Origin of the sequence: Streptomyces sp. AK08-02, from assembly GCF_033795085.1 — a bacterium.
Taxonomy (GTDB): Bacteria; Actinomycetota; Actinomycetes; order Streptomycetales; family Streptomycetaceae; genus Streptomyces; species Streptomyces echiniscabiei.
Genome location: NZ_JARAZV010000007.1, coordinates 404021 through 452772, shown reverse-complemented (window position 1 = coordinate 452772; position 48752 = coordinate 404021). Strand labels below are relative to the sequence as shown.

The following is a 48752-nucleotide window of genomic DNA, read 5'->3' as shown; positions in this document are numbered from 1 at the left end:
CCGCCGGCCGCCGGGCCCACACCGAACGCACCCTCGTCCTCAGCCTCTACGGCATCACATGATCAAACCGGACGACCCGGGCAAACGCCGGGGCCCTGGGGGCCAACCAGTGCTTGGGCCGGTATGCTTCTTCCTGAAAGCGCCTTTTAAAACACCTCGCCTGCAGAGAGGACGTGTAGTGAATCTGAAAATTCGCACTCTTGGAGATCTCAGGCGAACCTCTGGAGTGACGCCAAAGACTCAATCAAGTTCGCCAAAGCGTCGCGTTCTTACGAGCCTTGCGACTATTCTCGCCGCGTCGGGCGTTGTGGTCGCAAATCCTTCCGCTGCGTTCGCCAATTCCACCTTCACTGCTGTGGGGTATTGCGACACGAATTACCAGTGTGCGGGAGGCAGTGGCTCGAGTAGCAGATGGTCAGTGAATTTCGATGACGGGCCGACGGTATCGACAATTGACCTCCATGAACTGTACCGCGACCAGAGCGACACCATGTCCTCCTTTCGCATTCTCGGGAGTGTGATGTCGCGCGCCAATCACCCGAATGAAACAGTCACGATTCATCAGCAATTTTATCGAGACAATGGCGGGCAGGTGCCGCTCGGAGAGTACGAAACACGGTTCAGGGCGAGCAGCTCCAACAATGCCCAGCGCTTCAATTTCGATCAAGGCATACCCAATTTGCCGTGGAATGACCAGGTGTCGTCGGTTGCTATATGGATAACGAGAAAGTAGCTGACTGGCCTTAAAGAAGCTCGATCCTTCGTGACGACCTGCCGACTCCGTTGGCAGGTCGTTTCGCTTTCCGTGGCTCTTGGTGGGCAAATCTATAGTCCGGCTGGTGTCTCGGGTGAGCTCCGGATTTCATTGTTTCGAAATTGAACTTAGTCTTTTTGCCACCGAACCGAGTCATGCCGGATTGGCGCGCTCAGAACCACGACACGAGTGAGGGCCGACGGCAAGCCCTGGATCTCAGCACGTGGCCGGGGCCCCAAAAAACGGGGGCTGCGGTCGGCGATTCCTAATGCCGTTCGTCAAGCCGTGGCGCACGCCTGAGGTAGCGGGCAGGAGGTGTCGGAGGTGCGGGGTACAGTCCGTTCATCCGACTGGGGAGGGCTCATGGCGACCAAGTGGAGCTTGACGATCGACTGTGCGTACCCGGGGAAACTGGCCGCGTTCTGGGCGCTGGCGTTGGGCTACGCGGAGAAGCCCGCGCCCGCAGGGTTCGGGAGCTGGGAGGAGTGGTTCTCGCATCATGAGGTTCCGGAGGACGAGTGGGATGACGGGGCGTACCTGTCAGATCCGGATGGCGTGGGCCCCACCTTGTCCTTCCTGAAGGTGCCGGAGCCGAAGGTGGCGAAGAACCGGCTGCATATCGACGTGCAAGTTGGTGGCGGCCGTGAAACCCCGTGGGAGGTGCGCTGGCCGCGCGTGGTCGAGGCGGTGCAGCGGTTGACCACTGCGGGCGCGACCGTGGTCCGCGAGGACGAGTTGCAGGGCAGGCCGGATCACGTGGTGATGGCAGACCCGGAAGGTAACGAGTTTTGCCTGGTCTGACGGGGTCGGTCAGGCCAATTGGCCGCGCGCAGCGTGTCGCGTCCCTTCCTATGCGGCAGCCCTTGTCGGCGGAGCGGGCTCGTAGCGCCGTCCGTCGCGGAGGAGGGCCCAGAGGACGTTGACGCGGCGGCGTGCGAGGGCAAGGACGGCCTGGGTATGGCGCTTGCCCTCGGCGCGTTTGCGGTCGTAGAACCGCCGGGATGCCTCGGACCGCCGAATGCTGATCAGCGCGGAGGTGTAGAGCACGCGCTGGAGCCGGCGGTTGTAGCGTTGCGGGCGCCGCAGGTTGCCGCTGATCTTGCCGGAGTCGCGCGGGACCGGGGCGACGCCGCCGAAGGCGGCGAGGCGGTCGGGGGTTCCGAAGACGGCCATGTCACCGCCGGTGGCGGCCAGGAACTCGGCACCGAGGATGATGCCGAGGCCGGGCATGCTGGTGATCACCTCGAAGTGTCGGTGATCGCGAAATCGGGCCTCGATGAGCTTTCCGAGCTCGGCGACCTGCTCGTTGAGGGCCATCACCTCCTTCGCCAGGGTGTGCACCATCTGGGCGGTCAGCTTCTCGCCGGGCAGGCTGGTGTGCTGGCGTTCGGCGGCTTCGACCGCGGCCTCGGCGAGCTGGTCGGCTCGGAGGACCTTGCGGTTCCGCAGCCAGGTCTCCAGGCGCTTGGCGCCAAGTCTGCGGATGGCCGCGGGGGTCTGGTAGCCGGTCAGCAGGGTCAGCGGGCCCTTGTTGGTGAGGTCCAGGACCCGTTCCAGGCCGGGGAAGATGCCGGGCAGCTGGGCCCGGAGCCGGTTGACGATGCGGGTGCGGTCGGCGACCAGGTCTATACGGCGACCTGTGAGGATCTTGAGGTCGGTGACGGTCTCGTCGCCGGTGCGTAAGGGGTTCAGGTCGCGGCGGATGCGGACCTGGTCGGCGATGACGGCGGCGTCCTTGGCGTCGGTCTTGCCTTCGCCGCGGTAGCTCTCGGAGGCGCGGTGGATGGCGCGGCCGGAGATGTAGTGGACCTGCTGGTCGTGGTTGAAGAGGACCGTGATGGCCAGGGCGGCTCCGCCGTCGGCCAGGTCGATGCCCCAGGTCACCTCGTCGCCAAGGGCTAGGACGTCGGTGAGGAGTTCTAGGAGTTCGGGCTCGTCATTGGCGACGCGCCGGGACAGCAGCCGGTGGCCGCTCTCGTTGATCGCGACGCAGTGGTGGTGGGTTTTGCCTGCGTCGATGCCGGCCCAGATCGCGGCCATGGTGCCTCCGTGCGGTGGGTGTGCTCGGTGCCTCCCGACGGACGACCTCGCTGTCGATTCCCTACGGAGCGATCATTCGCAATTCCTAATTGGCAGCCGAGTCGTCGTGGGGCGTCGGGTGGCCAATCGCTGGTTGCCCCAAGCGGCAGAACTTTGAAAGCCACGCCCGACGCCCCTGGGTGGAAGAACCATACGAAGGGCTCGCCCTGTCCCGCAGACAACGTAGGGAACTGTTGAGTGCAGCCCGGCAGGCTGGGCTGGAGCCATGGCAGCCAGCCGCCGGTTCGTCGGGGCTGGACTGACCCAGGCACCACAAGTAGTCACCTCCTGCCCTGGGCACTCCACACTCGGCCCAGCGACCTCGGTACCGTCAAGGGGACAAGCCCTGATGGATGGAGCACGATGCCTCGCCGCCCTCTCGAACGCTGGCGCCTCACCCCCAGGGGGGCGCGCTGATGCTGGAAGAAGCCGAAGAGATCGGCCGTCGCGCACGTCGCGCACGGCTCCGCCTTGGCATGACGCAAGCCGACCTCGCTGCCGCCCTGGGCAAAACACAGGGTTGGGTGTCCAAGATGGAACGCGGCCACATCGAACTCGACCGCGTCGGCCTGCTCAACCTGCTCGCCTCGGAACTGCATGTACACCCGAACGACCTGATCGGGCGTCCGTACAACAACACCGCACCGGCCGAGAACCAGTGGCAGGTGTCTGCCGCCGCGATCATGCGCGAGCTGCGCCGCTACGACCTCGCTCCCGTCTTCGACGGAACGCCCCGTACAGCCGGTCAGCTGTGGCAGGAAACCACCCGCCTGCATCGCCTCCGCGACGCTGCCGCGAACGTGGCGATCGTGCAGGTGCTCCCCGACCTGTTCCGTGAGGCGCGCGCCCTGGCCGAAGTCGCCACGGGCCATGAGCAGGAAGAGGCGTATGCCATCTACGCGGTGTGCTGCAAGTTCGCCCACACTGCCGCGCACGCGCTTGGACACCCGGAGCTGGTGGCCATGGCATGCGAACGAGCTGCTTGGTCTGCGCGGCTGTCGGGCGACCCGGTGATGCCTGCCGTCGCCGACTGGATGCGCGTGTGGGACATGTGGGCAACGGCAGACTGGGACGACTCTGTTGCCCTGTCCGACAAGGCGATTCGCAGCGTGCAGCGAGAGTACGACCGCGGTGACCCGCTGGCTGTTCGGGCCTGGGGGACATTGCAACTGCGCGCTGCTGTCTCTGCCGCGCGCGGTGGTCGCAAGGCTGAAGCGAAGGACCGGATCAAGCACGCGCGGAGTGCAGCCAAGCGGATGCAAGAAGCCGCCGGCCCTCCGGTGTACGACCGTCTCACTGGACTTGAAATCTTCCGTGCAGAGGCCCTGAAATCACACTGAGCTACTTGCCCCCTCGCCGTAGCTATACGAGAACAGGGCCGTCGTAGCGTCACAGTCGGCCCGTGGGGCGGCCGACGGCATCGCGTTCCACTTCGGGTGAGTGGTCCAGGATGTGGTGGACGAGAGCCAGCGCAGGGGAGTTGAGAATCCACAGGGCCCCGCTGCGGTGCTGGACACGCACGGCCGGTCGGGCACCCATGCGTCGAGCACCCTGCCGGTCGAGGTGGCCCGCTGTGCGCTCGTGGTAGCCGACGGCGCGCACCCAGGTGCCGGGGGCCGAGCGCAGCGCGGCGGCCAGCCCGTCAGGGTCGCCCGCGTGGACACCGCAGTCGACGGAGGACGCGGCGGCCGCCATCGCGAGGAGATGCAGATGGTGGTCGTGCAGCCCGGGCAGCAGAGCGTCGCCATGACCCTCGACCACCTCTGCCCCTGCGACGGGGGTGATATAACCGACCGCCACGACGGTCGCACCGCGTACGTGGACGTCAACCCTTCGGCCGTCGACCTCGACGTCGCGGAAGACCGTGTCGGCACGGGAGTTCCTCCATGCTCCGCCGGTGCGGATCCCCTCTCTCGGCACGTGCGTCCCCCAGTCCCCAGTCCAGCGCCGGCGTCGCATCGATGGCGTGCCCGGTCAACGCGAGATACGCCGTCCGCCACCGCCCGATCCTGCGTGTGACGCCAACCGTGCCCCCGGCTCCCGGGATCAGGCCCATCTCCAGCTCGGGCAACCGAAAGTACGCGTCGTCTGCCGCCGTCACGCGGGGTGCGAAGGACGGTACTTCGACGCCCGCGCCGACGCGGGCACCGTGCACCTCGAAGCGGATTCGGTCGCCGAGAGCGGCGACATGACGCGCGGCGGAGCGGTGCAGCCTGAGGAGGTGAGCGGTCGCCATGTCCGGCGCCGTGCCGAATTCGTCCAGGTCGCCACCGCTGCAGAACGACGGGCCTGCGCCACTCACCACAACGTGTTCCACGCTTCGATCGAGGAGCGCTAACTCCAGCCCTTCGAGCAGCCCGTCGCGCACGGCGTGGCCGAACGCGTTATGCCGTTTGGGCTTGTTGAGAGTGATCCGTAGCGTGCCGTCGTCCCGGTCGAGGAGCACCGGATCCGCACAGGCCGCCGTGGGGCGCGGCTTGGAGCGCGATCGCCAAGCCGCGAACTCCCTGGCGCCGAGCAGTATCGAGTATGAGAGGGACTCGATGAGCAGTCCTTCGGCGACCGTCGCCTTGGGCGTCGCTCGGAGCGTTTCGTCCAGCGTCAGCGCAGCCTACGGAGCGCCGGCGACCGTGGCACGGACGGCGTCGACATCCGAAGCAGTCCCTGCGCAGTACGGGGCGAGTCCGCCGCCGAGGGTGACCGTGAGCTGCTCGACGACCGGCACCGCTTCGGGTGGGAGCGGCGCGGTGGCAACGCCCACGAGCAGCGGAGCAGGAGCTACGCGAGGCGGGAGCAAGGGGTCGTCCCAGTCCATGCCGTCGAGCGGAACGACATGAAGCGGCGTCACCGGGGCGCCCGCTGCGGTGAGTTCCAGGCGGCCGCTCATCAGGAATTTGCTTGTCATGAAGCCGTTAGTTCTCCCGCATCTGCGCTGTTGGCAGGTGTCCTGCGAACTCCGAAGCGGTTATGTGTCCCACACAGTAAGACCTGTTCCCCTAAGAGGTCCTAACAGAAGCTGTTGATCATGTGACTGTCAGCTTGGTTGCTCGTTGGTCTGGTCGTGGGGAAGAGACAGTCGCGGCCGTGGATCGTGTCCGATGAACTGTGGTCGCTGATCGAGCCGTTGCTGCCCAAGCCGGGGCCGAAGCTGGTCGAGGGCAGGCCGCGGATACCGGACAGGCAGGCGTTGTGCGGAATCCTGTTCGTGCTGCACACCGGCATCCAGTGGGAGTACCTGCCGCAGGAGCTGGGTTTCGGCTCGGGCATGACCTGCTGGCGGCGCCTGGCGGCCTGGAACGAGGCCGGCGTGTGGGACGAGCTGCACCTGGTACTGCTGAAGAAGCTGCGGGCCGCGAGGAAGCTGGACTGGTCCCGGGCGGTGATCGACTCCTCCCACGTCCGGGCGGCCCGACGGGGCCCAAAAGCGGTCCCAGCCCGGTCGACCGCGCACGTCCGGGCAGCAAGCACCACGTCCTCACCGACGGACAGGGCATCCCGCTCGCGGTGTCGCTGACCGGCGGAAACCGCAACGACGTCACGCAGTTGATGCCTCTGCTGGACAAGGTTCCGGCCGTGGCCGGACTCGTCGGCCGGCCACGGCGCAGGCCCGACGCGCTGCTGGCCGACCGCGGCTACGACCACGACAAGTACCGCCGACTGCTGCGGGCGCGGGGCGTCCGCCCCGTCATCGCCGAACGAGGTCAGTCACACGGCTCCGGCCTGGGCATCTTCCGCTACGTGGTCGAGCGCACGATCGCCTGGCTGCACGGCTTTCGCCGCCTGCGCATCCGCTGGGAACGACGCGACGACATCCACGAAGCCTTCCTCGGCCTCGCCACCTGCCTGATCACCCACCGCCCCGTCCAACGGCTTTGTTAGGACCTCTAAGGAGAAAGTGCTCCGCAACGTCCGGGTGCCGGTGGAGAACTGCATCGGTGGGGAGAACAACGGCTGGGCCATGATCACCGGTCAGCTCAACACCGAACGCGTCGCCGTGGTGGCCACGGCGCCCTTCGAGTAGATCCTCGCGAGTGTGCGGGCGTGGGCCGCCGAGACCAAGGCGCCTGATGGCTCGTATGTCCTGGACGACCCTTCGGTGCGCCAGGCGCTCGCCCGGCGCCACGCGCGTATCGTGCGACATCGCGCCGTCGACCCGCCAGGTGCGGCCGTCGAGACGGGCATGGAAGCCGGGCGACGTACTGGCGCACCGATCCAACCCTAGCCGACCGTGACGGCCGGCAGGCTGCGGACGAGGTGGAGGCCCGAATCGGCGCCTGGGTCGCGGAGCGTGAGGCCGATGAGTCGTCGGTCTGCTCCTCGCGGCCGGTGTCCCCGCCGCCGTGTCCATCGACAGTCGGTGGGTGCACGAGCACCCTCACCTCGCAGGACGAGGCGCGTACGAAACGGCCGAACTGCCTTATGCCGGCACGGTTCCGTTGCCGACTCTCCCGTTCCGCCACCGAGGCCGGCCCGCCTGGCTCACTCGGCGCCCGTCGACCCTGGGCGAACACAATCGCGAGGTGCTGATCGGTGAACTGGGGCTGACCGAGGAGGCGTACGCCGGCCTGGTGGAGCAGGGCGTCGTCGGCACCGCTCCCGAGGGGTTCTGATGGCGACCGGAAGCGGACCGCTGGCGGGCGTGCGCGTGGTGGAACTCGCCGCGCAGGGCCCGGCCCGATGCCGCGGCCGCCACGATCCTCGGCGAGCGTCGTCCGTACACGTGCGTGCCGTGGTTCTGGTCGGATCAGGGCAGCCTGCGCATCCGGATCGTCGGACTGCGTGCGAGCGACGACACTGCTGTCACACGCCAATTCGGCGATCGCGACAGATGCCTCGTCGGCTACTACCGGGACGGGCGACTGGCGGCTGTCGAGGCCGTCAACGCGACCGCCGACTTCATGGCCTTGAAGAAGGCGCTGGCCTCCGGAACGGAGATCGCGGCTTCCGATCTCATGGATCCGGACGTATCGCTGAAGACGCTCATCAAGGCGGTGACCGCGAATGCGGTCAGTTCCGGCTGAACAGATCTCCTCCGGACGGGCCGGTCGAGCCCCGAGCGTCGAGCAGCGTGGTGACATACGACTCGACCAAGGGCGTCCAGCGCTGTCGGTCCTCGGAGCTGAGGTCGTCGATCAGCTTCTGGAATACCGTCAGCTGGACTTCGAGCACGCGCGTGAGCAGCGCCGCCCCCTTGCGCGAGATGCGGACCAGTGTGCTGCGGCGGTCGAACCCGTCCACCGCGCGGTCCACCAGCCGCAGTTGGGTGAGCTGGCGCAGGCGCTTGCTCGCCTGCGAAGGGTCGATCGCGAGCCGGGCCGCGACCTCTGCGACGGGGAGAGGGCCGCTGCGTTGGATCACTTGGAGGGCGAACAGCCCGGTCTGCCGTACGGGCGCGTCGATGAGTTCCAGCAGATCGTTGAACCCGCTGGACTGGCCGACCCAGGTGACGATTCCGATGACTGGGCGGAAGAAGGCGCGGGTTCCGGCGTCGTAGTCGTCACCCGCAAGCTCCGTCCAGCGGTCAGCGGCCGCGGACCGGGGGCTGTCGGGCAGCGCCGTCACCAGCCGGTCATACACGAGCGTGAACCATTCGGCGAGCGCCGCGATGCCGTCAGCGGACCACCGGGGTTCCGCCACCAGGTAGTCGCGGCTCCATGCGAGCAGCCACCGGTCGAGCGTCGCCGCGGCCGGCTCCGACAGTTCCAACAGGGTCCGGCGGCGATCCGCAGGATCCGTGCTGCGTACGAGGTGTCCGGCAGCCTCGAGCTGGGCCGCCTGTCGGCTCGTCTGGCCGAGATCGATGCCGAGCTCGCGTGCCACCGTGCTGGTCGGCACCGCGCCACGGCTGCCGAGGAGCTCGATGAAGCGCAGGTCGGAGGGCGACAGTTCGGTTCCGGTCACCGCTCGCAACCCGCGGCTGTGCGCCCGCGTACCGGACATGAAGGCGACCGTGTTGATGAGTCTGAGCGTCGCCCTCTCCAGCGCGAGCTCCTCGGGCACCCGGTCCACGCGGACTCCCCTTCCCCCACCACTCCATGAACGGCAGCCCGTATGCCGAGATACGGGACATCTATCAAGCATTGCACATCCATGCGGGTGGCAGAGAGTCGGCAGCGGTGCCCAGCACTGACGGGACCATTTGGAACCACGAGGTCGACGTACTGATCGGCGGCAGCGGGGCCGGCGGAATGGTCGGGGCCATCACGGCCCAACACCTTCGGGCTCACGTCGCTCGTGGTCGAGAAGGCGGCCGGGATCGGCGGCTCGACCGCGATGTCCGGCGGAGGGATCTGGATCCCCAACAATCCCACCCCGCGCAAGGAGGGGCAGACGGACGATGTCGAGGACGTGCGGCACTATCTGCGGGCTGTCGTCGGCGACCGCGTCGCGGCCGATCGGATCGACGCCTACGTCGACTGCGGGCTCGAGGTGCTCGAGATGCTGCATCGCGTCAGTCGGCACATGGAGTTCTCCTGGTGTCCCGGTTACTCCGACTATCACCCTGAGCTGCCCGGCGGCAGGGCGGCGGGCAGGACCATCCAGCCGCGTCCGATCGACGTCCGCAAACTGGGGGACGAGGAGCGGAAGTTGCTAGCGCTGGACGTCCCCATGCCGCTCGGTCTGTGGTTCACGGGCTACGAAGCGCGTAACCTCATGATGATCCGGCGCGAGTGGAAGGCCCGGCGGATGCTGGGCGTGGCGGCCTGGCGGGTCGTCTCGCGCGCGGCCGCCGCGCCGTGGCTGCTCGTTCTACGCAGCGGCCTGGTGGCGAATGCGGACACGCTGCGCGAACTCGCCGAGAAGATCGCGGTCCCGCCGGACGCCCTGGAGGCCACGGTCGCTCGCTTCAACGGCTTCGCGGCCAAGGGCAGGGACGAGGACTGCGGGCGCGGCGACAGTCCGTACGACAACTATTACGGCGACCACTCACTGCCGAACCCCAATCTCGACACGATTGACGGCGGACCCTTCTACGCGATCCGGATCGGAGGCGGGGGATCTGGGCACCAAGGGCGGCGTACTGACGGACGCTCAGGGCCGCGTGCTGCGGCCGGACGGCAGCGTGATCCCTGGTCTGTACGCCACGGGCAACGCATCGGCCGCGGTGATGGGCAACGAGTACGCCGGGGCAGGAGCCACGATTGGTCCCGCCATGGTGTTCAGCTACCTGGCGATGGAGCACGCGGCGAAGAGCGCCGCGGGCTGAGTGCCCTGCCAAGGTACTCCCCGAGGGGCGCACACCTTACTTGGCTGCATACAGTCATCTGTCCGAGCTGTCCTTCAAGTTGGGGCCATTTCGCCCGATTCCTCCATTCTGTAGCGGAGGAAAGCGGGCTCAAAATTACTTGATAAAAGGCATGCACATCTCTTGGCAGTAACCGTGGCGTCACTAGAATTGAAATCAATTCCAGTGGCCGAAGGGTGCTGACAATGACGCTGGCGCTGTCGTCACGACCGGAGGTCGCGGTGCGACCGCCCTCGATGGTCGAGCGAATGACGTTGATCATGGACTGCTTCGAGGGACCGAAGACCCGGCTGCTGTTGGAGGAGGTCTCCCGCCGCACCGGACTTCCGAGGTCGACCGCGCACCGCATCCTCGACCAGCTCGTGCGGCTGCAGTGGGTCGAGCACACCCGCTCTGGCTACCACCTCGGGCGGCGAGTGCGGACCTGGGGGGCGCGGGAGAGCGGGCACTCGGATCTGCGCGCGGCCGCCGCGCCGTGGCTGCACGAGCTCGCCGTCATGACTGACCTCGTCGTACATCTGGGCACCCTCGACGAGACGTATGTCGAGTACCTGGACAAGGTCGGCGGCCGCCGGGCTGCCGCTGTCGCCTCCCGTGTCGGAGGCCGGGCACCCGCGCACTGCACGGCGCTCGGCAAGGCGATGCTCGCCTGGCTGCCGCCGGAAGAGATCGACGAGTTGTACGCCGACGGGGTGCCGGCCGCGACGGGCGCGAGCGTCGACGGCCTTCCCGCACTTCACCGTGAACTCGGCCGTATCCGGCGTGACCGAGGGCTCGCCGTCGAACGGGGGGAGTGCGTCGAGGGGATCGCGTGCGTCGGCGTGGCGATCCGGGGACCTGAGGGTCCGGTCGGCGCTATTTCCCTGGTCGCCGGGCACGCGTCGCCACTGGAGCGCATCGCGCCGCTGGTGTACGACATGGCGCAGCGGATCACTCTGGACCTGTTCGGCGAAAGCGCACTGCGCACGGCACGCGTAGGCACGGCCTGAGCGGCGCCTCTGCGCGTAGATTCCTGGTCCCTGTACAGACCCCGGTCGCCGGTCCCCCTGCCGGCGACCGGGGAGTTCAGCTTGATCTAGCGCGGAACCCCGGGCGTTCACGCCCGGGAGGAAGCGCTTCTCTGGATCGCTCTGACCCGCTCCTGCTGCACGGGTCGGGGCCCGGTTGTCACCGGCTGGCGCAACTTCCGGCACAACCTGCCGACGCTTGCGCGGCAATTCCGCTGTCTCGTCCTGGAGTTCCCTGGCTTCGGTATCAGCGATCCGACCGACAGGCACCCCATGCTGGCCGCGCCGCGGGCCGTGCGAGCGCTGCTCGACGGGCTCGGACTGCAGCAGGCCGACGTTGTCGGCAACTCTATGGGCGGAGTCGTCGCACTTCAGCTTGCGATCGGCAAACCGGAGCTCTTCCGGCGAGCACGCCGTGCTGCGGCGCCGGCTGGAGTTCCTGGAGACTTCCGCGAGCTTCTTCTACGAGGGTGATCGTCCGCTGTCCGCGGAGGAGACCGCCGATCCCTACCGCCGCGGCATGCTGCTCATGGTCCGCAGCATCAGCCAGGCCGAACGCGCCTGGTTGCACCAGGTGCTCGACGGCGGCGAGGGTGATTGAACGCCCCGCCGGATGGCGCAACTTTGCTGACGGCGGGACTGCTGCCTCTTCTTGAGGGTTGAGGGACCACGTGAGGCGCTCCCGGTCACCGGGATCGACCGACACCGAACGGCCCAGGCGATGAAAGGGTGCCCGGCACACCAACTCCCGACTGCCGGGGATCACTTCATCTGGAGCCGCTGTGTCCCGTTTCTCCCGCAGACAGTTCTGTGCGACCGCGGCCGCGGTGACGCTGGCACCCACGGGGACCTTGTGGGCCGGGGCCAAGAGCGCTGCCGCCTCTTCGTCGACCGGGCTGGACAGCGCCTTCGTCCGGCGGTTCGCTCACCCGCCTGCGAATGCCCGGCCGAAGATCCGCTACTGGTGGCCGTGCGGAGAGATCGCGGCGGAAACCATCGACGCGGAGATCGAGGCGATCGCAGGCCGAGGTTTCGGCGCAGTCGAGATCCAGTGCATCGTCACCGCCGACGCTCAGCAGTACGGCTGGGGCAGCGCTGTGCTCACCGAGCGCCTGGAGCAGGCGGTCGCCGCCGGTCACAGGCACGGGGTGCGCATCGATCTCACCGTGGGCCCGGCCTGGCCGCTGGTGGCCCCCGGGCTGTCGCCGGACAGCCCGGAAGCAGCCCAGGAGATCGCCTACGGGCGTGCGGTCCTTGCGGGCGGCGAAGCATACGACGGGCCCGTGCCGGCGGCCCCGCAGCCGCACGCGGGCGTCACCGAGCAAACCCTGATAGCGGTCCAGGCGTTTCGCTGCGCGGGCCCAACCGACGCGAAGCCCGTACTGCTCGAGCGGGCTTCCCGGATCGACCTCACAGGACGGGTGAGCGACGGCACCCTCGCCTGGACCGCCCCAGCGGATGGGCAGTGGCTGCTGTTCGCGTTCTGGCAGCGCGGCACCGGCCAGGCCGCCGTCGTCGGCCAGGCCGCCACGACAGAGGCGGCGTATGTCGTCGACCACTTCAGTGCCGCCGGTACCCGGGCAGTAACCAGCTACTGGGACGAGCGCGTCCTGACGCCCCGCCTGCGCAGTCTGCTGCAGGACAACGGAGGGGATCTCTTCGAAGATTCCCTGGAGTTGGACTCCGCCCAGCACTGGTCCCGGGAACTTCCGGCGCGCTTCAAGAAGCTGCGCGGCTACTCCTTGATCGACAACCTGCCGGTGCTGTTCATCGACCGGATCCACCGGCAGTACACGAGCGTGACACCCGACGACACCCCGGACTTCGCGTTCACCGACGACAGTGGCGCCCGCGTCCGCGACGACTACTATCACACGCTCACGGACCTGTACATCAGTGAGCACGTCGAGCCACTGAAGTCCTGGGCGCACGCCATGGGCCTGAGACTGCGGGCCCAGCCCTACGGCACCACCACCGACGTTCCCACGATCGGCGCGGCCCTCGACATCAACGAGACCGAGTCGCTCGGCGCGGCGCCCGACTACACCGACGAGCCATACCGATGGCTCTCGTCCGGTGCGGTGCACCTGTCCGGGCAGCGCGTCTTCTCGCTCGAAGGCTGCGCGATCTACGGCGAGGCGTACGCGCAGACCTGGCCGCAGATGCTCAAGCACTTCAACGCCGCCTTCGCCCACGGTGTCAACCAGGTCGTCTATCACGGCTTCGCCACCGAGGCGGGCCTGGGAACCACCTGGCCCGGCTTCTCACCGTTCACCCTCCAGGGCGGCAACGGTTTCTCCGAGGCATGGGGGCCGCGCCAGCCCACGTGGAACGACACCGGCAAGATCGTCGACTGGACTGCGCGCACGCAGTTCGCCCTGCGCCAGGGCAGGCCTTCGGTGGACTTGGTCGTCTACCGCCACGCCTACGGGACCGGCATGCGCATCCCGGCCGGGCTGGACGGCTTCACTTACGACTTCGCCGGCCCGGCACAACTCGACGGAACCCGCGTACGTGACCGGCGCCTTGCCCCGGAAGGACCCGCCTATCGTGCGCTGATCCTCGACCGCCAGCCCACGTTGCCCATAGCCACCGCCCGACTGCTGCTGTCGCACGCCCGCAGCGGCCTGCCCGTAGTGATCGTCGGTGCGCCGCCGACCCGCACGCCTGGCGCCCACCGGGCGGCACAGCAGGATGCGGCACTGGCCGAGTTGATGGACCTGTTGCTCAAGCAGGCCTCGGTACGCCACGTCGCCGAACCGAGCGGGTTGCCCGCCGTCTTCGAGGTGCTCGGCATCCGTCCCGCAGCGGACACGCGCGTCGCTCCCGCCGTGCTCGCCCTGCGTCGCACACTGTCGCGAGGCGCGCTGTATCACCTGCACAACTCCTCGGAAAGAGCCGTGTCCGAGGAGGTCGCCCTGGAGGGCCGAGGCACCCCCTACGAACTGGATGCCTGGACGGGCACGGTCACCTCAGTCGCCCAGTACCGAACAGAACGCGGGCGGATCACAGTCCCGGTGCGGCTCGCACCCGGCGAATCCACCATCATCGTTCTCGTACCGGGCAGTGCCCGTCATGTGGTCGCCACCACGGGCGGAGAGGTCGTGACGGCGCCCGGTGGCGGTCTGCTCCTGCGGGGCTCAACGGCTGGTTCGTACACCGTGAAGCTTGACGACGGCTCCGAACGGAGGGTGACCGTTCCTCCCACCGGGGCAGCCCAGGAGCTGAACGTGTGGGAGCTCTCCGTCGAGGACTGGCACCGAGGCCCGGACGGCAAGCTCGAAGTCAGCGAGCACGAGCATCACCTGAACCGCCTTGCACCCTGGTCCGCCATCCCCGGCCTTGAGGACGTCTCCGGGGTCGGCACCTATCGCACCACGGTACGGCTCGTGCGGTTGGACGGGGCCTACCTCGACCTCGGACAGGTCACCGACACCTTCGAGGTGACGGTCAACGGCACGACGCTGCCACCGTCCGACCAGGTCGGCCGGCGGATCGATCTCAGTGGCTACGTGAAGCAAGGAGACAACAGCATCACGGTCCGGGTGGCGACACCGCTGCGCAATCGCCTTCGGGTCACGGAAGGCTTCCCGGGTCAGGCCGAGAAGCCCCGGCAGCAATACGGCCTCATGGGGCCGGTCCGTATCGCGCCGTACCGCCAGGTACCGATCCCGGAATGAGCGGGCGGCGATTCGCGGCCAGGGCAAGCGCACCGTCGAGACCTGGAGGAACCTCATGGAACGACTCAGCAGCAGACGCGTGTTCGTCACCGGAGCCGCTTCGGGCATCGGACGCTCGACGACGTTGAGGCTGCTCGAGGAAGGAGCGGCGGTCGTCGCGACGGACATCGAGGAAGAGGGGCTCAGCGGGACCGCCGGCCTGGCCGCGAAGGCCGGCACCGGCGAGCGGCTCGTCACCGCGGCGCTGGACGTGGCGGACGCGGACGCGGTCGTCGACGTCGTGGGTGAAACGATTGCCACCCTCGGCGGGCTCGACGCGCTCGTGAACATCGCCGGCATGCTGCGCGGAGCGCATACACACCAGTGCTCGCTCGAGCTGTGGAACCGCGTCCTTGCCGTGAACCTCACGGGCACGTTCCTGGTCACCCGGGCCGCGTTGCCCGCGCTGCTGGAGACGGGTAACGGCGTCGTGGTCAACTTCAGCTCCACGTCAGCCCAGTTCGCCCATCCGTTCCTGGCCGCGTACTCCGCCAGCAAGGGCGGGATCCTGTCCTTCACGCACAGCATCGCCCAGGAGTACGCCAAGCAGGGCTTGCGCGCGGTAAACATCTGCCCTGGCGGCATCGTCAGCGCCATGACCGAGAACTTCGCGTCACTGGTGCCGGAGGACACCGACTGGAGCCTCTTCGCGAAGCTCACTCCCGCAGTCCGGGAGCGCTACGGGTCGCCGGAGGTGGTGGCAGCAGTCGTGGCCACGCTCATCTCCGACGACGGCGCCTTCATCTCCGGCACGGAGATCCGTATTGACGGCGGCACCCATCAGTAGTCCGGGGCGGCGGTGCCCCTCGGCGCCCCGGGGAAGTACAGCGAGAACCTCACCACCCCTGACGGGATCCCGCTGGTCGCCATGAAACCGTGCATCGGGGCCGGGTGCTCCGCGATCCTGATGCCGGTGCCGGACAACGTCTCGTCACCATTGAGGCGCCTTCGCGGACGGAGCCGGCCCGTGCCTGCCACGAGTTCGTCCGCCTGCAAGATGGCCACCGGCCGGCCGTCCGGCGAGCGCGGGCAGACCGTGAAGTTGTCGCCGACGGCGATGAACACGTCGTCGTCGAACTGCAGCAGGAGCCCATAGCCGAACCGCTCGCCGTTGCCGTGTTCCGGATAGGCCCTGATCACGAACTCGTACTTGCCGAGGGCGAACGTCTCCTCCTTGGAGGCCGGGACCCGGAAGCCGCGCACGCGCCCTCGCGGCTGTGCGGCAAGGATGTCGTTCTCCAGCGCCGCGAGCTGCGCATAGATACGGCGCAGCTCCACCGTGCGGTCATCGTCGAGGGAGTCGAAGCCGAACGGCGAGACCCCGATGGCACCGTACTGTCCGATGGCGAGGAAGCTGTGCGAGACCCCGTGGCAGTCGGCGCGCATCTCGGGCACGAACAAGGTGGTGTTCGTGTCCGCGTAGCGCTTGAACGGGATGTCGAAGTCGCCGAAGTACACGTCTGGGGCGAGGAACGCGAGCGAGGGAGCGGCCAGCTTCCAGGCAGCGCTGACATGCGGTAGTGGCCCCCCACTGGGGAACACCCCCGGCGCGCTGCCGCCGGCGACGGCGATGTTCGCGGACTCCGATCCGTTCGGCACGCTCGAGTCCAGCCAGGCGTTGGCGAACAGCGGGATGTCGTAGCGGGCCAGGCCTGCGGCGGCGACGTGCTCGATGTAGCAGGCGTAGTGCCAGGCCATGAACAACTCGGCCTTCCGGTCGGAGTCGCCCGTCAGGAGGTCCCACGTCGGGGTGGACGGCTCGTCCGGGGCCTGGACGTACGGGGAGGCTCCGTTGCGCAGTGCTTCCGCAAGGGCTGCCGGAACGGGAGCCGCCCATGCGGCTGCCGCGTCCGCTCCGTAGGAGCGCGGTGCCCCGAGCAGCCCGACCTCGTTCTCGACCTGCACCATGATCACGGTCTTCTCGCGGCCGTCGACGCGTGCGAGGTGCTCCATGAAGGCCGCGAAAGCGGCCGCGTCGGCGTCGCGGTTGTTCGTGGAGAACGGGCTGAGGTTGTCCAGCGGATCGCCGGCCTCGTCGACCTGCAGCGGAAAACGGACCGGATCGAGCTTGACCCAGGCCGGCACGTAGCTCGACGAAGCGTTCTTCCAGCTGCCGAACCAGAGAAGCACCAGCTTGAGCTCGTGGTCGCGCGCACCGGAGAGCATGGCGTCGACCAAGTGAAAGTCGAACTCTCCCTCCGTCGGTTCCACAAGCTCCCAACTGACCGGTGCAAGAACGGTGTTGACCGCTGCGTCCGCACACCGCTTCCACACGGGTTCCAGGTAGTCGGCGTGGGACGAGGTGGAGTTGTGGACCTCGATGCCGCGGATCAGGTACGGCGTACCGCCGACGATCAGCTGGCCCGTGGCCTGGTCTATGCCGTGGTGTTGCAAGGGGCTCCCATCGATGTCTTCCGGTTGAGCGGTGTCTTCGGGCGAGGGCGGCGGACGGCGCCAGGTCGCTGCCGGCGCTCTCAGCCATCGCCGTCCCAGGGGTGCGGCGCGATGCCGGATAGTTGGCCAGGCGAAGGCCCGTGGGGAGCGGTGTCAGGTCCGCTCCCCACGGGCTGCTGGCGGGGCGGCGGTCTCGCGTGTCACGTTCCCGTCGTAGGAGCGGTCCGTGCAGAGTGGGTCAGGTACACCCTCCGTCGCGTGACGTCCACGGTGTCACCGACGACGTCCAGGCGACCGCGCAGGCGAAGGTCACTCGACGACGAGCCGACCGAGATCCACATCGGGCCCGGATCCACGACCCATCTGTCGTCCAGGGACAGGTAGGCCAGCAGCGGGAGTTCCAGAGCGAATCTCACCGTCGCCTGATCCCCTGGCTGCAGTTCGAGGCGATGGAACCCCGCGAGCTGGAGCGCCGGCCTCGACACGCCGGGCGCATCGTCCTCGACGTAGAGCTGCATGAGTTCTACGCCTGGGCGGTCGCCCGTGTTCGTGACGGTCGCGGTGACCTCGACGGTGCGGTCGGGTGCGATCGACGTGCTGCTCAGCTGGAGGTCGGAGTAGACGAATTCGGTATACGTCAGGCCGTGCCCGAACGGGTAGAGCGGTGCCGCGGACTCGTCCACGTATCCGCCGTGCGGATCGCCTTCCCGACGGCGGTATCCGCTGCCGAACCGCTGGCCCGCATGGAGGGGGACCTGACCGCTGGAGCGGGGGATCGTGTACGGCAGGCGGCCCTGCGGCTCGGCCGTGCCGCTGAGGATCTCCGCGACGGCAGGTGTGCCGAACTGCGAGCCGTAGTACCCGAGCAGGATGGCGTCGAGCTCGGGCTCGACGTCACCAAGGGCGAGAGGGCGGCCCGAGAAGATCACGCCGACGGTCGTCTTGCCGAGCGCGGCGATCTCGTGCACGAGCCGACGCTGTACATCCGGCAGCGTCACATCGGCGGTGTCCGCACCCTCACCCTCCGTCCGTTCACCGAAGAACCATCGCGCCACGCCGCCCAGTGCCAGGACCACGACATCCGCATCACGCGCGACGTCGACTGCCGCGCCGATCCCCTCGGCCCCGTCGGTGACTCCGCATCCAGTTGCGACGAGGATTTCGGAGTCGGGTAGCGCGGCTTGGAGGGCGTCCGCCAGGGAGACCGCTTCGTAGCGCGACCTCGCGAACTCGTCCTCGCTCATGGCGAGCAGGTCGCCGATCTCCTCGTGCACGTAGGCGTCGTCGGGGCCGAAGGAGTCGAGGTTTTCGACACCGACCATGGAACTCGTCTTGCCGTTCAGCAGTGCTCGGGTCAGCTCGATGAAGGAGGGGAAGGTGTACGGGGCGAAGGCCGTGCCCACAGCCTCGGCATGAGGTCCGACGACCGCGATGCGCGGGGCGCCGCTGAGTGGGAGCACCCCGTCGTCGTTCTTGAGGAGCGTGACGGACTCGCGCGCAAGACGCAGGGAGAGGTCGCGGCCCTCCTGCGCCACGGACATGATCTCCACCGGGTCGGTTTCCACGTAGGGGTTCTCGAACAGGCCCAGTTGGAACTTGTGCGTCAGTACGCGGAGGACCGACTCGTCGACGGTCGTTTCGGGAATCTCGCCGTCGCGGACGGCCTCGACGAGGTTGTCGCCGTAGCCGAACGGCTCGGGCATTTCCACGTCGATGCCGGCCCGCATGCCGAGCACGCCCGCTTCGCGTGCATCGCGCGCGGCGCGATGATGGGTCACGAGGTTCTCGATCGACAGCCAGTCCGACACGACGGTGCCGTTGAACCCGAGTTGGTCGCGCAACATCTTGCGGAACACCCGAGGGTCGGCGGCAGCGGGCACTCCGTCCCAGTCGGCGAGCGAGTTCATGATCGAGCCCAGTCCCGCGAGCTGGATGGCGGCGGCGAAGGGGCGCGCGTACACCTCCCGCAGCTCGCGCGCTCCCATCGGCACGGTCGCCATGTTGAGACCGGCCTCACTCATTGCGTAGCCGAGGAAGTGCTTGCCGGTGGCGATGACCCCGTCCAGCAGCGACTCGCCTTGAAGATTGCGTACGAAGGACACTCCCAGCGCGCTGACCAGGTATGGATCCTCGCCGTACGTCTCGTGAACTCGGCCCCATCGCGCGTCGCGGGCGATGTCGAGCAGCGGCGACAGGGCGTGGTGCAGGCCCACGGATCGCATCTGCCGACGGGTCAGTGCGGCCATCTCGCCCACCCCGGTGGTGTCCCAGGTGGCCGCGAGGGCGATCGCGGTGGGGAAGGATGTGAAGGTGGGGGCGTTCACACCGTTCAGCGCCTCGATGTGCATGATCGCGGGAATGCCCAGGCGGGTGTTCTCGACCAGGTGGCGCTGTACCGCGTTGTTGAGCCGGGCGAGTTCGGCCGCGTTCGCCGGAAAGCCCCCCATGTGCGGTTCGATGTAGCCGATGCCATTCGCCAGCTTGGCCGCGGCGACGTCCGGGCGGATGCCTTTGGCGTCGAAGAGCATTGTCGGGATCAGCGACGTCAGCTGCGCGACCTTTTCGTGCAGGGTCATGCGACCGAGCAACTCGATGGCGCGGGAACGTGCGTCGGTCATGACGTGATCCTTCTGTGCGAGTGCGGGTTCCACGAACGGGACATCAGATCTCCAGCCCCGATCCCAGGGGGAACAGCGGGTCGGCGGTGTCCGCCAGCGCGTCCGGCGCGGACTCTCGTACGGCCTGCATCGACCGCGGAAGCTCGACGGGAAGTTTGCCCTCCGGAGCGATGCGGCCGGTGAGGGCGGTGAGCAGAGCGTCATCCGAGACACCGAAGGTGACGGTCAGTCCGGCGAGCGCGTCGACGAGCGGCGTGAGGATGGCCGGGCGGTCCAAGGCGACATCCACGATCAGCGGGGCGTAGTGGGCGATCCTACGCAGTCGGTGTACGAGGCCGGGGGGCAGGTCAAGAGACCCCTGGTGGAAATACGACTCCAGGAACAGGTCGTCCCGCGGCTCGAACGGTGCGTCGATGCGCACGATGGCCAGTTCTGCCTCCTGCGGCGTCGTCACGGGGGTGAACTCCCGGCCGAGGACCTCCGGATCGATCCCCTCCGCGTACAAGCGCGCGCCCACGGCGAGCGGAAGCACTGGCCTTCCTTCGACCACGGAGTTCTTCAGGACGGTGACGGAACGGGACTGTGTCTCCAGGGCGACCCGCCGGGTCTCGGCGTTGCCCACAACGGCCACGGCGGCATCTTCGTCGATGAAAGGGTTGTCGAACAGACCGAGCCGGAACTTGATCAGCAGGACGCGGCGCGCCGACTCGTCGATCCTGCTCTCCGGGACGACGCCATCCCGTACGAGCTCAAGCAGGAGATCCGTGCACTGTTCACCGCCGAACTGGTCCGCGCCGGCATTGAGGATCTTGACCATGCGCTCGCGGGCGTCGAGCTCTTCAACCCCCCACGCGCGTGCGGGCAGGACCTGGTCCCCGACGTGGTTGTCGTTCACCAGCTCCCAGTCCGTGACGATCAGCCCGTCGAAGCCCAGCCGCTCGCGCAGCAGCCCGGTGAGGATCTGCTTGTTGTACCCGAACCCGACCTCCTCGATCGGTTCGCCGTCGATCTCAAGACCGACCGGCATGCCGTAGTAGGGCATGACCGCGGCGGTGCCGTGCTCGACGGCGGTGACGAACGGACGGAGGTGCTCCTCGAACGCACCACCCGGGTAGACCTGCTCGCGACCGTACGGGAAGTGCGCATCCTCGCCGTCCAGCTGCGCGCCGCCGCCGGGGAAGTGCTTGGTGACGCAGGCGATGCTCGTTGAGTCGAGCGCCGCGCCCTGGAAACCTTCGAGGTACGCGCGCGTGTAGGCGACCACGAGATCGGTGTCGGCGCCGAACGTCTGGAGTTGGCGTGCCCAGCGGGGTTCGCTGGCGAGGTCGACCTGAGGATGCAGTGCCATGCGGATGCCGACGGCGCGGTACTCCTCGCGCACCCGGCGCGCGAACTCGCGCACGGTGTCCGGGTCGCGCAGTGCCGCAAGGCCGAGGGCGTCGGGCCACTGCGAGAACGGACCTGCAGTGAAGGAAGCCCCGATGTTCTCCAGGAATCCGTGTCGAGGGTCGCTGGAAATCGTGACCGGGATGCCGTGCGGGGTCTTCTCTGCGAGCCGCTGGATCGCGTTGTGCCACCGTGCGGCTGCCCGAGGGTCTTCGATTCGGTGCGTGTTGAAGTGGCTGATCCCCCTGCCCAGGATCACCTCGCTGGTGGGTGACTTGCTGATCGCACCGGGCTCTTCGAGGACGGTGCCTCCCGGGCCCATCTCGATGACTGTGTGGAAGAGCAGACCGACTTTCTCTTCGAGCGAGAGCCGGGTCAACAGATCTTCCGTGCGTTCCTCGGCGCTGAGCCGCGGGTTCTCGTAGGGCTCCATGCGCCCGTTGCCGTTGAGATCGCGGAAGGTGGTACTGCCCGATGCAGTCGTCGCAGGCATGAGTGGTGGGAGTTCCTCTCGATTTCGTTCCCGGGGCCTGGGTGCAGGCCCCCTCGGGGCGGTCGGGGCCGTGCACCGTGTCAGTGCACCGGCACATGTCCCGGTCCGGCAGTGCGGTGCGGGCGGGTCACCCCTTGACGGCTCCCTGCATGACGCCTGCGACCAACTGCCTGCCGAGTACGGCGAACAGCACGAGAAGCGGCACCACGGACACGAGAACGCCGGTCATGATGAGGGGGATGTCCTTGAAGAACCCGGCCTGCAGCAGTTGCAGCGCGACGGGGAGTGTCGGATTGGTCGTGCCGAGCACGATCGACGGCCAGAAGTACTGGGTCCACGCCCCGATGAAGGTGAACAGGCCCAGCATGGCGGCCGCGGGCCTGGCGGCCGGCAGCACGATGGAGCGGAAGATCCGGAACGTTGATGCCCCGTCGATGCGGGCTGCCTCGATGAGCTCATAGGGCAGCGCCGACTGGAGGTACTGCGTCATCCAGAACACGCCGAAGGCGGAGGCGATACCGGGGATGATGACCGCCCAGAGGCTTCCCGTCAGGCCCATCTCGCGCATGACGATGAACAACGGCACGACCCCGAGCTGAGTGGGTACCGCCATGGTGCCCACCACGAATGTGAGGAGGCCGGCACGTCCCTTGAACCGGAGCTTCGAGAAGGCGAAGCCGGCCAACGTGGACACCAACACGACGGCGAGGGCCGTTGTCACCGAGACGAAGACCGAGTTCCAGACCGCGCGCGGCAGGTCGATGTCCGACTCGAAGACCCGCGTGAGATTGTCGGCCAGCTGCCCGCCCGGGATCGGCGAGGGGATCGGGTTCTGCGCGACCTCTGCCGACGTCGAGGACGCGAGCAGGAGCGCGTAGTAGAGCGGGAAGATCGAAATGAGCGCGACCAGAGTGAGGATGACGTAGGTCGTCTTTCCCGGTCGGCGCACAGCGCCGTCGTTCCGTCCACGCCGACGGCGCGCCGCACGGGCGGCTCCACGACCGGACGTCTGCTCGATGTACGGGATGGAAGGAGGGGTCACGTGCTGCTCCCGGGCGTGGCACCGGACGGTGCGGAGGAGTCGGGCGTACGAGCTGCTGCGCTCGGTGCGCTGCGTCGGGCGGCACGGCGCGTCTGCCGGGAGCCGGCCGTGGCGTCGTCTCCGGAAGCGATGCGGCGCGACAGCCAGTTGCTGACCAGAGCGAATGCGATGATCAGCAGGAAGAGCAGCCACGCGACGGCCGCTGCACGGCCCAGTCGCTGCTGGTTCCAGCCGAGTTCGTACAGGTACAGAGTGATCGTCTTCCACTGCCCTGAACTGCCGCCGAGCCCTTGCGTGTCGTACAGACGCGGCTCGTCAAAGATCTGCAGCCCGCCGATCGTGGACGTGATCACGACGAAGATGAGCGTCGGACGCACGGACGGCACCGTGACGGAGAAGAACTGTCGAATCCGCCCCGCGCCGTCGAGGATCGCCGCCTCGTACAGGTCACGGGAGATCGCCTGCATCGCCGCAAGCAGCACGAGGGTGTTGAAGCCGGTCCACCGGAAGTTGACCATGTTTGCGATGACGATGTGCGCCGGAAGGCTGTCCCGGTGCCATCCGATCGGATCCATGCCCAGCTGCTCGAGAAGCGCGTTCACCAGACCGGACTGGTCCGCGAACATGCGCGAGAAGATCAGCGTCACGGCGACCGGAGCGATCACGTACGGCAGCAGTACCCCCATCCGCCAGAAGGTGCGCGCACGAATGTTCGCGTGCAGGAGGCTGGCAAGTACGAGGGCGATCAGAATCTGGGGGACCGTCGAGAGCAGGAAGATGCTGACGGTGTTGCCCATCGCATCCCAGAAGACCGGCTGGTCGAGGATAAAGGTGAAGTTGTCGAGCCCGACGAATTCGCTCTGCCCACCGATGAGGTCCCAGTCGTGCAGCGAGACGTAGGCGGTGTACAGCAGCGGGAACAGGCCGACGATCCCGAACAGGATGAAGAACGGGGAGATATAGGCGTACGGCGACGCCTTCATGTCCCAGCGGCCCAGACGCTGATGCCAGGGCGAGGGCGTGTGTGGAGGTGAGGCATCACCACGGGGTGACGCGCTCCCTGCCGGACGGACCATGCGCTCTTCCTCCGATGGTGAATCGGGGGCGCCGTCCGCGGAGGGCGCCCCCGAGCGCGCGGACGAACCGATCACTTCAGCGAGTCCAGTCCCTCGACGAACATGTCCCATGACTCCTTGGCGGAGTGGGTCTTGTCGACCGAGACACGGTTGACCGCGTCGTTGAATGCCGCTGTGATCGCGAAGTAGTTGTCACCCTTGTACGGGACCACGCTGATGTTCGACGCGCGCTCGGCGAGGACCTTTCCTACGGGCGCATCGTTGAAGAAGGGTTCGGTCACCTTCTGCATCTCAGGGCTCTTCTGGGCCTCGACCTGGCTGGGGAAGTTGCCCGACGCCTTGAACGCCTTCATCTGCTGCTCCGGGGCGGTGAGCCACTCCGCCAGCGCCTGCGCCTCCTCGGGGTGCTTGGACTGCTTCGGCACGCTGAGGTACGAACCGCCGCTGTTGACACCGCCGTTGGGGAAGACGTCGGCGATATCCCAGCCCTTGACCCCGGCCGAATTGCCCTTGATGACGCCGAGCATCCACGAAGGCGCGAGCATCACCGCGAACTTGTCCTTCTGGAATGCGCTGACCCAGTCCTCACTGAACCGCGCGAGGTCTGCGGACAGGCCCTCATGCGACATCACGGTGTCGTAGATGTTCCGGAGGTCCTTGTTCTCGCCGGCGATGATCTCGCCGTTCTTGGGGTCCTCCCAGAGCACCTCGTACTGGTCGGTCCAGCCGGTCGCCACCGAGGCCGACGCATCGTAGAACGCCGGACCTGTCTTGGCGGCCTTGAACTTCTCGCCGACGGCGAAGAAGTCGTCCCATGTCGCGTTGTCGCCACCGAAGAGCTTGGCGACCTCCTCGCGGTCGTTCGGCAGACCGGCCTCCTTGAACAGGTCGGCGCGGTAGGCGATCGTCTGCGGTCCCAGGTCCGTCGCGTATCCGAGCAGCTTGCCGTCGTCCGTGGTGGCGATCTTCGTTGTCCAGTCCAGCCAGCGGCCCTCGACCTTCGGTGAGGAGAGATCCACGAAGTTGTCCGGGTACTTGAGGATCTGCGGCATCCAGCTGTTGTCGACACCGATGACATCGGCGAGACCCGAGCCCGCGCCGAGCGCGGTCTGGAACTGCTCCTTGGCCTCATCACTCGTGGCGAAGCGGTTGTGCTTGATCGTGATGTCGGGGTGGAGCTTCTGGTACTCCTTCAGCAGGCCGCTGTAACCCCACTCGCTGAACGTCGAGACGTTGAGGGTGATCTTGCCGCCGGCATCGCCCTCGTCGCTGGATCCGCACCCGGCGGTGACGGCGGTCAATGCGACCGCTGCAAGCACAGCGAGGGACCTTCGAATGGATCGCATCTGTACTCCTTATTTCCAGGCGGTGTGCCGCGATGTTGCGGCGGCAAGGAGCCGCCCCCCCCCCGGCCGCACCACGCTCCTGAGACGTGCGCGAACCCCGTCACCCGAACGTCGTGTATGCCGCTGCGTCCCCGGCTGAGATGTCGTCTCGGAGTGGCGGTGGCCGTCAGTATCACGTAACACAGTTCACCTGACAAGTTTTCGTGGAGTTTTCATCGTCACGCCCACACCCAGGTCAAACGGGCCGCCGCGTCGCTGTATGTTGAAGGCATGGCGGAAAGCACCGGGCCTCGGGGGCCCTATCGCAAGGGGCTCCAGCGCCGCCGGGAGATCGTCGCCGCTGCAGCCGAGCTCTTTGCTGAATCCGGATACGCACACTCGTCGATGCGTGAGCTCGCCAGGCGGATGCGCCTGACACAGACAGGGCTTCTCCACCACTTCGCCGACAAGGAAGAACTCCTGGTCGAAGTGCTCAACTTGCGCGATTCGTCCGTTGCCGACTACCTGTCGGAGCAGCACGCCACCGATGTCGCTACGCGGTCCCGCGAGGTCGCGCGTCACTCCGCGGAGCACGAGGGACTGACGTCCCTGTACATCATCCTCTCGGCCGAGGCGATTGATCGCGATCATCCGGCGCACCCGTACTTCGTCGAGCACTACCAGGCAGCCCAGACACTCACGCTCGACCCCGGCCCTGAGGCGCCCGAAGGTGCCCCGATGGGGATCAGCCCGGAGATGATCGCCACGCTGGGGACCGCCCTGCAGGACGGGCTCCAGATCCAGCGGCGATACCGGGACGACCTGGATGTCGTCGAGGCCATCGACGCCTTCTGGCGGCTCGTGGCTGCTGCTCGGGCGCACTGGGTGCAGCAGGCGGCTTCGGACGACTCCAACCGCCGCGACGACGACTCCGACTGAGCGTCGTTCACGGTCCGCCGGGTTGATGAAGACCTCCGGCTCCGCTCGCGCGCGAAGCCGGAGGCGCAAGCGGCCGTCAGGCGGCGGTCTCAGCGGTGCTCATGACTCGCATCCGTTGTCGGACTGTGGATGTTGCGTCACATGCGTGCCGCAATGAACTCCGCGGCGGAGTCGTTGTGTTGCGGTTGGGAGTAGGCGCCGTGGGCGGCGGAGTCCGTCCCGCCGCCACAGATCGGGTCGCCGGTCGCGCAGTCGTCGAGCGTGCGTGCCTGGTAGGTGCCGGTCACCTGACGGTAGGTCGGGAACCCGCGGATGGGGTTGCCGAAGAGCACAACTGCCTTGACCTTCGGCTCTGTGGCGCCGGGTATGACGGCCACGGTGGCCGCACCCGTGAGGGCTCCTTGGCTGCAGACTCCGACATTGGAGAACCGGTCAGGCGGACGCTCGGGCCACGATGTCCGGTGTCCACACCGGAGGTTCGTCCGAGCTGGGGGGCGCGACTCCGCCGGCGTCGAGCCGCTGCAGAACCCACCCGGCCAGCATGGCCCCAAAGGGCTTGTTGGAGCCGCGGATCGTAGTCAGCGGTGGGCAGGCGTACCGGGCGGCCGCGATGTCGTCCGCGCCGATCACGGCCGGCTCGGAGGGAACTTCCACGCCCAGAACCCACGCGGCGTTCAAGATCGCCAGGGCGACGTCGTCGTTGAACGCGGCGATCGCGGTGACGGGCGCTTGTGCCGGCCAACTGCGCAGTATCGGCGTGAAGTCCCCGTCGTCGGGCATGCGACGCGAGGGCACCATAGGCAGGCCGAGCCGGCGCGCTGTTTCGTCGGCGCCCGCGTGGCGCCGGTCGGACATCGGTCCGAGCCGGGGATCGGCGGGGTGGACGTAGCCGATGCGGACGGTGCCGCGCCAGGCCAAGTGGGTCGCCTGGGCCGCGCCGACGACGCGGCCCGCGTCGTCACGGGGAGGCGGCGGGTCGTCGGGTCCTGGCAGTACCACCCGGGCGCCGCGTGCCTGAAATGCGACGACTTGCCTTGCGTCGAAGGGGGTCAGTCCCGGTACCGCGACCGGGGCGGCCAGCGATAGAGCCGGCTGGCGGCCCGGGCTGGCCGTATGGGTCACCAGCATCAATCCTTGCGAGGCCAATCCCCGATCGAGCTCGGCGACGATCGAGCTGGGCGGAAAGTCCGGCAGGCGCAGCAGCACAGTGCTGCCGCGTCCTCGCGACAGTGCCTGCGTGGGCCCGTTCGGGGTGTAACCCAACCGCTCGGCAGCCGCCAGAACCTTCTGTCGCGTCGCTTCCGGGATGGTCTGTTTCGGCACGTAGTTGAGTACGAAGCTCACCGTTGACCGCGACACGCCTGACTCCCGCGCGACATCCGCGCTCGTCACCCGCGACGCACCACCGAGACCCTCCAAGCGCCGGCTGCCGGAGCCGTCCAGCCGCAACCCGACGGCCACCTTACGCCCGACCTGGGGCGCTCTGCCTGACGGCACCAGCCCAGGGACCGCACCGACACCGGCCATGGTCGGTCAGGACCTGTGGCGTTCAGGCAGCCCTGCGCTGGTCAGCGTTGGCAAGCGCCTCGTCGGCTGCCGTCGTTGCCGTACGCACCCGCAACTGCCGTGACGGCGAAACGGCTTGGTCCGAAGTGCGCCGATTGGTCGATCCCTGCAGAAGCACGCCCATCGTGAGTCGATCGCCGTCTTCCCCTCAGGTCAACGTGGATGTTCGGCAGCGGAAGTCATCGCGAATGTGAAGTCGCAGTTCGCCTTGACGCAACCCTGTGCCGATAACAGTTCAGGTGATAGGTTTTGGCGCCACGTCACCAGAGAGGCTGATCCATGTATCGCGACTCCATCGACCGCGGGCACTTGGCGTTCCCGCCCGACTTCATCCTCGGCGCCGCGACCGCCGCGTACCAGATCGAGGGTGGCGCGAGGGAGGGCGGTCGAGGCTCGTCCATCTGGGACACGTTCAGCCACGCCCCGGGGAAGACTGCTGAGGGGGCGACCGGGGACGTCGCCGCGGACCACTATCACCGCGTCGAGGTCGATCTCGACCTGATGGCCTCGCTCCACCTCGACGCCTACCGGTTCTCCATCTCCTGGCCGCGCGTGATGCCCACGGGCGAGGGCGAAGCGAATCCGGAGGGTCTGGAGTTCTACTCGCGCCTCGTCGACGGACTGCTCGCACGCGGCATCAAGCCGATCGTGACGCTCAACCACTGGGACCTCCCGCAGGCATTGGAGGATCGCTACGGCGGCTGGCGAGGGCGGGAAACCGCATTCGCCTTCGAGAAGTACGCGGAGATCGTGGGGGCGGCCCTCGGGGACCGGGTCGCCGTCTGGTCAACCCACAACGAGCCGTGGAACAACTCCTTCGCCGGGTACGGCAATGGCGTGTTCGCGCCTGGCGGTAAGAGCCATGCAGATGCGCTCAAGGCTGCGCACCACCTCAACCTTTCCCACGGACTCGCGGTGGCAGCACTGCGGCGCACCGTGACCAATGCCGAAGCACAGATTTCCGTGGTGCTCAACATCTTCCGCATCGAAGCCGAGACCCCCGAGGACGCCGAAGCCGCGCGTCGGTTCGACGCTGTGGCCAACCGCGTGTTCACAGGGCCCATGCTCCGCGGGAACTATCCGGCCGATCTGCTGCAAGACACCCGGGCTTTCACCGACTGGAGCTTCGTTCTGCCGGGCGACTTGGAGATCTGCCACCAGCCCATCGACCTGCTCGGCGTCAACTACTACGAGGTCATGCACGTACGTCTGAATCAGGACTTCGACCCCAGCGCCGAAAGCTCCGGCGGCACGCCCTTCCCGGGCTCGGAGCGCATCGAGTTCGTCCGCCGCGACGAGCTGGCGCGAACGGTGATGGACTGGGGGATCGAACCACGAGGCCTCGAGGATCATCTGGTCGCCCTTTCCAAGGAGTTCCCCGAACTGCCGATCATGGTGATGGAGAACGGCGCGGCCTTCGAGGACGTGGTCGACGACTCGGGTGGCCGGCGCGTGGTCGTCGACCGCGACCGAACACAGTTCCTCATCGATCACGTCACGGCGGCTCATCGTGCTCGCGAGAGGGGCGCCCGCGTTGTCGGGTACCTCGTGTGGTCGCTGCTCGACAACTTCGAATGGGTCATGGGATACGGCCCGCGGTTCGGCATCATCCGGGTCGACTACGACACCCACGAGCGCATTCCGAAACTGAGCGCGCACTGGTTCGCGGAATTGTGTGCCACGAAGGTCGTCCCGGCCCTCGCCGGCCGCTGAGCGACCACCCTCAATTTCCGCATTCTGCACACCCGCAGAGGCGGTCTCGGGCCGAGCCGCGTTCGTGGGCCGCCGGGAGACAGCGTACGGTCCACGTCGTCCGGATACCGCAGCGTGCCCTCGGACCATCCTTCAACAGGAAAGCGAGACACCATTCAATGAGAATGCACCGCATCGGCGCGGCGCTCGCAACTGTCACCATAGGGCTCTTGACCGTGGCCCTCCCCACCACCGGCGCCTCAGCTGATTCAGACGCGACCCTCCGCGAACTGGCAGCGAAGGAGGGAATCCTCATCGGCTCGGGGGCGACCAACCCCACCTATCTCGACGAACCGAAGTTCGGCGAGGTGCTGGCGGAACAGTTCAACAGCTTGTCTCCCGAGAACGAGCTGAAGTGGAAATTCGTCCAGCCCACGGAGGGCGACTTCGAGTTCGGGGGCCTCGACCGGCTCGTCGACTTCGTTGAAGACAACGACATGGTAGTCAAGGGACACGGGCTCATCTCCCAGTGCTGCAACCCGGAATACGTGACCGACGTCACCGACCCGGACGAGTTGCGCGCGGTCATGAAGACTCACTTCAACACGATCATGGACCGCTACGCCGGAAAGATGGACCGGTGGGACGTGATGACCGAGCCGTTCTCCACCTTCGGCGGCACCGGCCTCGCGCCGAACCACTTCTACGAGGTGCTCGGCGAGGACTACATCGCGGAAGCGTTCCGGATCGCGCACGCCGCTGACCCCGAGGCGAAGCTGTTCATCAACGAGGCGTTGGTGGAGTTCTACCCGGCGAAGCGCCAGGAGCTCTACGACCTAGTGGCCGGCATGGTCGCCGACGGTGTGCCCATCGACGGGGTGGGCTTCGAGATGCACGAGACACAGGCGGGTCCCGAGCCCGGAGTCATCACAGAGATGACGAAGTCCTACCAGAAGCTCGGACTCGAAGTCGCGATCACCGAACTCGACGTGCACACCTACGACGTGGATCAGCAGACGCAGATCTACGGGGACGTCATGGCCGAGGCGCTGGCGGCCGGAATCCGGGACATCAGCTTCTGGGGCTTCACCGACAAGCACGCCTACACGTGGCTGCCGGGCGCGAAGCCCCTCATGTTCGACGAGGAGTACAACCCCAAGCCCGCGTACTACGCCACGCGCGACGCTCTGCGGAACTTCGTCTCCGCTTCCTCGGCTGCTGGCGCCGGCACCCTGTCGAACACCAGCGGGTGGACCCACGGCCTCCATGACGGCAACTACAGCGTGAAGATGAACCTTTGGCACGGCACGCCAGGCAGCTTCTTCCGTCTTTACGAGAACGACAAGCTCGTCGCCGCGCGGGTGCCCACGACAGTCAGCGGCACCTCGCAGTCAGTCGTGACCGAATTCAAGGACAGGCCCAACGGCACCTACGCGTACCGGGCCGAACTGATCAACTCGAAGGGCACCACGTCCACGAACACCACGACTGTCACGGTCACGGATGCCGCCCCGGGCAAGCCCGTGGTCAGCCACGACAACTGGGACAAGGACGGCACCTTCACCGCCACCGCGAACCTGTGGTGGGGCACCAACGCCACCTCGTACACCTTCTACCTCGACGGGGCAGTCGTCGGTGAGGGCCAGCTGGCCGCCGATTCGCCGAACGCACAGTCGCCTCAGGTAGCTCTGTCCGGGGTTCCGAAGGGCAAGCACAGCCTGAAGGTCGTCCTTACCAACGCGAGGGGATCGACCGAATCGGATCCCGTGGACGTGACGGTCGCCTGACGTCAAGTAGTTTCTCGTCTACGGTCAAACGGGGGATAGACGCCCGGCGCGCTCACGACAGGGTGCGCCGGGCGTCTGCGTCGCGTGCTGTCCAACTCCTCCGCCGGGTGAGAGGACGAAGGGCCACCGGCAGGCTGGAGACACGGGCACCCAATGCGTTGACGGAGGGTTTGCACTCGCCCCGGCTGCGACTTGCGCACGAAGTGCTGCGTTGGTCGTTGCCCTCGCTATTGTGGATGGGTGGTGGTCCGGGCTGCGGGAGTACACCGCTGCGGGCCTCTTTCTGGAGTGGAAGTCGGTATGAACGAAGTGGGAGGTTGCCAAGAGGACTGCGGGACTGGGTGATATTGCCCTGGCGGGGGCGGAGTGACCCAGGGCGGGATCTGCGGAGTTGTTCCCGCCGTCCAGGGTTCCCGACCGAACGGACGAGGAGTCTCAACGGCCTTACGGACGGGGGCGGCGTACGGACTGACGGATCACCAGTTGCGTACTGAGGACGACATGGTCGTCGCCGCTGATGCGTTCGCTGTGCTCCAGGGCGAGCCGGACCGCTGTTCTGCCGAGATCCTCGTACGGCACCCGGACCGACGTGAGCGACGGGGTCAGGTCCGAGGCGAAGGGGACGTCGTCGAAGCCCACCAGGGAGATGTCCCGGGGGACGTTCAGGCCGGCGTCGCGGAGCGCGGCCAACGCACCGAGGGCCACCATGTCCGTCCCCGCGAGGACGCCCGTGAAATCGACCCCCGCCTTCAGCGCGTCCCTCGTGCGCTGGTAGCCGGAGACGCGGGTGTACGGACCGGGGACGTCCAGTTCTTCCGCGTACTCCACGCCGTGCGCGCGCAGGGCGTGGAGGTAGCCCTCCCTCCGTTGCGCCCCCGTACTGAGTTGTGGGTCGCCGCCCAGGAAGAGGACGCGCCGGTGGCCTTGGACGAACAGATGGTCTGCGGCCTGGAAGGCGCCTCCGCGGTTGTCGTAGTCCACGACGGTGACTGGGTGATGCCCGGGCAGGGGCGGGCGGCCGACCAGGACCAGACGTGACCCGGCGGCGTCCAGGGCGCGCGCGTACTCGGTCATGCGCTGGAAGTAGACCTCGTCCTGCACTGCCCCGCCGACGAGGACCACCGCGGCCGCGTGCTGCTCGCGCATCAACTGCACCAGGTCGTCCTCGCGGGCAGTGTCTCCGTGAGTGGCGCAGACCAGGCTCAGCCGGCCCCGCAGGGCCGCCTCCTGCTCGACCCCGGCGGCGACATGGGCCAGCGACGGCCCGGTGATGTCCCGCAGGACCAGCGCGACGGGACCGGCCACCCGCCCGGAGAGGGCTTTGGCGTGGACGTTCACCACATAGTGCAGCGACTCCACGGCAGCCATGATGCGCTCCCGGGTGGCGGCCGACACGGGATAGTTGCCGGCCAGAGCCCTGGAAACGGTTGCTACCGACACCCCCGCCCGTTCGGCGACATCGCGAATCGTGCTGGGGCGCTCTTCACCTGCCTGGTTCTTGCGCCGACGCCTGGAAGCCGGGGAGGCGGGCGTTGTGGGAGAACCGTTTCCATTCGCTGTCACACCTTGACGTTACTGCACTGCGCCTCCTCGCGGACAGCGGATGGGGGGGACCGGTTCACGAATTTCAGTAAACGATTACTGTTGTGCATGTCGACCGCATCGACGTCTACGCGCGAGCGGCCAGCGGCAGCCAGACCCGCATGGCGCCCGGCTCGCGGTTGGCCCAGGCGTAGTACGGCACCGCCGTCAGCTCGACGCTCTCGTGGGGTTCGCCGGAAGTCGCCGACGCGTACGGCAGGTAGGGCCAGTCGCCGGACGTATCGTCGGCGCGGAGCCGGTTCCCCGCGACGCTCACCGTTCGTACTCCGCCGAGCAGTTCGGGGCGGCTGCGCACGGTCAGTGGCGTGTCCGGCTGCACAGCGATCGCGTCCGGGTCCAGGCGCCCCGGCTGGTCGGTCTGCTCCAGGCAGTAGACCAGCGGACCGCGTTCGACGGCGGCGCAGCCCCGGACAGCGTCGACGCGCGAGGAAGGGACGGTGAGCCGGGCCGGCATCGCGAGGTCGAGGCGGACGGTGTCGCCGGGGGTGAACGCCCGGGTGATGCGCAGCCAGCCGGAGTCGGCCCCGTCTTCGACGGTGGTGCCGTTCACGGTCAGGGTGTGGTCGGCGCACCACGCCGGCAGGCGTAGGGAGAGCGTGCGCGGCAGGGCGGTGGGAGCCTCGTCGACGGTGACGGTCACCGTGCCCTCCCACGGATACTCCGTCGTCACCCGTACGGTGAGGCCGTCGCCGCCGTAGACGCCCGTGGCGTACTGGTGCAGTTGCAGACCGCTGTCGTCGGCTGTGGCCAGGTAGTGCGGGAGCCCGGCGAGCAGGCGCATGACGTTGGGCGGGCAGCACGCACAGCGGAACCAGGGGGTGCGGTGGGCGGTCTGGTCGCCGGGGCGCTCGTGCGAACGGGCCCGTCGATGAAGCGGGTTGACGTACAGCCAGGTGCGGCCGTCGAGACCGGCGCCGGCCAGGAAGCCGTTGAACAGGGTGCGCTCGACGAGGTCGGAGTAGCGGGCCTCGCCGGTGAGCAGGGCCATGCGCCAGGAGAAGTGGACGGAGGCGATGGCGGCGCAGGTCTCGGCGTAGGCGCGGTCGGCCGGCAGTTCGTGGGCGTCGCCGAAGGCCTCCCAGTCGTGCCGGGAGCCGACGGCGCCGGTGAGGTAGGTCTTGGTCGTGACCATGTCCCGCCACAGCCGCTCCAGCGCCGTGCGGAGTTCCGTGTCGCCGGTCTCCGCGGCCAGGTCGGCGGCTCCGGCGAGGAGGTAGAGCTGGCGTACGGCGTGGCCGGTGACCTCGTCCGCCGCGCGGATCGGCGTGTGGTCCTGCCAGTACTCGGGCCCCGGGTCGCGGTCGTGGCCCCGGTCGGCGCCGGAGGAGAGGGTGCCGTGGCCGCGGCGTTCCAGGAAGTAGCGGGCGAGGTCCAGGTACCGCTTCTCGTCGGTCGTCCGGTGGAGTTCGACGAGGGCGGTCTCCACCTCGGGATGGCCGCAGACGGTCTCCACCTGCTTGCCAGGGCCGAAGACGGAGTCGATGTGGTCGGCGAGCCGGCGGGCCACGGCGAGCAGCCGGTCGGAACCGGTGGCCCGGTGGTGCGCCACGGCGGCCTGGATCAGATGTCCCGCGCAGTACAGCTCGTGTCCCCAGCCCGGCTCGGTCCAGGGAGTGCCGCCGCCGAGCTGGTAGTACGTCTGGAGGTAGCCGTCCTCGCGCTGGGCGGCGGCGATCAGCTCGACGATGGCTTCGACCTCGGTGGCGAGTGTCTCGTCGGGAGTGTCCGCGAGCTGCCAGCAGGCGGCTTCCAGCCACTTGTAGACGTCGGAGTCCTGGAACTGGAAGTCGCCGGAGAAGCCGGTGCCGGACGGGGTGTCCGCGCCGTCGGTGCGCAGGGCCGCGGCGGCACGGAAGTTGGCCAGGTTGCCGGCCTGCTCCAGCCGCCCCGGGCCCTCGGCGAGGGAGATCCGGGCGTTGACCCGGCGACGTTCGGCCCAGAAGCCGCCCTCGATGCGGGCCGCGGAGGCGGGACGCAGGGGTGAGACGGCACGTGGGGAGGGGAGAACCGGTCCGGCCTGGGTGGTGTTCAAGGGTGTCTCCGAGGGAAGAGGGACGGGCTGGGGTGGGGTGGGGTGGGGTGCGACGGGATCGGCGTTGCGGGAGCCCGGCGGGCCGTCCTCGGCCGTCGGGTGGGCGTCGAAGTCCTCAGGCGCTGATCGCCAGTTCGGCCCGGTGGACCGGGTGGGCAGGCGGCAGCCCCGTCGTCAGGCGTTCCAGTTCCGTCACCACCGTGCCGCCGAGGCGGGCCAGTTCGTTGCCGAGGGAGCCGGCGATGTGCGGCGTGAGGAACACGTTCGGAAGGCGGTAGAGCGGGGAGTCCGCGGGCAGCGGCTCGGGGTCGGTGACGTCCAGGATCGCGCTGAGCCGGCCGTTCACCAGTTCCTCGGTGAGCGCGGTGTGGTCGACGAGGGCGCCCCGTGAGGTGTTGATGAGGACGCCGCCGTCGGGGATGAGCGCCAGCCGCTCGCGGTTGAGCATGTGATGGGTCTGCGGGGTGTCGGGGGCGTGCACGCTGACGATGTCACTGGTGCGCAGCAACTCGTCGAGGCCCAGCGGGACCGCGCCCAGCTCCGCGGCCTCGGCGGCGTCGACGTAGGGGTCGTGGAGGCTCACCGACAGCTCGAAGGGCCGCAGCAGTTCCAGGACCCGGCGGCCCACCCGGGAGGCGCCGATCAGACCGACCCGGCGGCCGAGGTTGCCGACCGTCGCGTACTCCGTCGCAGCGGGGTAGACGTGCTCGGCCCGGAAGCGTTCGCGCAGCCCGAAGGCGTCCTTGCCGGCCAGCAGGATCGCGGCGAGCGTGTACTCGGCCACGGGCAGGGCGTTGGCCCGCACCGCGCTGGAGAGGGTGAGACCGCGCTCCCAGAACGGCTCACCCACGAGGTGGCGGACGCTGCCGCCGGCGTGCAGGACGGCGCGCAGTCGCGGCGCCGCCGCCAGTACCTCCGCGCCGAGGTGCGGGCAGCCCCAGCCGGTGACCAGCACCTCGGCGCGGCCCAGGGCCTCGGCCACGGCGGGGTCGGAGAAGTCCTGGGCGACGAGCGTGGGGTCGACCCGCGCCAGTTGCTGAAGGCGGGTCAGCAGCGGAGGCGGGAAGAGTTCGGGCAGATGTACTGGATTCATGGCGAAGAGGGCAGGCGGCGGCACTGACGTATGCATGGTGCTCCTGGGGAAGGGTGCCGGGATCGGCTGGCGACAAGCCTGAGCGTCACAGTAAACGTATTCCACGCTAGAAGCCTCAGAGGGCCCGGGTCAATGGCCCCCTCTGCGACACGGGTACGTCGCAGAGAGTCCGCCTTCCTGCTCCGAGGTGACGCGAACCCTCATGGTCAGGCACCTCGCCAGGTAACGTCCTTGAAAGTCGAGCGAAACAATCCTGCGCCTCCTCTTGTGGATCTGGTTCCTGCGGTCGTACCGTCCAGGACAACAAACGGTTACTGCCTCGCCGCGCGGTACCCGTTTCTCTTCCCTCGCGTCGCCCCGACCGCGCCGTTCCCCCACGTGCAGGCGCCGTCCCATTCCTTTCGTGGAGGACCGATGTCCAAGTCCGGTATGCGCCCCAGGGTCCTTGTCCCGGTGGCCGCCGCCGCTTCTCTCTCGCTGCTGCTGACCGCCTGCTCTGACGACTCCGGCACCGACGCCTCGGCGGCCACGAAGGGCAACGTCACGCTGGAGTTCTGGAGCTGGACGGACGGCATCGAGGCGCAGGCCGAGGTGTGGAACAAGAAGCACCCCGAGACGCAGATCAAGTTCGTCAACGCTGCGGGTGACACCGCTTACCAGAAGCTGCGGGCCGCGGTGAACGCGGGCACCGCGCCCTGTCTGTCCAAGATGGACGGGATGAACCTGGCGAGCTTCGCCGCCGACGGACTGCTGACCGACATCAGCGAGGTCGCGGCCAAGCACAAGGACGCGTACACGGTCGCCGCGTGGAACGCGGTCAGCCCCGGAGGCACCACCTTCGGCATTCCGATGGGGTCGGCGCCGCTGTTCACCGCCTACCGCGCGGACCTGTTCCAGAAGTACGGGATCGAGGCCCCGAAGACCTGGGACGACCTGATCGCCGCGGGCAAGAAGGTCCAGGAGAAGGACAAGGACGTCAAGATCTACAACATGGCGGGGGAGGACCCGAGCTCGCTCGTCGACCTGTCCTGGGAGGCCGGCGCCCAGTGGTACAAGGTGGACGGCGACCACTGGGTCATCGACTTCGCCTCTCCCGAGGCGCTCAAGGCCGGTGACATCGTCCAGCAGCTCGTCGACAACGACCTCGCCTCCAACGCGTCGTACGCCGACCCGGGTGTCTTCAAGACCTGGGACCTCGGCAAGACCATCGCGATGACCAGCTCGACCTGGCAGCTGCCGATCTACGACACCAACTTCCCCAAGTCCAAGGGCAAGTGGCAGCTCGCCGACTCGCCGGCCTTCGACACCGCCAAGCCGCAGACCTCCAGCAACTTCGACACCACCGGCGTCCTCAAGGGCTGTAAGTACCCCGACCGCGCCGCCGAGTTCGCCGCCTGGCTGAGCAGCAGCAAGGAGTCACTGACGGCGCTCACCGACCCGGACTCCAAGTCGGGCCTGTTCCCCGCCGTCAAGGACGTCTCGCCGTACGTCGACAAGATCATCCCGACCGGGATGTTCAACGGGAAGTCGGACAGCGCGCAGGTGATTACCACGGCGGCCTCGCGGGTCGGCGAGCAGTGGCAGTACGGGCCGAACTACGCGGCGATGTACTCCGAGATGCAGAAGCAGTGGGGCAAGGTCATGAAGAAGCAGCTGACGGTCAAGGACATGCTGACCTCGCTGCAGAAGTGGACCGTGGACGACCTCAACCGCAAGGGCATCAAGGCCGTCGCCGGCAGCTGACCTCCCCTGTAGGCCCCGCCTCTGTAGGACCCACCTCTGGAGACACCCGTGTCCACCCTGACGCGACCCCCCAAGGTCGCCACCGACTCCCCGGCCCGGCGGCCCTCCCCCCGCCGGGCCGGGAGCCGGGGAGCCCACAAGGGACTGCTGTTCGCACTGCCCTTCCTGCTCGGCTTCCTGGCCACGTACGTCGTGCCGATCGGCTATGCCTTCAGCCAGAGCCTGAGGGAGAAGAAGAGCAGCGGGCTGGGCTTCGGCCCGACCCGGGTCGTCTTCACCGGCTTCTCCAACTTCGCCTCCATCCTCGGCGACGGCGCCTTCTGGTCGAGCATGCTGCGCACGCTGCTGTTCGGAGCGGCTCAGATCACGGTGATGCTGGGCCTGTCGCTGCTGCTCGCCCTGCTCCTGGACGGGGTGGCCGCCCGTGCGGTGCGGTTCTTCCGCGCGGCGCTGCTCATCCCGTACGTGGTGCCCGCCGTGGTGTCCACCGTGATCTGGCTGTTCCTCTACAGCCCGACGGGCTCTCCGCTGCTCGACCTCGCGCACGGCGCCGGCACGGACATCACCTTCTTCGGCGGCCTCAACACCTACCTCTCCCTGGGCAATCTGCTGACCTGGCAGGGGATCGGCTTCAACATGATCCTGATCTCCGCCTCGCTACAGGCGCTGCCCCGCGAGCTGTACGAGGCGGCCCGGCTGGACGGGGCCAGAGAGTGGCGGATCGCCTGGTCGGTCAAGATTCCCAACATCACCGGCATCCTGGTGCTGACCGGCATGTTCTCCCTCATCGGGAGGCTGCAGCTGTTCGCCGAACCACTGCTGCTGCGGCAGATCGCGCCGGAGTCGATCAACACCGACTTCACTCCGATGATGGAGATCTACGACAAGGCGTTCAAGACCGGTGACTACCAGTACGCCGCCGCCGAGTCGCTGGTCCTGGCCGTGGTCACCGGCATCCTCGCCTTCGTCTTCTACCGGGCCACGAACAGGAAGATGTCATGAGCGCTGTCGTATCCGGGGGCGGCGTGCGCCCCACCCGCCGCGCGGTGGCGCTCACCACCGGCCTGCTGGTCCTCTTCCTGATCTACTCACTCGCCCCGACGTGGTTCCTGATCGTCTCCGCGACCAAGAACCAGACGGACCTGTACTCCACCTTCGGACTGTGGTTCTCCTCCAACCACCTGGCGGACAACGTCCAGGAGATCTGGACCTACCACGACGGGGTGTTCAACCGCTGGATCGGCAACTCGATCCTCTACTCCACACTCGGCGCGGCCGGCTCCACCCTGGTCTCGCTCGCCGCCGGGTACGGGCTGTCGAAGTTCGACTTCCGGGGCCGGGGCGCGTTCTTCGCGGTCATCGTCGGTGCCTCGCTGCTGCCGAGCACCCTGCTGGCCTTCCCGCTGTACCTCGTCTTCGCCCAGATCGGCCTGACCAACACCATCTGGTCGGTACTCATCCCGTACTTCATCAATCCGTTCGGGGTCTACCTGGGCAAGGTGTACGCGGACAGCTCCGTCCCCACCGAACTGATGGAAGCGGCCCGTCTCGACGGCGCCGGGGAGCTGCGGATCTTCTGGTCGGTCGCGCTGCGGCTGATGCGGACCGGCGGCATCACCATCTTCATGCTCGAATTCATCAACATCTGGAACAACTTCTTCCTGCCCCTGTTCATGCTCACCGGTGAGCGCACGTTCCCTGTGAGCCTCGGGCTGTACTCCTGGCTCCAGCAGGCGCAGACCGCCCGCGACATGAACACCCTCGTCCTCACCGGGTCCCTGTTGTCCATCGTTCCGCTCGCGGTCTTCATGTTCGCGCTCCAGAAGTACTGGCGCAGCGGAATCCTCATGGGCAGCCTCAAGTAAAGGATCAGCCGTGCCCAACGCACCCAGAAGACGTGATGTCCTCAAGTACGCCGGCACCACCGGCGTCGCCGCGGCCGGCCTCGGCCTGCTGAACTCCCCGTCCGCCGCCGCGGCCCCGGCCGCGGACGCCGCCTTCGAGCCGGCCGTCTGCAAGCCCCTGGACATCGTCGTCTTCGGCAACGAGAGCTCCGAGTCGGCGCACGGTCTCACTGCCACGCTCTCCGACACGGTAACCGGAGGCCTCGGCCAGAAGGCCCGTGTCCTCAACCCCACCGAGCCGGCCACGTACTGGGGCGGCACGCTCGAGTTCGACGTAGTCGTCAGCCCGACCGACACCACCTACGTCACCGTTCGCCTGTGGGGCGACGACTACGACACCACCTCGCAGCAGGCGGGCTCCGGCACGAACATGTGGCGGCTGCAGCTGTTCTGCGACGGCAAGCAGGTCGGCTACCAGGACGAGGGAGCCGTCGACAGCCTCGACATCCTGGACACCGCGCCGCGCACCCCGGGCCGGTTCTTCTTCCACACCCTGCCGCTTCCGGAGCGGCTCACCCGGGGCAGGAAGAAGGTGAAGCTGGAGATCCGCTCGATGGGCCGCATCTGGTCCTACGGCCAGAACGTCGACCAGCTGTACTACAAGATGACCACGCCGTCGCGGGGCATCTACCGCCTCTACACCCACACCGAGCCGTACTTCGTCCCGCCCAAGGGTGAGGTGCAGGGCTCCGCGCCGGTGCCGAAGGCCCGTACCGTCGAGGGCCCCGAGATCCTGGAGGCGGTGCGTCAACGGGTCGCCAAGGACCAGAAGCACTACCTGACCGGCGCCAACCCCGCCGGCATGGACGCCTTCGCCTTCCAGTCGCTCGCCGAGGGCTACCTCTGGTCCGGCAGCCCCGCGTACCACAACCCGGCGGCGCTGGACCGCGTCCTGCGCGCGCTCGACGGCCGGTACATGGCGTGGAGGAACGACGCGACCGTGATGTCCGGCTCCGACCAGCAGTGGCAGGGCTTCGGCCGGGTCGGGCTGGTGCTGGCGCTGCTCTGGGAGCACCTGGGCGACCGCCTGGACGAGAAGGTGACCGGTTCGCCGTACGAGATCTCCAACCCCGGTTTCGAAGAGGGCGGCGACACTCCCATGGGCTGGGAGGTGCCGGGCTGGGGGAAGACCGCCGATGCCTCCTGGTCCCGGGACACCTCCGTCAACCGGTCGGGCTCCGCGTCGCTCAAGGTGACGGCGAGCGCGGGGAACGGCTTCATCACCGTGTACAACTCGCCCAAGACCCGCGTGGGCAAGGGGAAGTACACCTACGGCGCCTGGATCCGGACCGACGGCGTCACCGGGACGGGTGCCCACATCGACCCGCTGTTCTTCGACGCGAGCGGCAAGCTCGTCGGCGGCGACCACCGGCAGTACGCCACCACCGGCACCCACGGCTGGGAGTACGTCTCCATAGACCTGGACACCCCGGACGGCGCCACCCAGATGGAGATGCATCTGCGCCTGTCCGGCCCCGGCACGGCCTGGTTCGACTCCGTCGACCTGGTGGGGCCCACCGAGCTGCGCAACCCCGGCTTCGAGCAGGGCGCCGGCACTCCCTCCGGCTGGGAGGTGCCGGGCTGGGGGAAGACCGCCGATGCCTCCTGGTCCCGGGACACCTCCGTCAACCGGTCCGGATCCGCGTCGCTGAAGCTGGCGGCCACCGCGGCAAACGGTTTCGTCACGGCGTACAACACGGCGAAGCTCCAGGTCGGCAAGGGGAAGTACACCTACAGCGCCTGGATCAGGACCGACGGGGTCACCGCCGCCGGTGCCCACATCGACCCGCTGTTCTTCGACGCGAGCGGCAAGCTCGTCGGCGGCGACCACCGCCAGTTCGCCGCCGCCGGCACCCATGACTGGGAGCAGATCTCCGTCGACCTGGAGACGCCCGCCGGCGCCACCCAGGTGGAGTTCCATCTCCGGCTGAGCGGCCCGGGCACCGCCTGGTTCGACGACCTGACCGTCACCCCGCCCGCGGACACCGGCACCCCCGAGCAGCCGTTGCGGTGCGCCGCGTACGTCGACATGCTGAAGTCGAGCCGGGACTACTGGCGTCAGCACTTCCCGCACTACACCAACCAGTCGCAGATCTGCGCCATCGGCATCTACCAGGCCAACCGCGGCCTCGGCCTGCTCGCCCCCGACCTCGCCCTGCCGGAGGAGAAGGCCCGCGACTACATGTACCAGTCGCTCGGCATGAAGCCCTACCTCGGCAAGGAGGACAAGGACGGCAACCCCACCAAGCCGCTCGGCGAGAGCTACCACCAGGTCAGCCGGGCCGGTCTGACCCGCGAACTGGGGTACGTGGGCAGCTACGGCGAGGTCCACGACTGGCTGGTCATGATGTACGAGTCGGTCACGCGCGGATACCGGGGCAAGGAGGCGCCGGAGCTGCGCGAGCAGATGGTGAAGATCATCAAGGCCCGGGGGCGGTTCCGGGTGGTTGACGTCGACGAGACGGGCGCCCGTGTCTCCCGCATCGAGACCGTCGTCGGCTGGCGTAACGAGGTCTACCCCGGTGAGGTCGCCTACGCCTCCCGCACGGCCTGGGACTCGCACCCGCTGATGTCGGCGGTGGTGTTCAAGGACCCGGACATCGTCGGCTGGACCCAGGAGATGGTCGACGACGGGCAGTTCTACCGGCAGCTCGATCTGCTCGTCCACCACACGTGGACCCGCGTCGGCCTCGCCGCGCTGCGCCTGGTCTCCCGTGACTGGGACGCCTTCCAGGCCCTCCCGGCCCGCCCGGGGCGCATCCCCACCGCCTGGGACCGGCCCGACTTCGTCTTCACCGACGAGGAGAACGGCGTCCTGGCTGTGAAGAACGGCACGGAACTCCTCTTCGCCTCCCTGTACTGGCGCGCCCGGCAGGGCGTCAACGACTACGCCCGCATCCACCACCTCACCCCCACCGACCAGCGCTCCGCGACGATCCGCCAGCGTTCGGCGGGCGCCACCGACGACACGTACACGGTCAACGACTGGATCCTGTGGGACTACGCGATCAACGACCCCGGGGCCGGGCACATCCCGCCTGGCGGCTTCCCTCCGCCCGGCGACACCCTGCACCAGTCGCTGGCCGGTGACGTCCTCCACCTGGCCCCGGTCCCCGCGGACGTCCCGGACCCGGCGCTCGGTGTCCACTTCGAGGGCGTGGAGACCATGCTCGTCGGACGCGCGCCGTTCTATCTGTGCGAATACGGCGACTACCTGATCGCCATGAACACCAGCACCGACCGTACGTACACCCTGCCCGCCCGCCAGGACTTCGGCCCCGCCCGCGACCTCGCCACCGGCGAGAACATCGGCGCCGGACAGCGTCCCAAGGTCGGCCCGCGCAGCACGCTCGTCCTGTACCGGGGCCGGCGCGCGGCCGGCTGACCGCCCGGGGGAGCCGGGCCGATGCCCGGTTCCCCCGCATCTGCCACCCCCTAACACTCAACGTCGAGTGAAAGAGGAAGACGCATGTCCGAGTCACAGCCCATCACGCCCGCGTCCCCGAGCCGCCGCCGTTTCCTGCAGATCACCGCCGTCGGCACCACGGCGGCCGCCACCGGGATCGCCGCGATCCCGACCGCGGACGCACTGACCTCCTTCATCCACCCCGGGGTGTTGCACAAGCTCTCCGACATCCAGCGGATGAAGACCCGGATCGCGGCCGGAACCGAGCCCTGGCTCAGCGGCTGGCACGTGTTCAGGTCGAACGCGTACTCGCAGTCGAACTACGCCATGATGGGCCCGCTCACGACCATCGACCGCGGCACCACCGAGATCGGCAACTGGGAGTTCTGGAACGACTGCAACGCGGCCTACCAGAACGCCCTGATGTGGAACCTGACGGGCACCACCGCCCACGCCACCAAGGCGCTGCAGATCATCAAGGCATGGTCCTCCACCCTCACCTCGATCACCGGCAAGGACGCCCAGCTCGCGGCCTCCATCTACGGTTTCAAACTCGCGGCGGCAGCCGAGCTGATGCGGTACACCGCCCCCTCGGGCAGCTGGTCCGGGGCCGAGATCACCCAGACCGAGAACCTCTTCAGAAACGTCTTCGTGCCCCTGGTGAGGACGTTCGGCGACGCGGGCTGGGGCACCAACTGCATCAAGGCGATGATGGCGTTCGGAGTGTTCTGCAACGACACCTCCCTCTACAACGCCGCCGTCGACGCCTTCCACCTGCACGACTGCTGCAAGATCAGCCGGGTGATCAGGGACTCCGGTCAGTGCGTGGACAGCGGCCGCGACCAGGCCCACACCCAACTCATCCTGGGCAGCATGGCCGAGGCCTGCGAGATCGCCTGGGTCCAGGGCCAGGACCTGTACTCCGCCTCCTCCAACCGGCTGCTGGCCGGCTTCGAGTACACGGCGAAGTACAACACCGGCAACGACGTGCCGTACACCGTCTGGGGCTCCTGCCGGCTCACGTTCAACTCCCTCTCCACCATCGAGCGCGGCAATCTGCGCCCGATCTACGAGATGGCCTTCAACCACTACGTCAAACGCCGCGGCCTGCCCGCCCCCTGGACGTACGCGGCCATCGGGAACATCAGCCCGGAGGGCGCGGCGTTCCAGTGTGACCACGTGGGCTTCGGCACCCTGCTGTTCACCCTCTGAGCGGAGCTTTCGTGATCCACAACCCCGTGCTGCGCGGCTTCGAACCCGACCCCGTGATCCTCCGCGTCGGCGCCGACTTCTACCTCGCCACCTCGACCTTCGAGTGGTATCCGGGCGTCCGGATCCACCACTCCAGGGACCTGGTCGACTGGCGGTCGCTGGGCGGGGTTCTGGACAGCACGCGCCTGCTCGACCTCACCGGCGTCCCCGACTCCGGCGGCATCTGGGCGCCCGGACTGTCGTACGCGGACGGCCTGTTCCACCTCGTCTTCACCGTCGTCGACACCTACGCGGAGGGCTGGAAGGACCTCCCCAACTACGTCACCACGGCCGCCTCGATCGAAGGGCCGTGGTCCGACCCGGTGCCGCTGCACGGCCGGGGCTTCGACGTGTCCCTGTTCCACGACGACGACGGCCGCAGCTGGCTGCTGAACATGCGGTTCGACTGGCGTCCGGACCGCGAGGGGTTCGCGGGGATCGAGATCCAGGAGTACGACCGCAAGACCCAGGCTCTGCTCGGCGAACCCCGCACCATCACCACCGGAACATCCGTCGGTGTCGCCGAGGGCCCGCATCTCTACCGGCGCGACGGCTGGTACTACCTGGTGCACGCGGAGGGCGGCACCGGATACGAACACGGCGCGGCCGTGGCCCGCTCCCGCGACCTGCTCGGCCCGTACGAAGCCGATCCGGCCGGCCCCCTGCTCACGTCCCGGCACGACCCGGCCCTGGAGCTGCAGAAGGCCGGGCACTGCTCCCTCGTCGAGACGGCGACGGGACAGTGGTACGCCGCGCACATCGCCGCCCGCCCCCACACGGAGCGGGGCCGGTGCGTGCTCGGCCGGGAGACCGCGCTGCAACCGGTGACCTGGACCGACGACGGCTGGCCCCGCATCCCCGGCGCCGTACCCGCCGTCGCGGTACCGGCACCCGCGCTGTCACCGGCGCCCGTCGCCGAACCACCGGCGAACGACTGCTTCGACGCTCCCGTCCTCGGCCCCGACTGGTCCACGCTGCGCCGCCCGGCCGGCGACGACTGGATCGAGCCGGCACCGGGGCGGCTGCGCATCCGGGGCGGTCAGTCGCCGGTGGGCCGCCGCACCCCCAGTCTGCTGGCCCGGCGGGTGACCGCCCCGCGCTGCTCCTTCGAGACCAGCCTGATCTTCTCGCCCCGCACCCCCGACCACCTGGCGGGTCTGACGGCCTACTACAACACCCGCAACTGGCACTACCTGTACGTCACCGCCGAGGACGACGGCTCCCCGGCCCTGCGGGCACTGAGCTGCGAGGCCGGCCGTCTCGTCGCACACGAGCCGACCGTACCGCTCGAGCCCGGACGCCCGGTCGTCCTGCACGCCGAACTCGACGTTCCGGCCCTGCACTTCACGTACGACACAGGTGGGGGAGTCCAGGCGCTCCCGATCGAGCTCGACGCCACCGTCCTGTCCGACGAGCACGCCGACGAGTTCCACGACGGCCAGTTGCGCGTTCTCGGCTTCACCGGCGCCATGTGGGGACTGTGGGTGCAGGACCTCGACGGCGCCGGTGTCCACGCGGACTTCGCCTATGCCACGTACCGGACCTCTGAGGACGGTCGCGCATGACGATCATCGACCTGAAGGGCGTCCACCTCTTCTGCACCACATTCGGGCCCGACCGGGCGGCCCCGCTGCTGCTGGTGCACGGCTGGGGCGGGGACGGCCGGGAGTGGTCCGCGCACGCCGAGGCGCTGGCCGGCCGGTTCCGTGTGATCGTCCCCGACCTGCGCGGGCACGGCCGGTCGGACGTCCCCGACGAGGGCAACACGCCGACGGAGATGGCCGACGACCTCGCCGCGCTGCTCCGGTACCTGGGCACCGGGCCGGCGATCGCCGTGGGCCACTCCATGGGCGGCCAGGTCGTCAACCTGCTCGCGGTACGGCATCCGGAGCTGGTCCGCTCGGTCGTCGCCCTCGATCCGGCTCACGGCGCGCACGGGGCGGAAGTGGAGGGGATTCCGGCCCGGCTCGCGGAGTACCGGGAGCGCGGGGCGCGCGCCGCGGCCGAGTTCATCGCCGGCGCCTTCCCGGCAGGCGCTCCGGCCGGGCTGCGTACGGCACATGTCCGCACCATGCTCGGCACCCCGGACCACGTCATCGCCCAGGCGTACGCCGGCATGTACACCGACTCCGGCGCGGTCGGCGTCCGCCCGCACAGCGAGGCGTATCTGCGCCGGCGCAGCCAGCCCGCGCTCACCGTGTGGACCTCGGCGCAAGCGGCCACTTGGGAGCGCGGCACCCTGCATGTCCCCGGCTCCCGCGTCGAACACTGGCCTGACACCGGGCACTACCTGCACGAGGAACATGTCGGACGCACAGTGCGCCTGTTGGAGGACTGGGCGACGGCTGGACAAGGGACCCGGTAGGAGGTGCCTGCGCCCGTTCACCGGCTCCAGCAACTGGACGCAGCACCTGCTCGCCCCGGCGGTCAGACCTCAGTCCGGTGCCGGGGGGCGGGTGGACCGCGGGAGTTGGCGGCGCCCTTCGCGATGCCCGGCCCTGCCGGGGCCCGCTCGTCGCATGGTGGGGAGGAGTGCTATGACCTCCCAGCCGTGGTCCTTGCGTGGGCCGGTGTGCAGTGTGCCGCCGAGTGCGGTGACACGTTCGGTGAGGCCGACGATGCCGAAGCCTCCGCCGCGGGCGGCGTATGGCATCGGGGCGCCTGCGCGGCCGTTGTCGCGCACCGTCACGCGCAAGGTGTCGTCGGCGTGAGCGAGGGCGACGGTGACTTCGGTGGCGTCGGCGGCGTGGCGCCGTACGTTCGTGAGGGCTTCCTGGACGACGCGGTAGGCGGCGGCCTGCACTTCGTGGGGCAGGTTCCGGGGCACTGAGGCGTCGCGGTGCAGTTCGGCCTTCGGACCGGTCGGACCGCCGAACCCGTCGACCAGTTCCGCGAGGGCGCTCAGGTCGCCCACCGGGCGGCCCCCGCTTGGCTCGAGCGGGGCCGTTTGCTCCGGGCCCTCGCGCAGGATGCCGACGGTCAAGCGCATGGAGTCGAGCGCCTGGGTCGCGGCGTGCTCGATTCCCGCCAGGACCGGGTCCAGACGGTCGGGTTCGGTGGTGGCCATCATGCGGGCCATCTGTGTCTGGACCAGGATGCCGGTGACGTGGTGGGCGACGAAGTCGTGCAGGTCGGCCGCCATGGCGAGGCGTTCCAAGCGGCGGGTCTCGGCGACCGCGACGCCGCGTCTGTGGTCCAGGGAGCGCAGGTAGCCGCCGATGCCGGCGACGACGCCGGCCAGCAGCGCTACAACCAGCGCGATACCCAGGATCAGGAGGTCGTCCTGGGTGCCGGTCGCGTAGAAGCGCAGCGGCGCCGCGATGGCTGCCCCGCCGGTGAGTACGGCACACAGCCACGCCCATCGTGGTGGGCAGGTACGGACGGCGATCATCAGCAGGCAGAGCAGGACCGCCACCTCACCTGGGCCGAACATGCGTATCGGCTCGGTCGTCCTGGCGACGGCGGTCAAGGCCAGGGAAACACCCGCTGGTACGGCGGCGCGTAGTCGGGGGGTGAGCCACGCGGGCCGAGAGGCGGAGGGCCAGAGAATTGCTGCGAGGCCGAGCGACAGGAGCACGAGCACCGGCCAGAACGTCTTGTCGTTGACGACGGCGATGAGCACGTCCGTGGCGGACAGCAGGACCAGCGTGGTGATACCCACCGCACGCAGGCAGCCCTGCCGACGGGACCGCGTCGTGGTGGGGTAGGCAGTCGCAGGCAGGAGATTCACATCGTTCACTGTAGGGAGAAGCGGTCAGCCGCGCCTCGGCCGATCGGCCGAGGCGGACGCCAGGCGCGGGAACCGCTTCGCCGGCGGTTCCCGCGCCTGGTCATGGCTCGGTGGGACGGTCAGTTGATCCGGACGATCTTCCAGAGCTGGTCGTCGAGGCTGGCGCTGCCCCACTGGATGACGGCTGCCCCGTCGGCGGTGGAGGACTGGGCGACGCCGGCGACGAGGGTGCTGTTCACGTTCCGGAGTTTGTAGTAACCGCCACCCGCGTCGGTGAGGGTCCACTTCTGGGAGTCGGCGCTGGAGGCGGTGTTCTGGATGACGGCCGCGCCCGCGGCGCTGGAGGAGCCTTGGATGTCGAGGTTGAGGTTGCTCTTGGTGTTCTTGATGGTCCAGGCGCCGCTGCCGGCGGACTGGAAGGTGAAGAGCTGGCAGGCGCAGGCCGTGTTCTGCCACTGGTTGGCGGCGGTGCCGGCGGTGGTGGAGCCGTTCGGGATGTCGAGGTACTTGCCGCTGTTCTTGTTCACCAGGACGTACTGGCCGGTGCCCAGGGGCGGAAGGGCGGTCTGGGTGAGGTTCCAGCGCTGGCAGCCGCAGCTGGTGCTGCTCCACTGGACGGCGGCGGTGCCGACGGTGGTGGAGGCGCTGGGTATTTCGAGGAGCTTGCCACTGATGCGGTTGGTGATGCTGTACCCGCCGGCCGGGTGGGGTGCGATGGCCCACTCGTGGTCGAGGGTGCCGTTGTCATCCCACTGCGGGATGGTGGCGCCGTTGGCGGTGGACTGGTTCTGGACGCCGAGGACCTTGCCGCTGGCGACGTTGAAGATCTTGAAGTAGCCCGAGGACTGCTGCTCGAAGCGCCACTGCT

Annotated in this window: 39 protein-coding genes and 3 pseudogenes (1 of these 42 cut by a window edge); 23 read left to right on the top strand and 19 right to left on the bottom strand. The window is 68.2% G+C overall.

The genetic code is table 11. From position 1 onward, the window contains the following. Positions 1 to 418 precede the first annotated feature (418 nt). Positions 419 to 733 (top strand): hypothetical protein, encoded by a 315-nt coding sequence (locus PV734_RS17610; protein WP_223786220.1) that lies wholly within the window; start codon positions 419 to 421, stop codon positions 731 to 733. Between the two features lie 384 nt (positions 734 to 1117). Continuing rightward, positions 1118 to 1555, top strand: coding sequence for a VOC family protein (locus PV734_RS17605; RefSeq protein WP_010361140.1), 438 nt, complete (start codon positions 1118 to 1120; stop codon positions 1553 to 1555). A 48-nt stretch (positions 1556 to 1603) separates the two neighbouring features. Here the strand turns inward: PV734_RS17605 and PV734_RS17600 are convergent, their stop codons facing one another. Further along, positions 1604 to 2794 carry an IS110 family transposase gene (locus PV734_RS17600; RefSeq protein WP_006378715.1) on the bottom strand — a complete coding sequence of 397 codons (1191 nt, stop codon included), beginning with the start codon at positions 2792 to 2794 and terminating at the stop codon, positions 1604 to 1606. 455 nt (positions 2795 to 3249) lie between these two features. On the opposite strand from PV734_RS17600, the pseudogene PV734_RS17595 reads away from it, so the two are divergent. Further along, positions 3250 to 4125, top strand: a pseudogene (locus tag PV734_RS17595) (helix-turn-helix domain-containing protein); the annotation flags it as partial. Between the two features lie 97 nt (positions 4126 to 4222). Here PV734_RS17595 and PV734_RS17590 read toward each other — a convergent pair. From PV734_RS17590 to PV734_RS17580, 3 genes are all read right to left on the bottom strand, one after another. Continuing rightward, positions 4223 to 4633, bottom strand: a complete 411-nt coding sequence (locus PV734_RS17590; RefSeq protein WP_223786221.1) for a hydrolase — start codon at positions 4631 to 4633, stop codon at positions 4223 to 4225. 25 nt (positions 4634 to 4658) lie between these two features. Then, the gene (locus PV734_RS17585) at positions 4659 to 5279 is read right to left on the bottom strand and encodes an enoyl-CoA hydratase/isomerase family protein (protein ID WP_010354083.1); all 621 of its coding nucleotides are present in this window, start codon (positions 5277 to 5279) and stop codon (positions 4659 to 4661) included. A gap of 165 nt (positions 5280 to 5444) precedes the next feature. After that, complete coding sequence (locus PV734_RS17580; protein ID WP_037727451.1) at positions 5445 to 5738, bottom strand: hypothetical protein; 294 nt, start codon at positions 5736 to 5738, stop codon at positions 5445 to 5447. A gap of 156 nt (positions 5739 to 5894) precedes the next feature. Between PV734_RS17580 and PV734_RS17575 the strand changes: the two genes are divergently transcribed. From PV734_RS17575 to PV734_RS17565, 3 genes are all read left to right on the top strand, one after another. After that, positions 5895 to 6712 (top strand): IS5 family transposase gene (locus PV734_RS17575; RefSeq protein WP_404820181.1). Its coding sequence is split into 2 segments (ribosomal slippage): positions 5895 to 6224 and positions 6227 to 6712, totalling 816 coding nucleotides; the frame shifts between segments, so codons are not numbered across the junction. A gap of 16 nt (positions 6713 to 6728) precedes the next feature. Further along, on the top strand, positions 6729 to 6854 hold the full coding sequence (locus PV734_RS17570; protein ID WP_010354081.1) for a hypothetical protein: 126 nt from the start codon (positions 6729 to 6731) through the stop codon (positions 6852 to 6854). A gap of 703 nt (positions 6855 to 7557) precedes the next feature. Beyond that, a complete protein-coding gene (locus PV734_RS17565; protein ID WP_006378921.1) occupies positions 7558 to 7854 on the top strand; it encodes an oxidoreductase C-terminal domain-containing protein in 297 nt (98 codons plus the stop codon). Here the strand turns inward: PV734_RS17565 and PV734_RS17560 are convergent. Continuing rightward, positions 7841 to 8842, bottom strand: a complete 1002-nt coding sequence (locus PV734_RS17560) for a MarR family winged helix-turn-helix transcriptional regulator (RefSeq protein WP_006378900.1) — start codon at positions 8840 to 8842, stop codon at positions 7841 to 7843. The two genes, PV734_RS17565 and PV734_RS17560, sit on opposite strands and share 14 nt — an antisense overlap. A gap of 264 nt (positions 8843 to 9106) precedes the next feature. On the opposite strand from PV734_RS17560, the pseudogene PV734_RS17555 reads away from it, so the two are divergent. The 7 genes and pseudogenes from PV734_RS17555 to PV734_RS17525 form a co-directional block, all read left to right on the top strand. After that, positions 9107 to 9409 (top strand): annotated as a pseudogene (locus tag PV734_RS17555) (FAD-binding protein); the annotation flags it as partial. Positions 9410 to 9605: 196 nt separating this feature from the next. After that, positions 9606 to 10040, top strand: a complete 435-nt coding sequence (locus tag PV734_RS17550) for an FAD-binding protein (protein ID WP_306080762.1) — start codon at positions 9606 to 9608, stop codon at positions 10038 to 10040. Between the two features lie 224 nt (positions 10041 to 10264). After that, positions 10265 to 11068, top strand: a complete 804-nt coding sequence (locus tag PV734_RS17545; protein WP_010354078.1) for an IclR family transcriptional regulator — start codon at positions 10265 to 10267, stop codon at positions 11066 to 11068. A gap of 135 nt (positions 11069 to 11203) precedes the next feature. Continuing rightward, positions 11204 to 11560, top strand: coding sequence for an alpha/beta fold hydrolase (locus PV734_RS17540; protein ID WP_107307715.1), 357 nt, complete (start codon positions 11204 to 11206; stop codon positions 11558 to 11560). Beyond that, positions 11463 to 11687 carry a hypothetical protein gene (locus tag PV734_RS17535; protein WP_075693497.1) on the top strand — a complete coding sequence of 75 codons (225 nt, stop codon included), beginning with the start codon at positions 11463 to 11465 and terminating at the stop codon, positions 11685 to 11687. The genes PV734_RS17540 and PV734_RS17535 overlap by 98 nt, the downstream gene beginning before the upstream one ends. 181 nt (positions 11688 to 11868) lie before the next feature. After that, complete coding sequence (locus tag PV734_RS17530; RefSeq protein ID WP_006378968.1) at positions 11869 to 14766, top strand: glycosyl hydrolase; 2898 nt, start codon at positions 11869 to 11871, stop codon at positions 14764 to 14766. A gap of 55 nt (positions 14767 to 14821) precedes the next feature. Continuing rightward, entirely contained in the window at positions 14822 to 15592 is a 771-nt protein-coding gene (locus tag PV734_RS17525) for an SDR family NAD(P)-dependent oxidoreductase (RefSeq protein WP_010354077.1), read from the top strand. On the opposite strand, the gene PV734_RS17520 is transcribed toward PV734_RS17525, so the two are convergent. From PV734_RS17520 to PV734_RS17495, 6 genes are all read right to left on the bottom strand, one after another. Further along, positions 15586 to 17199, bottom strand: coding sequence for a DUF5597 domain-containing protein (locus tag PV734_RS17520; protein WP_006379260.1), 1614 nt, complete (start codon positions 17197 to 17199; stop codon positions 15586 to 15588). The genes PV734_RS17525 and PV734_RS17520 overlap by 7 nt on opposite strands. A 200-nt stretch (positions 17200 to 17399) precedes the next feature. Next, positions 17400 to 19817 carry a glycoside hydrolase family 3 N-terminal domain-containing protein gene (locus PV734_RS17515; RefSeq protein ID WP_223786224.1) on the bottom strand — a complete coding sequence of 806 codons (2418 nt, stop codon included), beginning with the start codon at positions 19815 to 19817 and terminating at the stop codon, positions 17400 to 17402. 43 nt (positions 19818 to 19860) lie between these two features. Next, positions 19861 to 21696 carry a glycoside hydrolase family 3 protein gene (locus tag PV734_RS17510; protein WP_006378679.1) on the bottom strand — a complete coding sequence of 612 codons (1836 nt, stop codon included), beginning with the start codon at positions 21694 to 21696 and terminating at the stop codon, positions 19861 to 19863. Positions 21697 to 21823: 127 nt separating this feature from the next. Then, positions 21824 to 22738 (bottom strand): carbohydrate ABC transporter permease, encoded by a 915-nt coding sequence (locus PV734_RS17505; RefSeq protein WP_029183909.1) that lies wholly within the window; start codon positions 22736 to 22738, stop codon positions 21824 to 21826. Beyond that, positions 22735 to 23721: a carbohydrate ABC transporter permease gene (locus PV734_RS17500; protein WP_006378862.1), complete on the bottom strand. Its 987-nt coding sequence runs from the start codon at positions 23719 to 23721 to the stop codon at positions 22735 to 22737. Before PV734_RS17500 ends, PV734_RS17505 begins: the two co-directional genes overlap by 4 nt. 164 nt (positions 23722 to 23885) lie before the next feature. Further along, complete coding sequence (locus PV734_RS17495) at positions 23886 to 25160, bottom strand: ABC transporter substrate-binding protein (RefSeq protein ID WP_006378806.1); 1275 nt, start codon at positions 25158 to 25160, stop codon at positions 23886 to 23888. Between the two features lie 270 nt (positions 25161 to 25430). On the opposite strand from PV734_RS17495, the gene PV734_RS17490 reads away from it, so the two are divergent. Beyond that, entirely contained in the window at positions 25431 to 26078 is a 648-nt protein-coding gene (locus tag PV734_RS17490; protein ID WP_006379142.1) for a TetR/AcrR family transcriptional regulator, read from the top strand. A gap of 137 nt (positions 26079 to 26215) precedes the next feature. Here the strand turns inward: PV734_RS17490 and PV734_RS17485 are convergent, their stop codons facing one another. Further along, complete coding sequence (locus PV734_RS17485; protein WP_223786226.1) at positions 26216 to 26629, bottom strand: cutinase family protein; 414 nt, start codon at positions 26627 to 26629, stop codon at positions 26216 to 26218. Further along, the gene (locus tag PV734_RS17480) at positions 26511 to 27527 is read right to left on the bottom strand and encodes a LacI family DNA-binding transcriptional regulator (protein ID WP_231885170.1); all 1017 of its coding nucleotides are present in this window, start codon (positions 27525 to 27527) and stop codon (positions 26511 to 26513) included. Before PV734_RS17480 ends, PV734_RS17485 begins: the two co-directional genes overlap by 119 nt. A gap of 396 nt (positions 27528 to 27923) precedes the next feature. Here PV734_RS17480 and PV734_RS17475 point away from each other — a divergent pair, with 396 nt between their 5' ends. Next, entirely contained in the window at positions 27924 to 29357 is a 1434-nt protein-coding gene (locus PV734_RS17475) for a GH1 family beta-glucosidase (protein WP_010354074.1), read from the top strand. Between the two features lie 215 nt (positions 29358 to 29572). Further along, complete coding sequence (locus PV734_RS17470; RefSeq protein WP_231885299.1) at positions 29573 to 31123, top strand: endo-1,4-beta-xylanase; 1551 nt, start codon at positions 29573 to 29575, stop codon at positions 31121 to 31123. Positions 31124 to 31567: 444 nt separating this feature from the next. Here the strand turns inward: PV734_RS17470 and PV734_RS17465 are convergent, their stop codons facing one another. From PV734_RS17465 to PV734_RS17455, 3 genes are all read right to left on the bottom strand, one after another. Then, entirely contained in the window at positions 31568 to 32563 is a 996-nt protein-coding gene (locus PV734_RS17465) for a LacI family DNA-binding transcriptional regulator (protein WP_231885171.1), read from the bottom strand. Between the two features lie 229 nt (positions 32564 to 32792). Continuing rightward, positions 32793 to 34757: a glycoside hydrolase family 127 protein gene (locus tag PV734_RS17460; RefSeq protein ID WP_010354071.1), complete on the bottom strand. Its 1965-nt coding sequence runs from the start codon at positions 34755 to 34757 to the stop codon at positions 32793 to 32795. 115 nt (positions 34758 to 34872) lie between these two features. After that, the gene (locus tag PV734_RS17455) at positions 34873 to 35886 is read right to left on the bottom strand and encodes a hydroxyacid dehydrogenase (protein ID WP_029183908.1); all 1014 of its coding nucleotides are present in this window, start codon (positions 35884 to 35886) and stop codon (positions 34873 to 34875) included. 378 nt (positions 35887 to 36264) lie between these two features. On the opposite strand from PV734_RS17455, the gene PV734_RS17450 reads away from it, so the two are divergent. Genes PV734_RS17450 through PV734_RS17435 form a run of 4 tightly spaced genes read left to right on the top strand, consistent with a single transcriptional unit; the run spans position 36265 to position 42882 of the window. Continuing rightward, positions 36265 to 37593, top strand: a complete 1329-nt coding sequence (locus PV734_RS17450) for an ABC transporter substrate-binding protein (protein WP_010354069.1) — start codon at positions 36265 to 36267, stop codon at positions 37591 to 37593. A 48-nt stretch (positions 37594 to 37641) separates the two neighbouring features. After that, positions 37642 to 38595, top strand: coding sequence for a carbohydrate ABC transporter permease (locus tag PV734_RS17445; RefSeq protein ID WP_006379128.1), 954 nt, complete (start codon positions 37642 to 37644; stop codon positions 38593 to 38595). Continuing rightward, on the top strand, positions 38592 to 39458 hold the full coding sequence (locus tag PV734_RS17440; protein ID WP_010354067.1) for a carbohydrate ABC transporter permease: 867 nt from the start codon (positions 38592 to 38594) through the stop codon (positions 39456 to 39458). The genes PV734_RS17445 and PV734_RS17440 overlap by 4 nt, the downstream gene beginning before the upstream one ends. 10 nt (positions 39459 to 39468) lie before the next feature. Further along, positions 39469 to 42882 carry a hypothetical protein gene (locus PV734_RS17435; protein WP_010354066.1) on the top strand — a complete coding sequence of 1138 codons (3414 nt, stop codon included), beginning with the start codon at positions 39469 to 39471 and terminating at the stop codon, positions 42880 to 42882. Here the strand turns inward: PV734_RS17435 and PV734_RS45820 are convergent. Next, positions 42858 to 42929 (bottom strand): annotated as a pseudogene (locus PV734_RS45820) (hypothetical protein); the annotation flags it as partial. The gene PV734_RS17435 and the pseudogene PV734_RS45820 sit on opposite strands and share 25 nt — an antisense overlap. Positions 42930 to 42966: 37 nt before the next feature. Between PV734_RS45820 and PV734_RS17430 the strand changes: the two are divergent. Genes PV734_RS17430 through PV734_RS17420 form a run of 3 tightly spaced genes read left to right on the top strand, consistent with a single transcriptional unit; the run spans position 42967 to position 46519 of the window. Further along, positions 42967 to 44115 carry an alginate lyase family protein gene (locus tag PV734_RS17430; protein WP_010354065.1) on the top strand — a complete coding sequence of 383 codons (1149 nt, stop codon included), beginning with the start codon at positions 42967 to 42969 and terminating at the stop codon, positions 44113 to 44115. Between the two features lie 11 nt (positions 44116 to 44126). Next, complete coding sequence (locus PV734_RS17425) at positions 44127 to 45719, top strand: glycoside hydrolase family 43 protein (RefSeq protein WP_010354064.1); 1593 nt, start codon at positions 44127 to 44129, stop codon at positions 45717 to 45719. Further along, positions 45716 to 46519 (top strand): alpha/beta fold hydrolase, encoded by an 804-nt coding sequence (locus PV734_RS17420; protein WP_010354063.1) that lies wholly within the window; start codon positions 45716 to 45718, stop codon positions 46517 to 46519. Before PV734_RS17425 ends, PV734_RS17420 begins: the two co-directional genes overlap by 4 nt. Positions 46520 to 46588: 69 nt before the next feature. Here the strand turns inward: PV734_RS17420 and PV734_RS17415 are convergent, their stop codons facing one another. Then, on the bottom strand, positions 46589 to 47893 hold the full coding sequence (locus tag PV734_RS17415; protein ID WP_050987227.1) for a sensor histidine kinase: 1305 nt from the start codon (positions 47891 to 47893) through the stop codon (positions 46589 to 46591). A gap of 110 nt (positions 47894 to 48003) precedes the next feature. Beyond that, on the bottom strand, positions 48004 to 48752 hold the 3' end of the coding sequence (locus PV734_RS17410; RefSeq protein ID WP_010354061.1) for an RICIN domain-containing protein. It continues 1309 nt past the right edge of the window; 749 of the gene's 2058 nt are visible here — the last part of the coding sequence; its start codon lies off the right edge, out of view; its stop codon occupies positions 48004 to 48006.

What these genes read in the sequence shown, in the direction of transcription:
- PV734_RS17475 (WP_010354074.1), top strand. Translation starts at nt 27,924, where the DNA reads ATGTATCGCGACTCCATCGACCGCGGGCACTTGGCGTTCCCGCCCGAC.
- PV734_RS17500 (WP_006378862.1), bottom strand. Translation starts at nt 23,721, where the DNA reads ATGAAGGCGTCGCCGTACGCCTATATCTCCCCGTTCTTCATCCTGTTC.
- PV734_RS17490 (WP_006379142.1), top strand. Translation starts at nt 25,431, where the DNA reads ATGGCGGAAAGCACCGGGCCTCGGGGGCCCTATCGCAAGGGGCTCCAG.
- PV734_RS17510 (WP_006378679.1), bottom strand. Translation starts at nt 21,696, where the DNA reads ATGCCTGCGACGACTGCATCGGGCAGTACCACCTTCCGCGATCTCAAC.
- PV734_RS17455 (WP_029183908.1), bottom strand. Translation starts at nt 35,886, where the DNA reads ATGCATACGTCAGTGCCGCCGCCTGCCCTCTTCGCCATGAATCCAGTA.
- PV734_RS17430 (WP_010354065.1), top strand. Translation starts at nt 42,967, where the DNA reads ATGTCCGAGTCACAGCCCATCACGCCCGCGTCCCCGAGCCGCCGCCGT.
- PV734_RS17605 (WP_010361140.1), top strand. Translation starts at nt 1,118, where the DNA reads ATGGCGACCAAGTGGAGCTTGACGATCGACTGTGCGTACCCGGGGAAA.
- PV734_RS17495 (WP_006378806.1), bottom strand. Translation starts at nt 25,160, where the DNA reads ATGCGATCCATTCGAAGGTCCCTCGCTGTGCTTGCAGCGGTCGCATTG.
- PV734_RS17440 (WP_010354067.1), top strand. Translation starts at nt 38,592, where the DNA reads ATGAGCGCTGTCGTATCCGGGGGCGGCGTGCGCCCCACCCGCCGCGCG.
- PV734_RS17550 (WP_306080762.1), top strand. Translation starts at nt 9,606, where the DNA reads ATGCGGACACGCTGCGCGAACTCGCCGAGAAGATCGCGGTCCCGCCGG.
- PV734_RS17600 (WP_006378715.1), bottom strand. Translation starts at nt 2,794, where the DNA reads ATGGCCGCGATCTGGGCCGGCATCGACGCAGGCAAAACCCACCACCAC.
- PV734_RS17450 (WP_010354069.1), top strand. Translation starts at nt 36,265, where the DNA reads ATGTCCAAGTCCGGTATGCGCCCCAGGGTCCTTGTCCCGGTGGCCGCC.
- PV734_RS17420 (WP_010354063.1), top strand. Translation starts at nt 45,716, where the DNA reads ATGACGATCATCGACCTGAAGGGCGTCCACCTCTTCTGCACCACATTC.
- PV734_RS17525 (WP_010354077.1), top strand. Translation starts at nt 14,822, where the DNA reads ATGGAACGACTCAGCAGCAGACGCGTGTTCGTCACCGGAGCCGCTTCG.
- PV734_RS17545 (WP_010354078.1), top strand. Translation starts at nt 10,265, where the DNA reads ATGACGCTGGCGCTGTCGTCACGACCGGAGGTCGCGGTGCGACCGCCC.
- PV734_RS17580 (WP_037727451.1), bottom strand. Translation starts at nt 5,738, where the DNA reads ATGACAAGCAAATTCCTGATGAGCGGCCGCCTGGAACTCACCGCAGCG.
- PV734_RS17515 (WP_223786224.1), bottom strand. Translation starts at nt 19,817, where the DNA reads ATGACCGACGCACGTTCCCGCGCCATCGAGTTGCTCGGTCGCATGACC.